Here is a 57,671-nt window from a genome sequence, read left to right on the forward strand (position 1 = left end):
GCTCTGAGCCATTTTCACCGCCCATTTGTCAGAATGAGCTAGGTCCATCAAAGCTTTCACATCGGTGATATCGATATTCGAATGAAGGGCGGCATAGCCCAAGCCACGGTAAAACGCACCCGTAGAAACCCATTGCCAGCCAAGACGCTGAGCAAGTTGGCGGCTTACGGTGGATTTTCCAGAGGCTGCAGGTCCGTCGATTGTTACTACCATTCCCATTTCATTCCTAAATCTGTGTTCGACTATTTTACTGGTGAAATAGTTTTTAAAACTTCTTCCAACGCCTTCATTGCTGCCTGGTTTTCATCCTCAAGACCAACGCTCAGACGCAAGTGCGTGGCAAAGCCGTAGTTCTTAATCGGTCTCATGATGATCCCTTTTCGTAGAAGAGACTCATTGACTTGAGCCGCGTCGCGAAGAGTATCGAACATCACAAAATTACCTTGGGATTCTATAAAAGGCAGCCCCATTTTTTGTAACTTCTCGTAGAAGTAATCAAGTCCTTTCCACACAATCTGTTGCGATGCCGCAATAAATTCCTGATCCTGCAAAGCAGCAACAGCCGCGACTTGTGCTAAATCATTGACATTAAAAGGCTTGCGCACGCGATTGAAAACTTCGATGACTTCCTTAGGGGCCACCATCGCACCTAAGCGAAGACCTGCCAAACCAAAGATTTTCGAGAATGTCCTCAGGGCTACAACGTTGGAGTACTGACGCATAAATTCGTCTGCGTTTGCATAATCTTTTGCTCTGACAAACTCATTGTAAGCTTCGTCAAAAACAACCAACACGTCTTCGCGATTTCCAAGGCGAGACATGAACTCAGCCACTTCCGCACGGGTCGCATATGTTCCCGTTGGATTGTTGGGATTTGCGATAAAGATAAGACGGATTTTTGCTTCCGGATGAGCGAAGAAATAATCCGCCATCGCTTTTAAATTAAATTTGTACTCGGACGTTAATGGAACAGTGTGGACTTTAGCACGGTTCGCCTGTGCGCTGATCTCGTATGCTGAGAACGCCGCAACCGAAGTCAGCACGCCGTCTCCAGGCTCACAGTAAATTCTAGTCAGAAGATCAATCAACTCATCAGAGCCGTTGCCGAAGCCCAATTGGTTCGTCGGAAAGTTCCATTTTTTAGACAACACTTGGAGCAATTCGTACGCTGACGGATCTGGATAGCGATGCAATTGCTGTAAAAGATTCTTGATTGCAGAGATTGCTTTGGGACTTGGGCCTAGTGGGTTTTCGTTGCTCGCAAGTTTGATGACTTTTGTAAGTCCGTATTCTCGCTGAGTTTCTGAGATTGGCTTCCCTGGCTTGTAAGGGATCAGGCTAACAATTTCCGGTGAAACTTTCACAGGGGGCCCCTTTCGGACTACCTTTTGAGGTTCGCTTTAGTTATATTGGTTCCAAGTTTTACAACTATGCTTTAACAACAATCTTGCAGATATTCAAGGACCCATGGCTCTAGCGGAAACGGATGTTAATTTAGCGCTCTACATTGGTGAATCTTTTGTAGAAGCTCACCTCTGCCATAATCAAAAAACAGTTCATTTCGGCCGCTGGTATCTCGGCAAAGAGGGCTTTAAAGCCGGTCTGCAGAGATTCTTCCAGGAAGCCAACGTCCAAAAGATCCATAAAGCCTACGTTGCATCCCGCTTCGTTGAAAAAATTCTCTCTTATCGTTTGGGCGGCAGTGTTGCGACCGTGACCACGAAAGGCTTTGAAAGCTGGGCGGGATTCCGCCAACCGCAAAATCAAAAAGTCGGCCCACTGTCGTCGACAGAGTTGAATTTCAGCGTGGAAGAGCGTTGCAATGCTGCGGGCACCATCGAAAAAGAACTCGCCGACAGTGAAATCACCGAGCTCGTCGAGAAGCTTCGCCAGAAACAGGCCAAACGAGTTTGCATTCATTTCTTGAATGCCGGTAAAAATCCGCACAATCAGAACAAATTAAAAGAAGCTCTTATTAAAGAATCTTTTGAGGTCTTTGCCCCGGCATTCGACACCGCCAACTGTGACGAAGTTTCTCAATGGCGCAAAAATATTCTGAATGCCTCACTGAGCGGAACCTTCGAAGAAGTCCAAGAAGAGCTGAACGAAGGCCTCACCGGCATTTTGCCGGAAGGCGAACGTGCCGTGTTCTTCGGCGCTGACTGCCAATTCTTTGACAAAGAAAATCATCAGCGCCTTGGCAGCCTTTGGGGAGCAGCCGCTGCTTGGAGCCGCGCTTTGCAAAAACGCATCAAGGGCGAGTTCGATATTCTTTATCTCGGCCTTGAACAATTCAGCGTGATTACACCTCTTAAAGAGATGCAAAACTGGAACAGCCCATGGGGCATGATCCGTGCTCCACAAATTCAAAATGCCGTGCTGTCTTTACAGCCGACCACTTCGATTGAAATTGGACCGTGGGGCGAACTCACTTACTCTCGCGACGTACTTGGCTACGAGCCGGGACCTATGTTCATGGGTCGCGGCCAAGTCCCAACTTTGATTGACTTGTGGGAAGAAAAAACCGCCTCTTTAAAGGGTGTCGGCGAAAGACGCTCTCCGCAGGGCGTTCAGAAGTTTAAAAATCAGCTTTTAGCGCTGAACAAAGCTTCGACTCAGAAAATTGATTCCGAAGAACTCCTCTTCTCGCACTTGCGGGAAGTGGCTTTACATAAATTGACTGTGGATATTGCCCTCATGACCGAGAACTCGAAGGTTGTTTGCATGGGAGCCTTAGCTCCGCTATTCTTGCCGGAACTCAAGAAACGCCTGCCACAACTGCAGTTCGAACTTTTGCCTGAAACTGAAACTTCTCTTTTGTTGAATCAAGGTCACTAGAATGCTCTCAAGTTGGATTTTTGAATTCGCAGATCTATTTTTGAAAAACGAAAGAAGCGCCGCTTTACTTTCACGTGATGGAGAGATCTTGCACGCAAAATCCGATCTGGGATTTGAAGCTTCCAGTTTCAAAAATATCGCCGAAAGTTCTTTAAAGTATATCGCATTGAAACCGGGCGAAATTCTTGTCACCAACGATTCTTATAGCGGTGGCAGTTTCTTACATCGTTATACGTTCTTGATGCCGCTTTCAAACGCCGTGGGCACTCAGCCGGGCGTTCTTTTGTGCGTGCGCCGCGAATTTGCGGCAGGTCTGAATCTCAGCGACAGGCTGGATAACGAAGGTCTTCGTATTCCACCGACTCCTGTTTTCCAGAATGGTCAGTTGATTGCACCAATTATCGAAGCGATGTCTATGCACCCGCTTTGTCCTCAAGGCTTCCAGGCATGGTTACAAAGCACTGTCGGCGATATGGCCGCTTACTATAAAAAATGGAGTCACGCTGAAAAGCACTGCAAACTGCCATTTACTGCTAATGAATTTAAAAAATACATCACCTTCTCGAAGAATTACGCGACAGAGAAAATTCTCGAAAAAGCACAAGGCGAAGCCCGTTCTGAAGTGGCTCTCGACAGCGGCGAAATTTTAAAACTTCACCTGGAAGTGAATAATGGCCTGGTTAAAGCCGATTTCAGCGGTACCACAGCAGGTGTGAAGACTTTCGTTCCGGACCTTGCGACGTTTGGCGCTTGTTATGAAGCCGTTGCTCAGTTCTACGAACTCAACTGCCTCAGAAACTCCGGTACATTCTCAGTCATGCAAGTGATTAAACCTTTAGGGTGCTTCTTGAATGCGAAGTACCCTGCTTCAACACATCAAGGCATGCAAACTGGTGTGGCTGCGGTTCGCATGGCAATGACTTTAGCTTTACGCCAAATCGTGAAAAGCACTCAGCCGTTCGTTTCAGAAAATATGGCCGTGATAGAAGTCTCGTTTGCCGATGGTAAACGCTGGCTCAGCGCTTGGTCCGCAAAGAGATGCTGCGAAAGTGTTTCGTTGGAAAATATCGAAACTCAATTGCCGGTACAGTTCACACGCGTTGAGAAGAGCGCTGAGAAGATGCACCTGCAAATGGAATTCAAAGCCCTCGCCGCTTGCCAGATCCGCTGGTTGAGTGATTTCACCAAACAAACTCCTAAAATGCCAAAGGGCCTTAAAGCCCCTGAAGCAACTCAGATCGAAGTGCTAGCACCGAACGGAGAATGGACTGCGCTGCCTTCTCAAGGCAGCACGGATCTCGCCCCGGGGACAAGCTTGCGCTTGAACCTGTGGGGTCTTTACACTCAGTAATTAAATTACAAAATTTCTTATGCCACTTATCCTGAAATGAGACATCAAATTCTCATCAATTTTCTATAAACTTAATTAATTTACAGAGAGTGTTCGACTCTAAGACGTATAAACTTGCAACAATTCTAATACCATACTCGTTATATACTAAATGTCGGTATTGGAGGAACTATGTACGTTTTAACTCCTTCTTTTAAATTGGTATTGGCTATAGTTACTACTACTTCACTTCTAGGATGCTCTAAAAGCCTTCAAGATAGCGCATCTACGGAAGATGCCCTTGAATCTCTTGACGGTTACGAGATCACATCCCTGGGCATTCAAACTGATGATAAAGGTCTCATGATGAAAAATGACTCAGAATCACAGCTGAGCGCTAATTCATTGCAGTTGAAATCCGCCGGAAGGGATAATCAATACCTTTGGAGGCTCGATAAAAACTATCAATTAGTGCCGGCTGAAATGGAATTGAAAGATAAATCTAATAATAGCCGTACTAAAAAAGTATATTTTCAAATTAGATACATAAAACAAATATCAGAGGATATTATCGGCGTCGAATTGACCAACAATGATCTCCTAATTTATGAGGTTAGCAAAAAGAGAATTCTCCGCTATCCTGGCTATAGCTTAAGAGAAACGAGTCTTGTGAACAATTGGCTATACACGATTAATACGTCGCAAGGCCTCTTAGCAAAAATCGATCTTTCTCTCAAAAAACCTGTCATCGTTCCGATTAACAATCCTTTGGGCGTATCGCTCAATACGGGCTTCCCGACGTTTATAGCACCTAGCTGGCTTAACTTTGACTATTTGCATGTCATAGCCGGGACAGCAAACTATAGAGACTTCTTCGCTTCCGTGAATGTCGCTAGTCCCAACTATGCTGTCACCACAGAAGGCGTTATCGCCTTTACAATCACCTCCGACGGAAATTTGAGAGCAATGATATTCACAGATGCAGGGGCTTATGATCTGTCCGCTTACGAACTCTCGCATGTCGGCGGGGGCTTCCATGGCGGCTTTATTTCTTATTTAGGCGATCTATACCAAGTCGAGATAATCAATAGTCAAAACTGCTTAATAATACCCAAGCCGATTGACTGCGGCGATCATTTGAGAAAATGGAACATCACCAGCTGGATTACGGCCGCGCGCACAGACAATTGGATCAATCTCAAAACGACAGTAACAGAAATTGTTCCCGAATCTAAAATGCAAGATTTTAAGAATAATCTGATCTACTTCACAACAGAAGATAAGATCACAGATACAAATCGCTATATTTTAAGCGAAAAAGGATTTCTCCATACATATCTAGATACAAACTCGAATCTCACTATGGAGTGGGTTGATTTGAATCTTTCAGCCGTTCCGCGCGACTCAAGCTATGTGAACAATATAGTTCAGGTACATGGCGACTATCTGTATTGGAAAAACATTGATAATGAAATCTACGTTCAAAAGCTTGAAGCTGGAAGCACCGCTCAGTTATATACTTCTAGCAGCGAAACAATTCTCAATTTCTATGTTGTGTCAGGCGCGACAATGTACGACACCGCCGATGGCAGCTTTCTAGTGAAAACGCCAGGCGCAGTACCTGAAAAGGTACACGATCAACCTGGAGCCATTTCGTTGCCTATCGGGCTTTCCCACTAGGTTGTTGGGAAGCCCTCACTGTTAAATAATTAAATTATAAAATTTTGCCGCCGGCTGCGATGAGTGCCTGCTTGATTTTTTGAATGTGCTCCGGGCTGCTGGTCTCAAGCACGAAGTCGATGCGTGTTTCGCGCAAGAACAAGCCCTGAGAAATACGGTCGTGATGCACTTCTAAGATGTTTGCCTTTTGTTCAGCAATGGCTTTTGTCAGGCGATTCAGATTGCCCGGCAAATCATCGACGACCACGGACAGCTCCGCCAAACGACCGCGCTTGATTTGCCCTTTTTCGATGATCTTAGCAATCACATTGAGATCAACATTGCCACCACTCAAAATCACACACGTCTTTTTGCCGAGATTTAACTGACGATTCATAACAGCTGCCATAGCCGCAGCTCCTGAACCCTCGGTCATTGTCTTTGCTCTTTCCAGCAAGAACACGATGGCTTCCGCGAGTTCATCATCAGAAACGGTGACAACTTCATCGACATTCTTGGCGATGAAACTTTCATAGACGATCTTCGATGGTTTCTTAATCGCAATACCGTCGGCGATTGTTGAAATGCGTTTTCGATCTTCGGGTGTCTGGTGATGGAAAAGCTGAGACATGCCCGGAGCTTGCTCCGACTGAACACCGATGATACGGATTTTAGGATTCAAAGCTTTTAGCGCCGTTGAAATGCCGCTGATCAGGCCGCCACCGCCGATAGGCACGACGACGGAATCCAAATCCGGAAGTTTATCGTGAAGCTCCAAGCCAATGGTTCCTTGACCGGCAATGATGTAGGGGTCTTCGTAAGGATGAACGAAAACATAACCCTTTTCTTTCTCAAGATGGCGGGCATGTTCGTAAGCATCGTCATAGATTTCGCCATGAAGAATCACTTCAGCACCGTAACCGCGAGTCGCATTTACTTTTGTCAGAGGCGCGTTCTCTGGCATAACGATCGTGGCTTTAACTCCGGCAAGTGCCGCGCTCAAAGCGACACCTTGAGCATGATTACCGGCAGAGCTTGCAACCACTCCGCGCTTTTTTTCTTCGGGGGTCAGGTTGATGATTTTATTGTAAGCTCCGCGGATTTTGAAACTCCCAGTACGCTGAGTGTTTTCAAATTTCAAAAACACCTCACAGCCCAGCATCTTGCTGGCACTGACTGAGTAATCAGTTTCTGTATTTTGTGAGATGTTTCTTAAAGTTTCGCGGGCCTTGCGGATATCCTCTAACGTGACCTTCATAAGTACTTTCTAACAGTATTTTCTACCAGTAAGCTGTCAGCCCCCAAATCGGTGGATAAGATTTGAACGGCAGATTCGTTTCACGGTTCTGCAGCTCCTTACGAAGGGGCAGTCCCATGAAGATACTTTCATCGAAATAATGAAAGGGTGCAAGGTGCTTCCCGCAAGAGCTGCAATTTCCAACGAGTTGCCCGCTGGCTTCGTTTAGAGTTCCGCACATATGACAGCGCCTAAAGTGAATCTTTGTTTCCATAGTTTTTGAACCTCTCCCTGATCTTGTTACTTAGTCTTTGGTCTTGCAAGCCAAGGGGCCATATCTAAGTACTTGAAATCCCGCAAAATAACGCATAATGACTTTACGCGTCAGACGCAAATTGCTGAGGTATTCACAGCTTGATGAAAAGCTCCGAACACCCGCGTTTCCACAAAATAAACCCCTTTACTTCCCTAGCTGAGACGAGCCCCCTGTTCCATTGTGAGGCCTTGGTCCGGAAGAACGACTTATCCTATGGAAATCACTGCAGAGGGCTTAAAATGAAAACAAGCAAAGATGGATTTTTGCTGAAAGGCTTCGCAATGAAAAGATGGTTCCTGATCCCATTTTTAAGTTTAACAATTTCCCTTCAGTCCTTCGCTCAAGCAACTCCGCAAAGCACTGAAGACGATGAAAATATTTTGTTAAACTACGAAGAGTTCTCGCAACTCACTTATGCTGAGAAAAAAACCTACGTAAAAAAACTCCGCGAGATCATGGTTGAAACGGCAAAGGCTTATCCAGAAATGGCCGAGACCATGTCAGCCCATTCTGAATTCTATGCCCAGCTTTGGACATTCGTGGTTGCTTCAGCCGTCGGTGAAGACAGCAACTCCAACACAGGTGGCTACGTTCCAAACGATGATGCCAAGATGGAATTTCTCAAAAAGTTCAAACAATATACAGATTCTTACTTCAAAATGGTCGAATCGACAAAAACAGACCAGATGTCAGACGAGCAACGAGGACAGTACGTTCGCCAGTATCGCCAATTGCTGGTTTGGACTGGCATGGGCTCTGCTTGGGCTCACACCATTCAAGATCCTGCAAAACACAAAGAAGCTTTTGACTCCATCAATGCGGTAAAAAAACGTGTTGAGGACGACGAAGCCAGAGTCAAGAACGCTGCGGGAGCCGCTTCGTATGAAAAAGCAAAGCAATACATGGACCAAGCGTATAGCGGAAAATTCTCTACCGGCAGCATCCCCAATATCCAAAATACTCCTGAGAAGCTCATCGCTGCTGGCGAACGTCTTCCACCTTTGTCTATCAAGGCCGATGGCACGGTTGTAAGTTCTGCGGTGGCAGCATCGGCCCCTGCCGTTGTTAAAGCTCTGCCAAAAGAAGAAAAGAAAACCGAGCCTGCGGTGGCTAGCAAGGATAAGAAAAAAGAAGTAAAGAAAAAGGACGCCGATCCAAATAAAGACCTCGAGCGTGAAAAACAAAAAGCCGCGGAAGCAGCTCACAAAAACGCTAAGCCTGAAGCAACCACCACCAAGCAAGAACCGGCAACTGAGAGCGAACGTTCAGATGCTTTCTATCGCTGCATGTACGCCGGGTTCGTAATTAAGAATCACCCGTGTATGGCGCCGAGTGATTTGCCTTGGGATCTTAAAGGTCTCGATAATGCGAAATTTAAGTGCGACAAGGGTTCGGTCATGTGTAACCCGTTCCTGTTTGGCTTTAAAACCGCTTGTGATTGGTCTAAAGCAACCGATGAAAAAGGCACCGCCGCTTGCTTTCAAGATGCAAAACCTTTTTGCGTAAAACCCGGTTTGTATGCAACCAAAAACTGCAATGACAACAGCACAAGTGATTCCGCAAAAGATGCCGCTGTTCACCTCATCGATAACAACCGAGAAGCGTTCAATCTCTACTCGAAAAGTTTCGGTGAGCTCTGCAACAAACAACTGATCAACTTCAACAGCTACGAAGGTCAGCACAAACCTAAAAACATGGCCCGCACAAAAGCGGATATCAAACGCACTTGCGATAATGCCCGTGTTCGTATGCAGGAAATCCGTACTCGTTACAGTCTCTTTAGAACACCTAAGAAAGACAGCCCTGCACCACCAACCATGCCAGCAGTGAAAGAAAGTAAAGGCGCGAAATAGTGCTATTGGCCTTCAATAAACTTGTGATGAAGTTTTTGAATGGCCAAAGCCCCCTGCTCTTCGTTCACGATAAAACAGAAGTTATGCTTACTGGCTCCCAAACAGATCATCCGAACATTGATATCTGAAATCGTTTCGAAGACCTGCTTACCCAATCCCGGCGTGTGGTTAATATTATTGCCTATCAAAGACACCAGCGCCAAATTCTCTTCGACCTGCACATCAGCAATCTCAGACAAATCCGCGATCAATTTTTTATTCAACAATGTCGAATCATCCAAAGTCACACTGACAGAGATCTCTGACGTGGTAATCGCATCGATACTGACTTTGTGGTCGTTGAAGATCTTAAAGATCTGATACAAGAAGCCGTGTGCATGCAACATCTCAGGCGTTGAAAGCGTCACAAGGATTTGTTTCTTTCTCAATGCCATCGCGCGGATGAGCGGATGCGCTTCGACTTCTTTACGAACCCAGGTTCCCTTGGCTTCAGCATCAAAACTTGAACCCACGAATACCGGGATGTTCTTACGAATCGCCGGAAGCAATGTCGCCGGATGCAGAACCTTCGCACCGAAGGTTGCAAGCTCAGAGGCCTCTTTGAATGAAATCTCATCGATCGGTTTGGCCTTCGGGCATAAACGTGGATCCGTCGTCGCAATCCCCGCCACATCCGTCCAAATTTCGAGAATGTCAGCATTCACGCCTTCAGCCAAAATTGCGGCGGAGTAATCACTGCCACCGCGGCCCAGAGTCGTTGTCATACCGTCTTCGGTGCGACCGATATAACCTTGAGTGACCGTCACTGTCTTATGCTCACGAATGTGTTTTAATTTCTGCTGGCAAAGATTCGCAATTTCCGCCGTCAACGGGCGAGCTTTACTGAAAGTTTCATCGGTACGAAGCACCTCGCGCACATCAAAGAGTTCCGCCTTCAAAGCTGAACCCTTCTTCGCTAAGACTTGTTTCATGGCTTCAGCGAAAAGAACTGAAGACATACGCTCTCCCAAGCTCATCAAAGTATCGAGAGCTTTCACCGAGCAGTCTTTCAGCAAGTGAACACCGCGTGCGAGTGATTCCATCTCTTCAAAAAGAGTTTGCAACTTTGTATTGGAATCCGCAGAGATCTTGAGCTCGTCAGCAATCTTCATGTGTTTTTGACGGATCTTTGTCAGAATCGCTTCCGCTTCGGCCCACGATTTGGTTTGAGAGGTCTTACCAAGTTCGATCAAATCGTTGGTCGTGCCGGAAGTTGCAGAAACGACGACGATTGTGGAATTTTGTTTGAAAGACACTTCTGCACTTCTCAACATGCATGAAGCATCACCCATAGAAGTGCCACCGAATTTAGAGACGACGATTTTGCTCACAGAGTTCTCCGCGCTATTTTTTCGGCGGAGAATAACTTATCTGATAAACGACTCCCGCCTTATCATCTGATACCAGCAGAGAACCATCTTTGTATATTTCTACGTCAACAGGACGCCCCCAAGCGTCATCACCCTGCAACCACCCTTCAGCGAAACCTTCGGCCTTCCCCGATTTCACAAGCGTCAGTCTATAACCTTGAGGTTTTGCTCTATTCCAAGAGCCGTGCTCAGCAAGAAAAATCTGGTTTTCATACTCTGCCGGGAACTGCTTTCCAGTATAAAAACGCATTCCTAAGGCGGCGACATGCGCCCGCAGCTCTACCTCCGGAGGCGTCTGTTCACCGCACTTCTTATTTTTAAATTCAGGATCAGGTGTGTCTTTGCCATGACAGTATGGAAAGCCAAAGTCCTGTCCCACCTTCGTTAGATGATTCAACTCATCCGGTGGCAGATCATCACCCATCCAATCGCGGCCGTTATCCGTGAACCAAAGCTCCTTGGTCACTGGGTGAAAATCAAAACCTACGGTATTACGCACCCCCGAGGCGATTTCTTCTTTGGCTGTGCCGTTCACGTCGATGCGATAAATGCGGGCGTACTCTTTCCCCGGATCACAGATATTGCAATTCGCCCCCACCGGCACATAGAGTTTGCCGTCAGGCCCGAAGCGAATGAACTTCCAGCCATGATGTGTATCCGTGGGAAAGCGTTGGGGCAAAACTTTGGGATTCAAGTCTTTGCCGGTTTTATTTTCAGGATCCGTAAAGACCGTGATCTTATCAATATCCGCGACGTAAAGCTTGCCGTCTTTAAACGCCACTCCGTTCGGAGATTTAAAATCACTGGAAATGATATCCACTTTGCCATTTTTAATTCGATACACATTGTGTTCGCCACCCAAGCCACGGCTGCCAACAAAGACAGTTCCTGACGGAGCGATCGTCAGCGACCTTGCCCCTGGAACTTCGGCAAAGACCTTGATCTTAAAACCTGGAGGCAAAGTGATTTTTTCTAGGGGAAGTTTTTTGGCGGCAGAGACTGTCGTTGCCGAGAAAAGAAGGCAAAGCAAAAACCATTTCGTCATGGATCCTCCAATAGAGACATCCCATAACAAAGGTCACTTTTGTTCAACGTCTTTTATAAGAATAAAAAAGGATATTACTGGATATGTGAGAACTCAGCACTAAGACCGTAGTGATCTGAAATCCAGTTATCATGGAAGATCAAACCGGCTTTATTCACCTTCAGCTGGGCAGGCTGATACAAAATATAATCTAAACGCGTCGGACCGTATTTTTTGTCCGTCACGAGGGGGTTCGTATCAGGATTGTAAGTGAACTCTTTGCCATCCAAAGCATCTGTGTAGCCCACGTCTCTGAAAATCTTGAGCGTTTCAGAATCATAGCTATCATTGCAGTCACCAATGATGACCACCGGCAAGCCTTCGGATTTTTTTGCAATCATATAGAGAACAAACTTCGCCTGAATCAGGCGATTCGGACGAGCTTCACTGAATGGGCTAAAGTGAACATTAACGACCATCACTTCACCGCTGTCTGTTTGGAAGATGCCCATGTTCATATACTGACGCGAGAACATTTTTGTCGCCGGCAATTCAAACGACTCGAAGTTACGGCCCGGAAGCCCCCCGATCAGTGCAAGACCTTCATTCATCACACCAAACTCGTTGGTGTTCTGATAAATGCCCTTGTAGCCAGTAAGCCTTGTAAGTTCATCGAAAATGTTTTCTGAAAGAGACCAGCGAGCGGCTTCTTGAACACCCAAGATCTGAGGCAGAGTTCCCGTAGCAACTTCAGCGCGAAGATGCTCTAAGCGCGTGGGATAAGCAGTTCTGTAGTGATAAAGATTTTGGGTACCAACGCTGAAAGCTTGGGCCATAGACTGGAATCCTAGAATGAGGAGAACTGCAAGGAGAGCTCTTTCCATGCCGGTACTGTCGAAAAACCCGGCATGGTTGTCAATTGCAATCCCGTTTAATATAGAACATTTCTCATCTGACGGACTTTTTTCAACGTCTTCTGCAATAGCTTGGATTTAGAGTAGTGCATTTCGACCTCCACCATCACGTCTTGTTGCTTTTCGGCAAAAGCTTGCTGGATAGCCACAAGGCGTCCATTGCCGTCAAAGACAACCGCATCCCCGTTGTCGGCACGAATGGCCCGCATGGAGTTTTTTGAAGGCATGATGGAGTTAAGAGTATTCTCATCCAAATGAATATGAGTGTCTGCAGCCTGAGGAAGCGTCTGAAGAGCCTTCGTGCGTTTATCGAGTTTCTCCAAAGCAGCTCCACGAGTGATCGGATGGATGGGCTTTAATTGACTCAGAGGAATCAGCTCTTTCTTCACTTCCTTTGTCGTCGACATAATCAGTCCGCGGAGCGCGACCGCATACGGGGCCGAAGAATCGAGTTCCTTCAACTCACGCATCTTATCAGCATAATAGGTCAGAGGGTTGTACTTACCAGGGGCAGTTTGATTAAGCGTAATTGCCGGCGCAAAAGCCGAGTGGCAGGCCACCTCGGATTGGGCAAAAGCCAACGGAGCCAGGAGCAAAACCAGCATCAGAGCAATAAATCCGCGAAGGACGTTCATCAGAAAATTTCTCATGCCCGGAGAGATGCAAGCCAAAGGCCCGACCATCTCAAATATATAATACTTGAAGGACCTTTAGCTGTTGATGCTCTTGGCGGTGAACAAAGATTGTCGTCGCTAACTACTAGATACTACAGATTTTTTGGAAGGAAGCCACTTCCAGCGAAGCGCCCCCTACAAGGAACCCATCGACGTGGGGAAGGGCCGCAAGGCCGCCAGCATTGTCCGGTTTTACACTGCCACCGTAGAGAATCGGCGCTGTAAAACCAAGGCCTTTCAGGATTTCAAAGACGTCTTTGTGAGTCTCTTGCACTTGCTCCGGCGTTGCCACTTTACCGGTGCCGATCGCCCAAACAGGCTCATAAGCCACCACGAGCGGCTTTGATTTGTCCGCTTTCGCAAGCCCTTGAGTCAGCTGAGTTTTCAAAACGTCTTTGGTGTGGTTGCCTTCGCGCTCTTGCAAAGTTTCACCGATACAAAGCATCGGGACAAGACCTTGGCTCTGTGTGAACGCCACTTTGTCGGCAAGCAGTTCGTTCTTTTCGCCAAACAACTGACGACGCTCACTGTGCCCGATCAGAACATACTTCGCGCCGAGCTCTTTCACCACAGCGACCGAGTTTTCACCTGTGAAGGCACCCGTTGCTTGAGTGTAAGCGTTTTGCACGCCGAAATTGAGAGGGTATTTTACATTGAGTTTTTGAATTGAAGTGCTTGCCGCCTCAAGAGAAATTGCTGACGGAAAAAACACCACTTCATTTTTGCCGCTACCCTGGAAAGCTTCACCCCATTGAGCGAAAAATTCACGAGTCTCTTTGGGAGATTTAAAAAGCTTCCAGTTAGCAGCAAAAATTTTCATGTATTAATCCAGTTCCGGGCCTCTGGCCCTACACATCTTCGCTGTCGCGATCCTATCTGATACGTGCACGAAGAATTTCAAGACCTGGCAAACGATCCCCTTGGAGATATTCCAAGCTCGCGCCACCACCTGTAGAAATGTGAGTCATCTTGTCTGCATAACCAGAAGCTTCCGCCGCCGCTGCAGAGTCACCGCCACCCACGATCTTGTTACCCGTGTTTTCTGCCAACGCTTTCGCAATGGCGAAAGTGCCTTTAGAAAACTCCGGAGTTTCAAAAACGCCCATAGGACCGTTCCAGAAAACCGTCGCCGCTTCACTCAACGCGACGGTGTAAGCACGTTGTGTTTTCGGGCCGATGTCGACACCCAGTTCATTGTCAGGAATATTCACATCGTTCGTCACATGTGCTGATTTTGTATCGCTGATAGACGTCGTTACAACGTGATCCACAGGCAAAAGCAAAGTCTTGTCACGGGCTTCAATACGCTCGATCATTTGACGTGCGTAATTCAGCTTATCGGTTTCAACCAATGATTTACCGATGTTGTGGCCTTTTGCTTTCAAGAAAGTATAAGCCATCGCGCCACCGATGATGAAGCCATCAACGATATCAAGGAACTTCTCGATCACCGCAATTTTGTCAGACACCTTAGATCCACCAAGAACTGCCAAGTAAGGACGTTTTGGATTTTCCAAAAGGCTTTCCAACATTGTGATTTCTTTTTCGATCAAGAAACCAATCGCTTTTTCTTTCATGATATTTGGCAAAGCATGAATGCTCGCGTGCGCTCTGTGAGAAGCCCCGAAAGCATCGTTCACGTAAACGTCAGAGTAGCCAGCCCATACTGTTGCCAACTCTTCGCTGTCTTTCGTTTCGCCCGGAGCAAAACGCACGTTTTCCAAAAGGAGCAACTGATTCTTTTTCAAGTTTTGCAAGAGCGCCTTGATACCGTCGCTCTCGATGTCTTCCCAAAGGATGACTTCCGACTTGAGGAGCTCAGACATACGCTTTGCTACCGGCTCCAAAGAGAACTGGCGATCGGCTTCAGATTTCGGACGGCCCAAGTGAGAGCACATGACGATCTTTGCGCCTTTTTCCATCAAGTACTGAACCGTCGGCAAGCTCGCTACGATACGAGTCTCGTCCGTGATTTTTCCGTCCTCGAGAGGAACGTTCAAATCCAAACGGAGGAAAACAACTTTCCCCGTTACGTCCATTTCACGAACTGTCTTAATCCCTTTAAGTCCCTTGTTTGCCATCGATTACATTCCCTTAGAAGCCATGTATTGAGCAACGTCGACCATGCGGTTCGAGAAGCCAGTTTCGTTATCGTACCAAGCAAGAACTTTCACCATGCGCGGGCCTACAACCATCGTAGAAGCCAAGTCTACGATGGAAGAGTGTGTGTTGCCGTTAAAGTCGATAGAAACCAATTCAGAAGTCTCAACCGCAAGGATGCCTTTCAAAGCGCCTTTAGAAGCTTCGATCAAAGCGTTGTTCACAGCTTCTTTCGTCACGTCTGTTTTGGCTTGGAAAGTGAAATCCACCAAGCTCACGTTCGGAGTTGGCACGCGCACAGAGGTGCCGTCGATTTTGCCTTTGAGTTCCGGCAACACAAGGCCCACGTTTTTCGCAGCACCGGTTGTTGTAGGAATCATGCTCACCGCTGCTGCACGAGCACGGCGCAAATCTTTGTGAGGAGCATCCAAAATTTTCTGATCGTTCGTGTAAGAGTGGATCGTCATCATTGTGCCATGATCGATACCGAATTTATCATTCAAAACTTTTGCGAGAGGTGCCAAGCAGTTTGTCGTGCAAGACGCGTTTGATACGACTGTGTGTTTTGCAGCATCGTACTGAGTGTGGTTGATCCCGTAAACCAAAGTGAGGTCCGCACCTTTTTCAGCAGGGCCAGAAACCATGACTTTTTTCGCGCCGGCTTGAATGTGTTGTGTGAACTCTTCTTTTGTTTTGAAAGCGCCTGTGCAATCCAAAACCAAGTCAACGCCCCACGCTTTCCAAGGAATCTCAGCAGGGTTGCGAGTTTTAGACACGTGAATCTTTTTGCCGTTCACGATCAAGTTTTCACCGTCGTGAGAAACATCCGCACCGAAACGGCCGTGAGCCGAGTCATACTTCAGCAAGTGAGCATCACCCTCGATGCTGTCCAACGTGTTGATACCGACGATGTCGAGTTTTTCAAAACCAGCTCTGAAAAATACACGACCGATACGACCGAAACCATTAATACCAACACGCAATTTTGCCATAGTTAGGACTCCTGAAAAAATAGGGATTTAAGTGGCCCCAATCTGAGCCAAACCGCCCTAAAAATCAACAGAAGGTACACTGTTCCTTACTCGGATGCGCCGTGCCATTACGCTCTCCTCGACCCTGCCACCTAAGACTGGCGCTTTCCCCTGTAAACTGAGAGTATTTACCAGAACGTAGACACTGAATTCGGGACTGATTTTGACATGAAATGCATTCTCTGTGAGTCGACTAGAACTGCCGCTTTTGCCGTGGAAAAGAAACCGGCGCGCAATTACTTCCACTGCGACCAGTGCGACCTCATTTTTATGGATCCCGATGAGCGCCTGCTGCCTGAGCAGGAAAAAGCCCGCTACGACCAGCACCAGAACGAAGACACCAGCGGATACCGTCAGTTTTTAGCTCCTCTGATTCAGGACATTCAAAACTACAGCGTGATGCTTGGTAAACACGCACCGGACGTGAAAATCCTCGATTACGGGTGTGGCCCGACAGCATTTTTGGGCTCGATGCTCAGCGAGCTTGCTTACAGGCCCGCGAACTATGACCCGTTCTACCTCACTGACCAGAAACCGCTGCAAACAAGCTACGACGTGATCACCAGCACCGAGGTGTGGGAACATTTCCATCACCCGCGCGAAGAAATCACTCAGCTCATGAAGATTTTAAAAACCTTCGGTTTGCTGGCCGTGATGACGGCCGCCCACCCGGGTGTTGGGCTTTTCCACGATTGGCAGTATCGCCGCGATTTGACCCATGTGATTTTCTTTACTGAAAAAACCATGCGCTGGATCGCCGACCACTTCAATTTGGATCTGATCAAAGCGCAAACCCCATACTGGGTTTTCCAGAAAAAGGCTTAATGATGTCTCTGCAAACCTACGCCCTTCGCTTAAAACCCGGTCAGGATCTGAAAAAAGAACTCGCCAACTTCTGCCAAGCAAACAAACTACAAGCGTCGACGATCGTCTCAGGAGTTGGCAGTCTCAAGGTCGCAGAAATGCGCCTCGCTGATGAAAAGCAGAAGGTTGTGCTGCAAGGACCGTTTGAGATCGTGTCCCTGACGGGAACTCTGGGCTGTGAAGGTCTGCACCTCCACATCGCTATCGCCGATCGCGAAGGCAAAGTTGTTGGGGGGCATTTGCTCGATGGTTGCTTAATTCACACGACGGCAGAATTGGTTTTACTAGAAAATACCGAGATGATTTTTAAACGTGAGCAAGATCCAGCGACCGGCTTTAAAGAACTGGTGATTGTTCCGCGTAATTAAAAAGACTGTAAATCTTTTCCCACTTTTCACACGAGCGCGCTTCAATTTTGACGGCTTCGCCCGTCCATGGATGACGGAGCTCAAGAGTTTGCGCTTTCAAACACAAACCCGGAACGCCCAATTCATTGCGGAAAAAACGGTTCTGACGGCAGTCTCCGTGATCGGCGTCACCGATTAACGGGTGCGAAATGCGATTGAAGTGACGGCGCAACTGATGCCAGCGGCCGGTCACAGGTTTTGCTTCAACCAGCGAGTAACGCGAAGTCGGAAAGCGCTTCGCCACACTCACCGGAAACTCCACGGTAGCCATACGTTTGTAAGTAGTCTTCGCCTCGACCAGATCGCCGGTGGAATCAAGTTCCAGTGGTAACTCAATATCCCCACCTTCAGGCACATAGCCGCGGGTCACTGCGTGATAAGTTTTCTTAAGAGCTTTTTCAGCAAAAAGCTTACTGATCTCCCGTGCCGAATCCGATGACAGCGCAAAGAGCAATACGCCGCTGGTACCGGCATCTAAGCGATGCACCGGATACACGTGCTGACCCATCATATCGCGAGCGATGTAGAGACAAATCTTTTCACGCGGCACTTTATTGCGGCGGTCTTCATGAGGATGAACATGAAATCCCGAGGGCTTATCCACGGCGATAAAGTGTTCATCTTGATAAAGAAGTTCGAGGCTCACAGAATTAAGGGGCCTTTACGCGGCAGACGAGATCCAAGATGTAATTATCCTGACCATCAGCCACTTCGAAGTGGCTTTGCACTTCAGGGTAACGAGGCGAACAGCTCGCAGATGATGTGAGCTTCACACCGTGGCTGTCGCACACGACTTGCAAGACGCCGAGCTCTTCACCCGGGTATGTCGGATCTTCTTTAGAAAGGATTTTCGTGCGGCAAACAGTATCGCCAACGTTGAATTCCAAGTTGTTGGCTTCCTCGTTCACCAAAACCTGGTCGACGTTATTTTTAGTTGCAACAAGCACAAACTTATAACCTTGAACTGTTAAGGCATCCACCGCCGTCAAAGCGCCTGGATCGACAGGATTCGTTTGAATCCCTTTTTGCGGAGCTGGGGTCGGAGCGGGAGTTTCAGATTGTGGGGGCTGCGAACCAGGAGCCGTCACATCGGTTTTGTTTCCCGAGCACGCAGCCAAGGTCACAACCGTGGCTAAAGCGAATACAAACTTTTTCATGAATCCCCCTACCATTGGATTTTTGGGAACATCTTGAGGGCATTTTCGCGGGTCACTTTGGCAAGCTCCTCGACGGTAATGCCTTTCAGATCTGCCACGAATTTCGCAGTGTGAACCACGAAAGCCGGCGTGTTCTTCTTACCACGCATCGGCACAGGCGCCAAGAAAGGGGCATCGGTTTCAACATGAATACGGTCTAATGGTAAAGACTTCACAATGGCGCGCAGGCTATCGGCGTTTTTAAAGGTCACAACCCCGCTGATCGAGATATTATAGCCCAAATCCAGAGCCTGATCCGCCAGCCACTGTGTTCCAGTAAAGCAGTGGATAATCCCCTTCACGCGGCCTTTGAATTCTTTCATGATCTCGATCGTGTCTTCGTCGGCATCGCGAGTATGGATTTGCACCGGCATTCCGGTGCGGGCCGCAATCTCAAGCTGGGCGCGGAAGGCCTGTTTTTGCTCTTCATGCGGAGAATGCTCGTAATAGTAATCAAGCCCGATCTCGCCCACAGCGATCACCCACGGTTTAGCGACATTGGCTTCGATGAAGGCGCCGATTTCAGGAGTATAAATCTGGCCTTCATGCGGGTGAATGCCGAGAGTACAGAACACATCCGGATAATTCTTTTCAGCCAGTTCCAAAACCAGAGGCAAATCCTTCGGTTCAGTGCCAATGGTTGCAACTTTCACAACTCCGGCTTCGCGGGCGATACGCAGGGCCTCGACGGGTCCTTCTTCAAGCATATTCAGATGTGCGTGTAAATCCATCCACTCAGTCACGTTAGGCCTCCGCAGATTGTTGACCGATCCAGAACTCTTCCATCAGCAATTGGACATCGCGATTGGCGAAGATCTCTTTTTCAGTCACGAGAGATTTGTCTAAAAGGTCCAAAACTTTCTCACGTGGACGGCTCGCCAGAGTTTTCAAAAACTCGCCCTGGTCTACATTCATAATTTGCTTTTTCTGATCTTCCTGAAAGTACAAAACATCTCGCAAGAACGAAATCCAGTAAGAAAGAATTCGTTGTGAACGCGCCCGCTCTTTGAACGAATCGCGCCAGCTATTATCAGTCAGAAATTCTTTATCCTCGAGGAACTGCTGCAAAAGGGATAGAGCCTCGTTGCGGATTTCCTGCTCGGGACCTTCTTGCAATTGCGCGAGCTTTTCAAAACTGCCTTGGCTCGCACGCACAGCCCACTCCGGAGCACCCGGGGCCCCGCGGGAAATTTCCGCTGGCGACAAGGGCTTAAAGCTCACCGTGCGAGAGCGCGAACGGATCGTCGAAAGAACGCCCGCATTCGTCGGCGCAATCAAAAAGAAATAAGTTTCAGGAGGTGGCTCCTCGAGAGTTTTTAACAACGAATTCGCCGCTTGCAGATTCAAGCTCTGCGCTTGATCAATGACGATCACGCGGCGCTTGGTGATCCCTTGCAGGTTCAAGAACTCGATAACCTCGCGGCTTTCTTCGATCTTGATCTGTGGGCCTTCCGAAGCAATGACTTTCAAAGATTCATGGGCACCGGCTGCGACACGCAAGCATGAGCCGCAACTGCCGCAAGCCGAACGGGAATTTTCGCACAAAAGCGCCTGTGCAAGCCCCAGAGCAATCTTCTTTTTACCGATGCCGCTCGGGCCAACAAAGAGAAAGGTCTGCCCGGGTCTATCGCTGGCGAAAGTCCCGAGAAGCTTGGCAATCACATCTTTGTGACCAAACACTTGGTCTAAGAGACGAGCCACTTTTTCTCCTTCAAAGTTTGCAAAAGGATTTTAAGCATTTCTTCCGTTGAAGAGCGCGCATCGAGCACCAACCAGCCTGTCGGATCTTCTTTCGCCTGTTTCAGGAAAGAATCACGTACGAGCTGATGGAAAGAGTCTTTTTCAGATTCAATGCGATCGGCTGCTTCGCCTGTTTGCGAAGTTCGCTGCGCTTGGCGCTGACGAGACTCCGCCACCGTCAGATCTAATAGTACCGTCAAATCGGCTTTGAGGCCACCCGTCGCAAAAGTGTTGAGCATCACGACATCTTCTTCACGAATCGCGCGACCCGCAGCCTGAAACGCCACGGAGCTTGCAGAAAAGCGATCGCTGAGAACCCAAACACCTTCAGCAAGTTTTGGTTTGATGACTTCATCGACATGTTGAGCGCGGCTGACTTCGTACAAAAGCAGCTCCGCGCGTGGAACTGGAACCGTGCCCTCTTGTTTGCGTAAAATCATATTTCGGACTTCATCGCCCAAAGGAGTGCCACCGGGTTCACGAGTCCGGTGAAATGAAATGCCTTTCTTGGAAAGCTCCGCTTCCAAGGCCCGCATTAGTGAACTTTTTCCAGAGCCATCAAGGCCTTCAAATACAAGAAATGCCATGGAATTCTTATGACAGGCCCCCTATCCGGGTGTCAAAGTTAAAGTTTATGCCTTGCATCATAGCCAGGGGCGCGGATTTTAGGTGGACTTTTTCACCGCCTATTCAGTAAAGTGGCCCCCTTTAGGAGACTCATAAATCATGACTACTTTCATTGCGATTATGCACGTTCTTGTAGCACTTATTCTTATTGGCTTGGTTTTGATCCAAGACTCTAAAGGCGGCGGCGCACTCGGTATGGGTGGTGGCGGCGGATCTAACTCCGTTTTGGGCGCAACTGGTGCTAGCACTTTGGCAGCTAAAATGACTCGCATCGCAGCGATCATCTTCGCTCTGACTTCGATCGGTTTGTCTGTTCTTTCTTCTCAGCAATCTAAGTCCATCTTGGACAAATTGCCTGCAGCGTCTGCAGCTCCTACAGCTCCAGCGACTGCACCGGTTAACGCAGCTCCTGTTGAAAATGCAGCACCTGCGACTTCTGCACCAGCGGCTCCTGCTGCGCCTGCTGAAGCTCCGGCAAATCCTGCAAAATAATCCTGTCCACATCTCGGTTCTTCGCTATAATCTTTAACTTATGGCGAAGAACAAGTGGTTCATACCTTCTCTCATTATTGCTGGTCTGTTTTTCATGAGCCTCTCTTGGTTCATGTCCTCCCGTCTTGAGAACCAGTCTGCTGGTCTTAAAGTTCTCGCCCGCATCGCCTACAACTCCGGCGAAGTCTATGTTCTCCATAAAAATATGACTGAGAAAGAGACTCTGAAAAAGAGCGCGTCTTTGTATTACCTCGACACCGTTGAAACGGGACCGAATGGTGACGCGACTTTCGAAATGGATGGCGGCTACCGTCTGCGTGTCCTCGACAATGCGCTCATCACTCTGGATCAAGAGGGCGAGAAAGCCATCCTGATTTTAAAACGCGGTGATGTGCAAGTCGAAGCTATGGGCCGCGACAAGACCGTGATGATTTCCAAGAACGGCCAACGCATGAGTCTGAGCGAATACGAAAGCCAGCTGCGAAAGGAAAATGCGGCGGCAGGCTTTCCAGAAATGGCTCCAGTTGTGGCAGATAACTCGCCGGCACCCTCTGCCGGGGATAGCTTGAGCTCGGACTACATCCAAGACACGTTGAAACGACAGATTCCGGCGTTTGATAAATGCTACAAGCAGCTTTTGCAGCGCACTCCGGGAGTTGTCGGTCAGGTCGTTATGACCTTCACGATTGAAAGAAGTGGTAAGATCGTCAGCGCGGACGTGACGACCTCAACAATTAACAATGCCGATTTTAAACGTTGCCTGAGTGAGGCTCTTCGCCGCGTAGAATTTAAATCATTCCGCGGCGATCCCATTACCAGCACATTCCCGCTGGGCTTTGAATAATTAAAACCCGTCAGTGCCTGTCGCTTTGAGCTTGCGATCTTTCGCAGCTCGTGAGGCCGGCATCTGAATAACCTTTGCCGCAGGAGCCGTTTTCGCAACCGGGCTGCCGTTCGCGCCATACACCACTTGTTCTAAAATCGCGACGTTGTTGCGAAGATTTTCCGATTGCGCTGAAAGCTCTTCCGCCGCCGCGGCTGTTTGTTCTGCTGCGGCCGCATTCTGCTGAGTCGTCTGATCCATCTGATTCATCGCTTTACCGATCTGACCGATGCCATTGCTTTGCTCTTCGCTGGCTGTTGCGATCTCATTATTCAAGTCCGCAACCTTCTTGACAGAATCAACGATCTCGGCAAACACGACGCCGCCTTGGTTCGCTTGTTGGCTGCCCACTTCGATTTTCGCGACACTGTTTTTGATGAGCTCGGCAATATCTTTCGCCGCTACAGAACTACGCTGAGCGAGGCTTCTCACGGCGTCGGCCACAACGGCGAAGCCCTTGCCTTGTTCGCCGGCGCGCGCGGCTTCGACCGCGGCATTTAGCGCCAGCAAATTCGTTTGGAAGGCGATATCATCAATGACCGTCGTGATCTCTTCGATCTTCTTAGAATCTTCTGAAATACTATGAATGGAGTTGATGAGCGTCTTAATTTCAATCTCGCCCTTCACTGCGATATCGCGTGTGCTGACAGCAAGGGCCGCCGCCTGCTTGCCGTTCTCGGTATTCATACGAACCATCGATGTGAGTTCTTCCATTGTTGCAACTGTTTCCTCTAATGAAGACGCCTGCTCAGTGGCCGCGCCCGAAAGACTCTGTGAGGATTCGGCGATTTGGGTTGATGCCTGAGCCACTTGCTCAGAACCCAGTGAAAGATCTTTCGCCACGGCGCTGATCGCACGAGTGATATTACGGGCAATCACAAAGCCAATTGCCAGCCCCGAGCACAGGCCGAAAAGAATCACGAAGAGCGCCACTTGATTGCCAATCGACGCCGTCGCATGAGCCTCCGCTTCACGGGCCTTTAAAACGCCTTGATGGAATTCGATCAAAGCCAGGATGTTCTCAGTATAAATTTTGGCGGCGTCAGGACAGTCTTTCAGAAAGATCGCAACCATTTTGGCGTGAGCTTCCGCTGTGCCTTCTTTTTGCAAAGTCAGCACCTTTTGACCGACGTCCTTGAACGCCTGCCAAGAGTCGTGAACTTTATCGAAAGCTTCTTTTTGGCCGGGAATAAAACCGTGTGAAATATACTCCGCTTCTACTTTTTCGTATTCTGTCATCGCTTCTAAAGCGGACTTTACGGCTTCAGCCGCATCGACCTGTGACAATCCCTGTAGGCCCAGGGTTCTCAGGCGAATTCGAGTCGCACGATACTGCAACATCATTTCGTAACTGAGCTTGGTTTTTGGAACCACTTTGCTCAGAACGAAATCATAATCGCTGCTTGTTCTTTGATTGAAGTAATAAGACGTGGATCCGACGATAACGCTCATGCCAAGTAAAAACCCACATAACAATAATAGTTTAGTATTCAAACTGAAACTTTTGTTCATAGCTGCTCTCTCTAAGTTGTTTTTCTAAAGTTGTGTCTTCAAATATTTGTTCGATATCTTTCGACACAATTTTTTATTTATTTATGGATGTTCACGGAAATTGATATGAACAGTACGTAGGCCTAGCCCGGAACCGCCAGACAGCAGGACCTGTGACTGAACAAGGCTTGAGAAAATGCTTTGAAACCCTTGAGGTTAGCGGCTCTCGTGGAGGTAATCGACCCGCTCGAGAACCCACGGCTCATGCACGCCTTCCATCTCGAAAACCTTGCCATCAATGACATGCTTTTCCTTGAGAGGCGCCATGGAAGGAGCAAAGTCATGGAAGATCAAGCCCTTCTCTTCGAGGAACGGGCGAACACGCTCATAGCAAGCCTGGCCGATCACACCCCGGCGAATGAGTTCGTCGAAACTCTTCATCAGCTCCTCTGGTGAGAAACCGTAATTGTAAATCATGTCCTGGGCCACGGCGTAGAGACCTTCGAGTGACAAGCGCTGATCTTGCACAAGATCGAGGGCCACTTGATAAGTGTTGTAAGTCGCAAGAGTCCTGCGACCGAATTTGAGGTAGTAATCAGGATCCGTATCCGTCGCGAGATTGATATAGATTTTCTCGACAGGATCGTTCTCAGAAACCTGCGCTTGCAGCGTGAGGATCTGATCCACTTGTTCACCGGTGACGTGAAGCTTTTCAAGAATACTGCGAATCTCGTGCGGGCCAATACGGCGCGCGCAGATGTCAGAGTAAAGATTATAGATGATCGCATCCGACTCGCTGTCATCACCCCAGCAGATCTGGCGCACGTTCGGATGAAGGCGCGTCCGCAACTGCATCAGCGCCTGGAGCTTGTAGCCAACCTGTTTTGTCAGGCGCCAGAAACGACCCGGGCGGAGGTTCTTAAGGTTGTCTTTGTAAAAGGAACCAAATGGATGAATCTCATCGATAGAAAATTTTTCGGAGATCCGCTCCTCCATCTGTGGCGGAGAAGCTGTAATAAAGTAAATGGGGAAGTACTTCTGCCCGCTCTGTTTTGCGCGGTACATGGAAAGAGCTCGGATCAGGGTGCTTGTGCCCGGGATGTTGCGCTTGTTCCAGGCCCGTTCAAGCACCGTCTGCATCAGGCCACGCAAGGAGTCGATGGTGGTGTCTAAATAGGTCTTATCCAGGTCCCAAATGAAGACCTCTTCGGAGTTTTTCTCCAGGCCGGCAGGTACGTAAGGGAAGAAGACCACGTCTGAATTGATCTCACTCCTCTGTTCCCAATCTGCCATCCCCGGCCTCCTTATAATATATAGACGCTGTAGACCCTAGTATTACCAGAGGTTTAGCCTTTGCCAAGCCCCAGTTCTGCTTCCACAATTGCCATAAGCAAATTTTATGGCTCCCATTAAAAAATACTGCAAAATAAAGATTGCCCTCTGGTTCCAACTTGGGTACTTGTTGTCCACTTTTTATAGGGTCTTTGAGGGGTTTTAATCTTTTTTGAGGGGAATCAAAAAATGAAACTACTAGCACGTTCTCGTTCTCTCCTTGTTGTTTCTGCTTTCGCGGCTTTGGCTGTAGGTTGCTCTAACAATACATCTTCTAACGCAATCAACACATCAGGCGCTCCTTCAATCATTGGCGGTACCGAAGTTGCTGAAGGCTCTACTCTCCATAAGAGCATCGTTGGTATCTACAACGTAACTGAACACGCTCTTTGCACGGGTTCTTTGCTTGAAAACAACATCGTTTTGACGGCAGCTCATTGCATCGGTGCAAACGCACAAGACCACATCATTATCTTTGCTGCGGACCTAGAAGCTGTTTTCAAAAGCCAAGATAGAAACTTCGTTCTTTCTAAAGTTCGTCGCGGTGTTAAAACTGTTGTGAACCCTAACTGGGGCAAAAAACAAAAAGGTGCTGGCGCTCAAGCATGGGGCGACACTGCTTTGATCAAGTTCCAAGGCGATGTACCAGCTGGTTTCGAGCCTGCAACTCTGTTGGCTGACAACAGCGTCTTGACTGAAGGTTCAACAATCACTGTTGCTGGTTACGGCGTGAACAGCGATAAATTGATCGAAATCGACAAAGCGACTTATCCTAACTTCAAAGAAAAACAAGCGAAGGGCGAAGTTTTCTGTGAGCAGTCTGAAGATGGCAAAACTGAAAAATGCTACGAAGAGCAATTGGATGGTTCTGGTATCTTGAGAACAACTGAATTGGTTGTTGCTGGTAACTACAATGATACAGAAATCGCTTTTGACCAACGCAATGGCAAAGCTTCTTGCGAAGGTGACTCTGGCGGTCCTGCTTACGTAAAAACAAACCAAGGCTACCAGCTCTTCGGTGTTACTAGCCGCGGAACTCGTGGTTGCAACGGTTACGTATTGTACTCTGAAATCACTTCTCCGAAATTGATGACTTGGTTGGCTCAAGCTAAAGTTGAAGTTTCTCAAGTTCCTGCAGTACAAGATCAAAATACTGTTGCTAAAGCTACCAAGTAGTTTTTAGCTTTGATTTAGAAATTGAATTTAGCCTCCATTTGCGACTATAGTTGCTACAAATGGAGGCTTTTTTTATGAAACTGACTCAACTACTCGTTGCATCTTTTGCTCTTCTTTCTCTGGCTGCCTGCAAAACTGTTAAAATCAAAAATGGTGAAGTTCCAAGCCAATATCTTTCTCAAGCTAAAAAACTCGCTGGCACTTACAAGGGTGACTTCGAAGGCGTTCCTGGAAATCTGATCGTTGATTTCAACGGTAACAAGCCCACGCTCGCTTACGTTAACAAGCGCGGCGAAGACATCTTGAACAACAACTGCCACTCCGAATTCGGCAATATGTTGGATGTGACTATTAAAAATGAAAATAAAAATCCAACAGTGAGCTCGGCGACTTTTGCTTTCGATGCTGGCGGCTGCTCGTTGATGGTTCGTGGCCGTGATGCTTCTTTGAGCTTCAAACAGACTGACAAAGGCATGCGTATCAACGTTTCAATCTTAAGAGATCTCATGCAACGTGAAGTATGCAGTTGGACTCCAGGCAATCCGCCAAACGTTCCGCCGGCACAAGTTTGCCACTGGGAACAAACTCCTGTGTACTTATACGGTACTTTCTACCGCTAGTATTGAGAATCAAATCTGAACCACCAAAGCGAGACGGGAAACCGCCTCGCTTTTTTTTGGGCCCTATTAGAACTTCCAGTTGATGCGCTCTTTAGGAAAAGCAATCCAGTCTTCGGTTTTCGGAAAGCCCTTCGGGCGTGATTCCGTCTGGCCTTTGTACTCCAAGAAGGCCGTTATCGCGCAGATGAAGGCTTCAAAGGCGTGATTGTTTTCAATCATCAGACGACGATCTTGATCGTAAACGAAAGCGATATTGTGCTCGCCGAGTTCTTTGAGAATTCCACGACGGCTGTCTTCTCCGACTGCAGCATGTTTGTGTGAACGCAGGTGCGATTTCAAAACATGCAGTGACAAGCCAATGCGCCAGACCGAGAGCTTCGGATAAACTTCAATCGCAGGAACATTCAAGCGGCGTAAAATAAACGAAGCACGCGCCAATAGCGGAGCGGCGTTGGCGCCCATCGCGTTTGACATTTGGAAAGGCTCTTCCAACTCGGTTGCTAAGTGCAATTCCACCGCACGCTGAGTGTACGGAGTAAAAAGTTTTTTCGGACGTTTCTTTGCGGTGTGCTCTTTATTGTATTCCCACATCCACTTGATGTGGTCTTCGCCGCAGGCTTCGTAACCTGGGCATTTCAATTTGCAGCTCATGCAATAAGGCACTTTCCACGGCGTATCGACCGCCAGGGTGTGAATCATGCCATCATATTGCTCGAGGATTTCGTGGATTTTCAGATCAGCAGAAATATTATCTTCGGTACGGATGCGCTCAAAGATTTTAGCAAGGAAGACCTTATGGTGTTTTGGATAATACTCCAAAATCGCCATGCATGCTTTGTCCGCTTTGCCGCCGCCCAGAGACAGACCGACAAAGCGGATCACATCTCCTACTGGAGAGGGTTCACGGGACGAGTTGCGAGTACTTGAAACCCGGCTTTTTGGCATGCGCTCGCTACTCCTTCTTTCTTGTTTTCAGGGGTCCAAACTAGGACACAGCCTCCGCCCCCGGCTCCACAAATTTTAACAGCATGAGCCCCGTTCTGCAAAGAAAGCTCATTCAACTTTTCGATTTCGGGGCTGGTGAACGCCGGCGCTAATCTCACGCGGGCTTCGAACTCTTGACGGAATAAATCCGGCAGATCGCTCCAGCGGGACTCACGAACGACTTTCTCCGTTTTGTCCGCAATAACACGGATATCTTTCAGAGCTTGAACGGTTCGAGGATCTTTGGCAACAGCTCCCTTCATCACTTCAAAGTTATTCATTCCGGAGTGATGGGTTTTGCCGGTGTAAACCAACAAAAAGTGTTGAGCGAGCGGAGAGTTTTCGATAGGCAACACTTCTTGAGTAATGCCGTCGTAATTATATTTCAAAATATTCAAACCACCACTCACCGCCGGATAGTAATCTTGTGTTCCCGTCAGCGCATTGAGAATTTCTGCTTCAATATTGTGAGCCGTATGGACCATCTCGTGGCTGTCTTTAAAACTGCGGCCCGTGAACTGCGCAAACGCCTTCATAATTGAAATCGTTAAGCTGGAACTACCACCAAGTCCGCCGCCCACCGGGCTATCGGATTGAGTCGTGAGTTTAAAACCCTGCTTTGGCTGCCAGTAACGCAATTGTGTTTGCAACAAGATCATGCGTGGATCTGTATCGGCGAGGGCTTCGCTCAAACTCTTATAGTCTTTTTGTAAATTCAGATCTTTTGAATCCAACATCACGCGACCGTTATCCAACGACTCAATGATGGCGTGGGTGTAAATATCAATGGCCACATTCACGGTGCTCGCACCGCCAACAAAGAGATACAAAGGCCATAGATCTAGCGTCCCGCCCGCAAGATCAACACGCGTTGGGGATTTAATATGAATTTTCACGGAGTTTCCTTTTGTGCTTTATCCTTAGTCTGCTCTACCGGCAGGAGTCCCATCAAGCCCCAAGCTTCGATCACCGTCGGATCCAGACCAAAAACGTCGTCGAACAAGCTCGTTTTTGCTAAAATTAGCTTCTTTTCTCCAACGAGGGCTTTTTTGCTAATCTCGGGGCCCCATTCAACGTCGAAGAGAACTTTTTGATCATCGCCTTTTAGAATAATCTTGTTCTGAGGATTCTTAAATGATGTCTGCTCTTTCTTATCTAGGTACTCGGTGACTCCCGTGTCGCTGAAACGAGTGATAAATGCGCGAACCGCATTTTGATCGATGTTCGCTTTTTCATTACCTTCCATCGTCCATTTGTCGCCAGCCTTAACCAATGCCATTTTCTTGAGCGTCGTATTGATTTCGATTTTACGAACCATCAGGTTTTGGAAATCAAATGGCTCTTTGCGATCACGAAGGCTCATCAAGGTCATGTTGGTGAATTTATCCACCTGCCCCGCTTCGAGCTTCAAGTTAAACACCGGCTCAGAAGTAACACCATAGAAAGTCTTATCCAGGCCCTGTCTGATTTCGCCGCTCCATGATTTATCTTTCAGTTTCAAGCTGATTTTAGCCAGAGCCGGTGCCGACGGCGCTTTATCCAAAAACTCCGTCGCATGAATTTCATTCAGCGAAGTCAAAATCTCACGCACTTTGTTTTGATCCAACTTCAGCTTTGGATTTTTCTCGTTGATCCATTTGTTATCCTTGTTAACGAGCGTAAAATCATCTTTCTGAGATTTGATTTTAATTTCTTCGACACTGCCGATCTTGCCACGGAAGAAACGCTTATCGCGGAAATCCATCGGTGTTTTATTCGCCCGCAGTGCCCACTGCGACGTCGCCACAAGGACCTGATTCTCGGACCCACGTCTTAAGAAGCTATTACCTTCGAAGTTCTTTTTACTAGAGACATCCACCAGCACTGACTGCCCGGCCTGGTTCGTAAAGATCACTTTTGAATATTCTTTATCAAGGCCATAGACAGGCCAGTTGGTTTCACCTTCAGCGGCAATGGTGTCGATGCTCTTTTCGCTAACCAGGCCGTTAACGAAGTCTTCAGTGAATTGATTGTCGGCCCAGTCCTTAACTGGCTCTTCGAGACGCCAGCCCTCAGTATCTCGCTTGAGAAGAATCTTTCCGGTTTTATTTTGCACTTCGATCTGATTGATTTGATCAACCGGAAAGGCCACGATCCTGGCCGCGTCCGCTTTCTTGTTTTCTTCGCGGTTGGCTTGATAGAACTCAAAATAGTAAGTAGCCCCTACGAGGACAGCAACAAAAACTGCGAACCAGGTCGTTTTCTTCATTAAGCATGTCTCCTTCTCATCCACAGAGTAACGCTTGTACCGAGTAGTAATACCGGCAATGGAATGGCAAATAAGAATAAGAATAGATAGAAATTCGAATCCGTCATCTGTAGCTTCGTTACTTGCGCCTCGCGCGGAGTAATGCTGATCAAATTGCTTTCTTTTGCGAGAGCCGCCACCGAGTTCAAAACCAAGTCACGGTTCAGGCTTTGCATTAAAAGCTGGTTCCCGAGAAAGTCAGCATCACCCGCGACAATCAACTGAAAATCCTGGCCTTTGTTACCGGGGAATTTTCCTTTAGCTTCAGCGACGATTGTAAACGCCCCTTGAGGTCCTTGGTTTTTCAAATCCAAATTTGTAAAGGACATTGAGTTTTCTTGAGTCTTCACCAGATCATCAATCGCCACACCTTCAGGAACTTTGCCACGCTTAAATGACATTGGGTTTCTGAAAATCGTCGCTTCACTTTTACCAAAAACTTTTGTGATCTCATTCGTGCTAGAGAAAACTGTACCCAGAGTTTGCCCCTGCTGCACACCCTTACCCATCGGCGTATCGACGAGGTTCATGATGTAGTTATTCATCGGCTCAAGACCGACTTGACTCAAGACAGCCTCGAGCCCTTGGGTTTGTTTTGACTTCAATGCCATCAAAAGACTGCCACCACGCTGGAGATAGTCCTCAAGAGCCTTGATCTCGTAATCCAGGAACTTTTGGGTTGGACCAATGATCATGACAACATCGGCGTCCTCAGGAATTTTTGCATTCAAGTTCGTCGCCTGAGTTTTAACCACATAGCGGTTGTTCTCGAGCATCACTTTCAGGGCGTTTAAGCCCGTTGCCTCTTTAGGTTCTTCCAGGTCGCGCTCGCCATGACCGACGACGAAGTAGATGTTCTTTTCTTTTTCACGGGTCACCTTTACAAGCGCTGTGGTGACTTCTTGCTCGTCGATTTTCTCGACACGATTACGGCGGCCTTTGTAATCCAAGAAGATCACACCGCTGCCTTTTGTGACACCGTACTCTTCAGCCAGATCCGGGCGCTCATTCACTTCAACAAACTCCAAACGGATGTTCGGAGTTTGATCTTGATATTTTTTGATCAGCTCACGGAAGTTTTTACGATTGTCCTCGTTACCTTCAACGCCTTTTTTATAGAAAAAGCGAATCAGCAATTCCGAGTTCAAACTCTTTACCAGTTTAATGGATTGGTCAGACAGGGTATTGCTTTGTGCGCCCGAGAAGTCCCAAACTTTGTAATGCCGAACCGACAAGAAGTTCACAACCACCAGCACCACAAACACAAGCGCAATCAAAGCGCCCATGTTCATGCCGTGTTTTGTGGTCTTCATTGTCATAAACTCTGCAATGGTTCTTCTTTCTTGGATGATCGCACCGATAAAGCAACAAACGAAGAATGATAACGGAATCCAAAGGAATGGAATCCACACACCGACCAACAAACGAGTCACAATAAAGCACAGCAAACTAACGCCGGAGATGCCAAAGAGGATTTTACTGATTTTATTCATGGACACTACCTCCAACGAGAGGATTCAACGACCCTCTCGGCCAAGAAACAAAATAAAGCCACAAGACTGACTAAGAACACCAACGCACTCGTACGGATGGTGCCCTCTACAAGGCTGCTTAAGTGTGTATTGATAGAAACATGTTCAATGATCTGACGGATGGTTTGGCTATCGGTCATCTCAACGCCGATGCCGACAAACCAGATCGAAACGTTGAAAACCACCGAAGTCACATACGCAACCAAAGCATTTTCAGTGAGGCTTGAGCAAAATAAATTCATTGCTGCGTAAGCCGCACCGACCAGAAAGATTCCAAGGAAGGCTATCAAGAGCGGACCCCAGCTCAGCTTTGTCATTGTCGCCGTTGCAACCGGATAAGAAAGTGCTAACAAAACAATTCCGCCGACCGCTGCCAGCGCCGCCAAGTATTTGCCAAGAACGATGTCTGTGGAAGTTACGGGTGAGGTTAAGAGCAGATCAAAGGTACGCAGCTTCTTTTCTTCAGCCAGCAAACGCATCGTCAGTGCAGGGACCACGAAGATCAGCATCAGGTTCAAGTAAGAAAGATGTCTTAAGAACAAGCCATAATGGATGTTCAGTTGATTCATATTCGGCAAGTTTTGCTGGAACACGTAGTTCTGCAAAAGCTGCGAGAACAAGTTCAACTGAATCGGATACGACCAACTCAAGACTACAGAAACCAAGAAAGCGATCACATAAAAACTTGGGCTTAAGAAAAAGCCTTTCAGTTCTTTTTTAAAGATCGTGATTGTTCCACTCATGATTGCACCCCAGTTTGTTCAGCGCCATAGGTCAGCTTCAAGAAGACGTCTTCCAAATCCACTTTGTGAGGGCTGAGTTCTAATAATCCCAAGCCCTCCTTCACAACGCGCGCAGAAATAGCATCAACAACCGCATCGTCACCGCGGAAGTTCACTTCCCAATCGCGACGGCTGCTGCCAGCTGCAACGGCAAGAACTCCTTCGATTCCGCTAAGAACTTTTTTGAAGTCTTCAACTTCTTTACGCAGTCGGATGGTCAGACGACTTTGACCACGCTCTTGGCTCGCAAGATTTTCGATACGGTCCTGAGCTACGATTTGACCTTGATTGATGATGATCACGCGCTCACAAGTGGCTTGAACTTCGCTTAAGATGTGCGTCGACAGGATGACCGTGTGATGACCACGGAGTTCTTTGATAAGCTCGCGGATCTCAGCCACTTGTTTTGGATCAAGACCGACTGTCGGCTCATCGAGAATCAGAACTTCCGGATTTGAAACCAGAGCCTGAGCAATTCCCACGCGCTGCCGATACCCTTTAGACAAGTTATGAATCAAACGCTTTTGGACGCTGCCGAGATTGGTTTTCTCTAAAGCATGGTCGACTTGTTTTTGAATATTCTCGCGCGGCACTTGTTTAAGCTCTGCCACGTAGGTCAAATAATCGCGAACATACATATCGGTGTACACAGGTGGAGTTTCAGGCAGGTAACCGATACGCTTCTTTACCTCCAAAGGACTTTCAAACACGTCAAAGCCAGCCACTTTCGCCGTGCCTGAACTTGGCGCCATAAAGCCTGTGATAATTTTCATTGTGGTGGACTTCCCCGCCCCGTTCGGGCCCAAGAAGCCAACGACTTCGCCTTTATTGATCGTGAAGTTGAGCTGGTTGATAGCTCTACGTGGACCGTAGTCCTTGGTGAGATCGCGCACTTCAATCATGTTCCGTCCTCTGTAGAATAATAGAAAATTCTATTCTGCTGAGAGAGACAGTCAAGGCATCGAGCTAGGAAGCAAAGGGTCAAGATACGATTAAGCCGTCACCATGAATTGCTTCTCGGAATGATAGGTCACGCGGCCCAGTTTATCGCCCTTAATAGGACGAACAAAACGGCATTCCACAATGACAACCGCGTACTTCTCCCCCGGCATAAAGGTCTTTGACGAAAGAGACTCTTTTAGCACCCAAAGAGCCGCCTTTTGCAGCTCTTCGAATGGCAATTCCTGATCACGGGACCTATGCACAATGGCGTGGGCCCCCGGATAGTCCTTCAGGTGCAACCAATAGTCCCACGCCTTTGCCCGGCGAAGAAGCGCCAGGTTGTCAGCCGCCGATTTTCCGCAGTAAACGATCGCACCGGATTCCAAATGAAGCTTACGTCCTTTGGCCTCCGTATTTTTCATCAGGTCATCTACTTTTGGGCGCGCGCCCTGATCGCGTTGACTCGATTCAAAGGTGCTTTTCTCGAGCTTTACAATCTCTTCCACAAGGATCTTACGGCGTTCTTCAGTCCCCTGAACTTTGTTCGCAGCCTGCTTGCCCTTTTCAAAAACCATTTCGATATTGGCAAAAAGTTTCTGCTTAAAATCTAGAAGTCCGTGCCACTCCGTCGGAACTTTTTTCGGAGTGAAGTCTTCAGGCGAAATAGATTTTAAATAACTCCCAAGCTCGTAGTATTTTTCGGAAGAATTCTCAGCCAGCGTCCTTTCGATTTCTTCAAGAGCTTTGCGCTTTTTCTCAAGATCTTTGGTTTTCTTTTTCTCCCACTGCGCGCGCGGATCAATCGACGGACGTGCACCACCTTGGAACTCGGCAAGCCACTCTTCGTGGATTTCTCCGATATCGCGAGGCTCGGGAAGCTCACCGGTTTCAGTCTGTACTTGCAACTCGCGGGGTTTTTCCCAAGCGATACTTTTACCCTCGGACTCAACCAACATATTGGCTTGTCGTGGGATGAGAATCAGCTTGAGTTCGCAAACTTTCTGGCTATTGGCGAGTTCTATATGCAGGACGCGGCCGTAGTCCTCCGCGAGCCATATCTTGCGAAAGTACAGGTTTTTTCCATGGGAATTCAGGAATAATGCGATCGGTTTAGGCTTAGATCCTTTTTTGAAAGGACAATAGTCGGCAAAAACCAGACAAAAGGGATTCGAAGGATTCATGTCGAGGGTCAGCCAGAAGTGCTGGGTCCCACGAAAGCCTAGAGCCAAGCCACGGTCATTGGAAATCACGTCCTGAAGTTGGGCATCCTCCAGCAGGCTTCCCAACTCGGTGACCAAGGTCCTAAGCTCTAATAAACTCATCGCTTTCATTCAGTTTCCCAACGCTTTACCGATAAATCAGCATATGACAACAGATCTTCTCTTTCAAATCTTTCATCAGCATTTACATGATCCCGATTGCCAAATCGAGTCGCCAAAGGAACTGATCCAGAAGATCGTTGGCACTTACCTCGTTTTTATTTCCCGATCTGGAAATATTCCCGACGGCCATCTGCAAGATGTCATCGAAGACCTCGAAGCGGAAGTGCTAGAAATGTACCGTAAAAAAACTTACGGCCATTACTCGCTTAAAGAATACCGCGACAGTGTTAAAAAAAAACTGGATGAGCAACCGTAATCTTTTACCAAAGATTAAACCTCGAACCAGTCTAAGTTTAAACACGCCAAAGCCTCATCCTTAGAATCTTTCACACGATCGATCGCTTCTTCCAACAATACGGAAAGCCGTTCGCGCAGCCACTCATAGTCATCCTTAGAAAGACTGATGACTCCGGAATAAAAAAGATCCGCGCTACGACGCCGCTGAATTGCATCGATGGCCTTTAAACGCCACTGAGTGTGATGCTGAGCCATCAGAGGCGACTCACGCTCGAGATGCAGAACTGGTTTTAAAACACGGAACTTTGAGCGATGCTCTTCAATCAATCCATGCTCAGTCAAAAACTCCAGTGCATTCACAATCTGCGGCAGGCTCAAATTAAAATAACGCTGAAGCGCTTCAATGGTCTGCAATTGCGGGATCAAGCAGGCCATGTGAATGGCGGCGTAATGCCAGTTGCTGTAATAGATCATCTGATCTTCAGCGCTCATTTTTTCTTGGATCCGCAGGCGTTTTTTAAGCACCGTCTCCGCTTCACGCCGCTGAGAGATCTGTTTATTGATAAGATTTTCAAGACTTTTCGTGCCCGCCCGTTGGCGCACGACCAATAAAACAAAGAACTCCGTTTCATTGTCGTTAAGCCCCATCCAGCGCGCGCAGGCCTCTGCCTGCTCTAAGCTGAAATGATAGTGCCCGGTCAAAACGTGAGTAATAAAAGGGGTTTGGCATTGAATTGCCTCAGCCAAAAGCTTTCGCTGCCCCCTTCCCTGGTTAGGAGCACGCTCCATCCATTGGAGGATAAACTTCTTATAATCCTGAAATTCAAAAACTGAGAGTTTTTCCATAGTTTAGTAATACTAAATAAAAACCTTATTTTTTAGCAAATTGCAATGGCTTTCTAGAGTCCATGTATTATTGTATGTCCGTAGAGGGGGAACTCATGAAATACCTGATGTCTCTGTTGTTACTCATAACTGTCAACTCCGCTTGGTCCTTTGAAGGCGGCGTCAGTGGCGGCGGCGGCAACACCCTTTCTCCGAGAGCTCCAAGTTACCCGGTAGATCCTGAAACCGCGGAACATATGATCTACAATGCTCGCGGTGTTTTAAAAAATTACCTGACATTGAAGAAACAAGCCTACCTGGTCGGCGCCCTCCCTATTGAACAAATGGCCGCCTTTGCTCCAGTATTTAGTGCAAAAGCCAGAGTCGAAGACACCATCGAAAAGGCACACCTCCATGTCAGTGATCGACACGCATGCAAGGATGAGAACAACAATCCTGTGGATGGCAGCACGATCACACCGACACCAAACTCAATTTGCATCAGTGCGTACAATATTTCTCGCAAAGTGGATGTCTCAGATATCACACCACAATCTGCGGCGCTGATGCTCCATGAGTATGGAGAGCTTGTGGGGCTCTCTGAAGACCAAGCTGTCAAAGTCCAATCAGCAGCTCTTTCCGAGCTGCGTGGAATGTGAAAAATTTTAGAACTAAGAGGGGATCTATGAAAAAATTTGTTACAGCAACTCTGCTCACTCTGGCTGTGATTACAGCCCACGCCCAAATCGAGACTTCCGCATTGCCTTCTTCACTGGGAAAGACAATGAAAGCAATGTCGAACGATTTGAAGACCATCACGACCCAAGGAAGCAATCCACAAATGAATTCAAGCTCTGCGACTTTGGCAGATGAGTTCGTTCAGTTGACATTGCATGCAAAGGATTTTACGCCAGACTCGATCAGCTCGCTTTCGAGTGATAAACGAGCGGCTGCCAAAGCCGAATATGATAAGCAACTGGATCAAGCTGCTGACTTAGGCCGACAACTTGCTGATGCTTTCCGTAATAACAACAATACCCAAGCGGCTGCCTTGCTGAACCAACTTGTTCAGGCAAAAAAAGACGGCCACGATCAGTTCAAAAATTAATTTTTAAAACCACAAAAAGCTTTTATTCAGAGAGCCGCTGCAGGCAAAAAACCCGCAGCGCGCCCCTTCTATTGTCAAAAATTTGTTCTAGGGGGATTTATGAAGTGCCTTTTCGCTATTCTGTTTCTGATGTCCTCTGTGCAGGCTCAGGCCTCCACAACTACAAAATACAAAACAGGGCGTGACGATGGTCACCTGCAATTTCTCGCCATCGGCCGCCCCGCAATGATTCGCATCAAGGGTGAGTCACCGGGCCCACAAGGTCAAATCGACGTCGACGGCGGCAAAGCTCATGGCGAATTCACCTTGCTCCTCAGCGATCTAAACACCGGAATTGATCTTCGCGATGAGCATATGAAGAAAAAATATCTCGAGATCGATAAAAACCCAAGGGCGATACTCACCATCACTTCCTTGAACTTACCCGCCAGCGATGCAGGAAGCGACCTGCCATTTGGCGGGGACCTGACTCTTCACGGAGTCACCAAAAAAATCGAGGGACATTTCTCTTATGAAACCAGCCAAGGGACTAAAAAAAGCCAGGTAGAATTTAAAATTCATTTGAGTGATTTTAATATCGCGATTCCAAATTATGCCGGCATGACAGTGGCTGATGAGGTTCAGGTAGAGGTTCGCACGAATCTCCGTCCGGAGTAGATATGAGAGCTATTTTACTTTTCGCCTTTTTTCTCGCACCCATTTTCGCAAAAGCGTTTCCGGAAATGATTCGATACGGATATGTAAACTGCACCGCCTGCCACACCTCCCCCGGGGGTGGCGGAGTGCTCACACCCTATGGACGGGGTCTTTCTGCGGAACTCCTCAGCACTTGGGGAACCGAGAAAGAAGCTCAGTTTCTTCATGGTGTCGTCAATCTTGAAACTGTGAACGAATGGCTTTCTGTCGGCGGTGACTACCGCGGTTTACAGTATCACTATGAAAACGATCAGGTTAAAGACGGTCAGTGGATCAATATGCAAGGGGCACTCGAGGCCGCTATAAGAATTAAAAACTGGGTCTTTGATTATGCCTTTGGCCGCTTCGAAGAAAATAGCTCCTGGAGCTCAGAAACCAACCATTATTACGTCCTATTTCAGGCGAACGATTATTTTTCAATCCGCGCCGGGAAGTTCCTACCGCAATTTGGCTTGAGTATTCCGGAACACGTCTCACCGACGCGTGGCCCTCTTGGATTTGGCGCTTACGACGAGCGCAATGCCGCCGAAGCTCAATTTGCCAACGAGAATTGGACCGTCACCGGAACCTATAGCATCGCCCCGAAGGATCATACAAATTCGGATGAAAAAGCCTGGGCTTTAAAAATTGAACGGGTTTTTGCTGACACTCTTAAACCCGGAGTCAGCTACTGGAGCGGCGACCTACCACAAAGCCGTCGTCAGATATTGGGCCTGCACGGTCTTCTCGGATTTACAAAAAAATTCTTCTGGCTCACCGAGTTTGACTGGCAAGAAGATACTGCCAAAAGCACTTCAGTGACCCAACACTCCGGCGCGACCTATCAAAAATGGGGCTACGAATTTTACAAAGGTGTGATCGGACTTTTGGTTGCCGATGCCCAGCGCACCACCTTAGAAAGTCCGGCGACACAGACGGCTCACTATGGACTTGGCGTTCAATTTTTTCCACGCCCCCACTTTGAAATCGAAGGAGTGTGGATGAGAGAACGGGCTCCACAAATCACCGCTCAGGAGGGCGACTATGCGTGGCTTTTACTGCATTATTATCTCTAGCTTATTGATTCTTGGATCCTGTAACTATCACGTCCTCAAAGATCCTGGTGCCTCTTCTCAAGATACATTTTCAGAAACAACAACTGTGGGTGCTGAGGTCGTGCAAAAAAGTGTTCTCGACACTTGCCTGCGCTGTCATAGTGGAAGCAACTCGCCGACGCTCAACACTCTCGATGCCATCAAAGCAAACATTAGCAAAATACAAGATGAGGTCCTGAGTAATTCTATGCCACCGGCAGATGCCGGCTATAAACCTCTCAGCGACTGCGAAAAAGACATTTTGCAAGAGTGGATCCAAGAAGGCATGCCGGACAACTCTAGCAAGAAGGTTTTTGATCTAGCCCACTGTCAAAGCGGCGTACCGCAAACTCCGCCTAAACCTCCTATTTTAGAGATGCCGCTGACTTATGAAACGCTCACCACAGAGGTCTTGCAGCCTCGCTGCCTGCACTGCCATAACCCAAAAAGCGATGATCCAGATGCGAAAGACATCGCGCTCTATCCGTTTGCCGATCTGGTCGCGCAAAAGAACATGGTCATTGCCGCCGATGCGACTCACAGCAAGCTTTACAAATATGTCGCACGGACCGATGACGACCGAATGCCGCCTCCCGAAGACGGGGCATCTCTGACTGCCGACCAAATCGAATTTATAAAACGCTGGATCAATGCAGGGGCGCCGGAAAAATAGTTACGGATTTTTTTCGATCACAGAATAATAAAGCGGTCCAAACCCACAACGGTCTGGCATAAACGCCACGCCGTACTGGGTTTTTTCACCGATGTCGGTGGTCTCTTGCGGAATCAGTGTCACGTAGTCTTTTTTCTTCTTTAAAAGCTTATGAATCACGCCGTCGTTTTCATCGGGGTTAATACTGCAGGTGGAATACACGATCCGCCCACCCGGCTTTGCCGCAAGTAAAGCCCCTGCTAGGAGGGCATATTGGCGAGTCGCTAGGTTTTCTCCGCGGCGAGGGCTCCACTCCTCCATGGCTTTCTTATTTTCAAGCACATGGCGCTCTCCCGAACACGGAGCATCCAACAGAATCTTGTCAAAGCTGTTCGGCTCTTTAAGACCAAACTGCACGCCGTCTTTGCCCGTGACCCACACGCGGTCACGAATATTTCGAGGTACGTATTGCTGAATCACTTTTTTCAAACGTTCCCGACGTTCAGGAGATAGATCGTTCGCAAAAATCTCGCCGGAGTTTTTAAGTCCTTCGATCAGAATCAATGTCTTACCGCCTGGAGCTGCACACATATCCAAAACGCGGTCGCCCTCTTCCACTTCGAGTGCGCGTGCGACGATCACACTGGCCGGATCCATAATATAAACATTCAAAAGGTCTTCTGGCGTTCGCTCTGGCTGATAAAAGGCCTGCAACGGCAGCCAATAGGAATGATGAAGCGACGGATGTGCGGGAGCCGCGTCTTCTAAGACCACTGGCTGTGCCGAGCTTAAAAGATTTAAACGCGCGACTTGGCGCTCCGGCGCTTTGAGGGCGTCAAAGAGGTCGCCCCAACGCGAAACATAGATCTTTTCAAAATGCTGATAGAAAGTGTCTTTCATTCTAAGTCCTAAGACTTAGATGAAACAGTTTTCAGAGGGAAAGTGCAAATAAATTCAGAACCTTTGCCCATTTCGCTTTTAACCTGCACAGAACCGCCGTGGCTTTGCATAATGTGCTTTACGATGGCTAATCCTAGCCCCGTGCCGCCGGCATCGCGAGAACGGCCTTTATCGATACGATAGAATCTTTCAAACAAGCGATCGTGATGTTCCGCCGGAATTCCCGGGCCGTTATCAAGCACACGCAGGATGACTGCCCCATCGCTGGCTTTTTCCCAGCGGATTTGCACGGTTTTACCCGCACCGATGTATTTCACGGCATTAGAAACCAAATTACGCAAAACTTGCTCGACCTTACGAACATCGGCGTTGAAACTCGTCACATCCTGAGCCCCGACGACCATCACCACTTGGTTTTTATCACGCATCATCGGCGCAAACTCCGAAACGATGTGCTCAGAAACCTGCAATGGATTCACCGGCTCGAACTTAATCTCTGGATTGGACTCCAGAGTCGAAATGCTCAAAAGATCATTCACAAGGTCCGCAAGACGTTCGACATTGCGAGAAATAATATCAACAAATTTCGCCGCGTGATCAAAGTTGCCTTTATTGACGTCGGCCTTCAGCGTGTCAACATAACCCTTGATCGACGTCAGTGGAGTCCTCAGCTCATGCGAAGCATTGCCGACGAACTCGATGCGCACCAGCTCGGCTTTCTTAAGCTCCGTGATGTCGTGGAAGATCCCCATGGCACCATAGACTTCGTTGCTTTTGCTTTTACGAAGCGGATTGACCGACACCCAGAAATAGCGGACGTTTTTTTCGAGTTTCGTTTCAAGCTTTACCTGAACGCGAAAACCGCGGCCTTCATTCAAAGCCCGCAAGAACGCCTCATGGATTTCAGGATAGCGAAAGATATCCGCCAAAGTCATCGCGCTTTGAACTTGTTTCGAGTCCATAAACTGCGTCGCGAATTGTGAGTTGAAATACAAAACACGCAGATCCGTGCTGACGCTGACAATCCCCTCTTCAACCGCGCTCATGAAGGCTTGAGTCTCTTCGCGCTCTTGCTGAAGCTGATCACGGCGTTTTTTCATTTTACGATGAATGCGGTTCAAGGCGTTTTCAATTTGCGCGTACTCACCAAGCTCTTCATCGAGGAGGTCTTCGTCGTCTTCACTCTGATTTTCAAATTTTTTACTGGCTACACGGAAAGCCTTGAGGATGATCTTATGCAATGGGCGCGTAAAACGCCAAGCGATGCCGGCTGCGAGCAACAAAGTGACAAAGCTGTATTGTAAAACGATGGACCAGAAGTATCCCGTGCCGAAAGGACGGTAGGTGCTAACGATTCCCAGGCTGACAACAAAAAGCAAGTTGTAGAGAACAACTTGAATAAAATAAAATTGCCAGAAAAGCTTCCATGGGAATCGTGCTAAATTCATTATTGGGTGTCCATTTTCACGCGATAACCGACACCACGAATGGTTTCGATGTTATCGCTCCACGCCCCCAGCTTCTTGCGAAGACCAAAGACGTGAGTGTCGATGGTACGGCCGGTGACGTTAATGCCTTCACCTTGAATATTTTCAATCAATTGATCACGAGTCAACACACGCCCCTGACTTTCAATCAAATTGCCAAGAAGCTTGAACTCTGACGGCGTCAGATGCAAAGGCTCGTCATTTAGCTTTACTTCGTAGGTTTTGAAATTCACGCTCAAACCCGCAAGTTGGATAAACTCTGCATCTTTCGCAGCCGGTGCATTTTGCAGACTGGAGCGACGGAGAAGCGCCCGGACACGCGCCATAAAGACGCCCGGATCAAAAGGTTTTGTGAGGTAGTCATCGGCGCCGCCCTCAAGGCCGGTCACGATGTCTTGGGGCTCAGTCTTTGCCGTCACCATCAAAACATTCGGAGCGCCGGCAGTTTGTTTAATCTGTTGCAGGAAGTCGTGTCCACTGATTCCAGGAAGCATCCAATCCAGGATGACAAGATGAAACTTTTGTTTTTGGATTTCGCTTTGAGCCTCTTCAGCGGAAGAGCACTCTTTGACTTTAAAGCCCTGACGGAGCAAGTGCAAAGCCATCAGTTCGCGAATTTCCTGTTCATCCTCCACCACTAAGATTGCGGCGTTGGAATCATGTGTATTTCCCACCATGTCTGACATCCTTACCTGTGAACGCAAAAATAACATCTTCAGCAATATTGGTCGCGTGGTCCCCGAGACGTTCTAGGTTTCGGGCCACAAGAATGAGATCCAAGGACGCTTCTACATCTTGAGAAGCCGTTTTCATGTGACTGAGTTGATCTTTGAAAACTTTGTTTTTCAAACCATCGACTTCGTCATCCATCATCAAAATTTTCTTAGCCAGCTCGACATCGCCACGAACGAAGCAATCCAAAGATTCCTTCACCATCGCACGCACGACATTCGACATGCGGCTGATATCATCAAGGTTTTGCAGAGGCTTACGGCCACAATAGTCTTTACCGGTGTAGGCGATGTTCACGCATTGGTCGCCCATGCGCTCAAGATCGGTATTGATTTTAACGATGGAAAGAATCAAACGAAGATCCTTCGCTACAGGGCCTTGTTTTGCAAGAACCGCCAAGCAGGCATTATCGACGGCGATGTGACCTTCGTTAATTTTTTTCTCGATGTCGTGTACTTGGGCGAAACTATCGACATTGCGAGACATCAGAGCATTCGTGGCTTCGTTCAGAGCTCTTTCAACGTGACCACCCATTACGAGAATAAGTCTCTTGAGCTCGTCCAATTGCGAATCCATTGTTCTTTCCACGCTAACTCCTGACCTTTACTTACTGAAATTGATTTTAAAAAGCAAATACACTCAGGAGCGCCCCGCATTTCATTTTCTTCAAATGGAGTGCGTCAAGCGAACCTGAGAAAACCCTTACAGGATTCTAACAAAATCCTAACATTTTTCCTCTAAAAACTGACCCTTGTTGCTAAAACTAGCTGGCTTTCGTCGCGAATAGATGGCGAGAAGTCCTCGCTGTAATCCGTATACTCGTAAGCCAAGGCCCAACGGATGTCTTCGCTCGAGTCATAAGACACCCCGCCCGAGACGGATTTCAGGTTTTTATTCTTCTCTGGCTTCACCGGCGTGAGGTAATCCAAACGGACAAAGAGATCTGCTTTTTCAGTCATATCCCAACGCCCGAACAAACTTGCGCCCTCACCATCAACCACAGTTGCATGCAGGGCCGAAACATCGACTCCTGCCGCCATGTGCCCGGCCGTCATCGCGTCCGCTGGATCTTGAGTCGCATAATACTCTAATGCGAGCAGGCCGGCAGTGAACTCATAGCTTAGATTCACGGCCAGACGAGTTTTCTTGTTAAAACTGCTGTCGTAGTCATCATAGGCACCGTAGGTGTACGCAAGCATCGCATAAAACGGTGCCGCTTTCGTAAAACCGAAAAGCAGCTGGGCCTGTTTACGCTGACCGGTTTCATCGCTTTGATAACCCTCGCCATTGGTGAAACTCAAAGCCCACTGCCCCAAATCATCCGGCAGCTCGCTCTGGTACATAGCTCCCAGGTCGGACCATGCCGCATACTTGTACTTAATCATCGGTACTTGGCTCGTGACGCCCCAGAAATCGTAGTCCCATTGCTCACGCTGAAGTTCAATGTAGAAATCCGGGATCAAACCATAACGCAACTCAGAGCGAGGTGGCAAAATGCTAGTCAAGCTGAGATAGCCTTCTTTGAGCTGCGTATCGAAACGCTTCGAAGTGCTATCGCGATATTCAGAGGTCTCAAGCTGTATGAAAATTTCGTTATTATCACGAAGCGGGGCTTCAATATCGAGGTTCAATCGTGGAATTGTAAACGCGGTCACACCTTGATCGCGGGTTGGCAATTGCTTGTATGTGAAGGCAACATCCAGCTCTCCGGAAAAACCCACGTCGGTGACAGCAAATGACTTCACACTCAGACCCGAAAAAAGAGTCAAAAAGATATAAAATTTGATTTTTTTCATAAACTCATGCTGACACTGTTTAAACTCTGTCGCAAGCTATTCCCATGGGCGCAAAATTTTCTGCTATCGATATCGGTTCCAATGCCATTCGCATGATCGTCGGCGAAGTGGATAACTCCGAGATGAAAATCGTCAAAAAACTTCGCGCCCCCGTTCGTCTTGGCAAAGATGTTTTCATGAACGGCAATATCTCTGACAAAACTTTGGCCGAAGCCAAAGATGCCTTCAAAACATTTGCAAAAACCAACCGCGAATTCAAAGTCACTCGCTGCCGTGCGGTCGCGACCAGCGCTGTTCGAGAAGCGAAAAACAAAGCGAACTTTGTTAAAAGTATTTTTGCGGCGTCCAAAATTCAAATCGAAGTCATTGATGGCGTGGAAGAAGCTCGCCTTGTTCACAATGCTATTCGTAAAGAAATTGATTTAGAAAACAAACGCATCCTGTCTGTCGATGTCGGCGGTGGCAGTGTCGAAATCACCTTCTCCGAAAATGGAATGATGAGCGCTACAGAGAGCTTCCCGATGGGAACAGTGCGCGTTTTAGATCAAATGCACCGCCGTAAACTGAATGAGAACCAAATTAATGTGATTATGGGTGAGTTCGTGGCGCCGTTGACGAACTATATGGATTCCCATATCGCGGCGGGTCCGTTGCACTTTGCCGTGGGAACCGGCGGCAACTTGGAGTGCATGGCACAACTCAAAGCTCAGATTCTGAAGAAAACTCCGACAACTTACATCACTCTGCGCGAACTCAATGAGATCGCCGAGAAATTAAAGTCTTTGAGTTATAAAGATCGTATGGAAAAATTAGAATTGCGCCCAGACAGAGCCGATGTCATCCTGCCAGCAACACTGATCGTGTTGACGGCGCTCCGTCAGGCGCACGTAGAGAAGATAGTTATTCCCAAGGTAGGCCTTCGCGATGGATTGCTTTGGTCTACTGCGGGGCTGATTTAAGCCCCGCCACAGAAAATCACTGGCTGAATCTATTTATTGAAACGATCCGAGAGGCGCTTAGCGCCATTGCAAAGCTGCGGAAGCTCACCGGCTTTTGCAGAATTCACAACGAACTCGCCGCGCTTAGCATCGTATGTTTTGCAACTGAGGCCATTAAAATCATTCCCCATCGTCGCGCAGAGATAGAATGCCCCGTCTGCGATGTTTTTTGATTTATACTGAATTGATTTATTCAAATAGTTGCGAAGAGTTTTAATGTCGGTCTCGTATGATGTAGAGCAACGACCATCTTCATCAACATATTTAGAATATTTTTTCGGAGCTGGAGTCGGCACAGAGGGATCCGTGCTTTTATTAACAAGAGGATTGCAAATCTCTTGAACCGTCGTATAGGAAACGGAGAACTCTTCGCCCGTGGAAATTCTTTGCGCTTTACAAGAACGGCCATTCAAAAGGCCTTGGATCTTTTGGCAAGAAGCTGTGACGTTGTTTTCGCCATCATACTTCATAATACCACGTGTGATAATATTGTTATAAGCATCCAACGTCGCCTGAGTACAGGCCCCATTATCGACGCCAGCATCTTTTTCATTTTTAGCACAAGCCGAAAGAGCCAAAGCTCCCGCCACCAAAACCAACACCCCTAAACGCATAACCCCTCACTTTTTAATTTGAAGGGCTCACTATAAAGGAATGGACTCCACACTTAAATGGAAATGGGTGGAGTCTGCAAACACTCCTTGATCGTCAAAAAACTCGACACCGAAGCCTGCCGAAAACCATTGTCCCCCTGGCTAAAACAGTCCCCAGCACGAGATAAAGAACACGCGACCGAGTCCGACCAAGAGTCCAAAACTCTTCCGCCCCTTCTCCTCACGCCCGCCCGGAATAAGTTTTCTCTAAATTGGTCACATATCCATATGGTGATGTTATTCCCATCAAAGAAAGCCTATTTAGCTTTTATTAGAACGCTTACTTCTCTTCTTGTAAGTTTACTCTCAAAGCTTAAAGGAAAATCCTTAAAAGGCCTTTTTAACCTTCGCCCCTTTACCAGGATTCTTTCCTGGGGAAGGGATTTTAGAAATGTCATTCACTATCATGAACTCAATGATATGGAGGCTCGTGGGTTTCAAAGACCCAAGAAGAAAGCAAAGACCTCTTAGCAGAAGCCTAAGAGCTTAAAAAACATATGCAGATGTAATGGTATAACTGACTACCAGCCATCCCTCTCCCTCTGATTATGGTAAACCTATAAGTTGACCTTAATCAGAGGGTGAAGAAATAAATCTCTTCACTTGCCGAAGTGGCGTACTTTGATTCTTATTGGGGCTTTGAAAGAAAGCTTGTACTAAATGCCGAAAGGCCGGCCCGGATGGCCGGAGGCACCCACGGCGGAGCCACCACCAAACCTCACCCCACAATATGTCGCGGCTGCATCAGCCAGAGCAATTTCGCGGAGCCTGGGGTCACCGTTTTGAAGCTCTCGATTTTTAAACAGAGCATTCCGCTCTTCTTTAGTTCCAGCAATGCTTCCGTCTGGCCCGACATCAGGAAGCTTGCCAGAATGCTCAGCTGAGGTTCGTGGCCGACAATGAGGATGCGCTTATGCTCGTCCCCATGGGCCCGGAGCCAGCGCTTAAAGGCATGGGGAGGACTTGTTGGCACAAGCTCGGCAGCCTCGACGACTTTGGTTTCAATAAAGATCTGCGACACGAGTTCGGCCGTCTGACGGGCGCGAGTAAAAGGACTTGAAACGATGAGATCAATTTCATCAATCCAATCACGCAACTTCATAGCGACCTTTTGGGTGCGTTTACGGCCCTTCATGGTTAAAGGACGCAAAGCATCTTCGGCATTCTTCTTGGCAAATTCCTCACGGTCTTCAGCGAGACCGTGGCGCATAATAATCAATTCCACAACACCTCAAGATTCTCCGCTGGAATTGCTTTCTTCAATGTTTTTCGCGCGCTGCTTGGCAAGCTGCATGAGCACTTGCTGCACGCCCGGCTCATTTGACTTACGTTGGATATAATTGCCTTCGGATGTCATTTGCCAGCTCTGGCGTTCGTCTTTCAAAGATAGTTGCAAAATTTCCCAGATTTTCTCACGAGCACCACGATCGATGATCGGCACCACCGCCTCGACCCGCGCATGCAGGTTGCGATACATCCAATCGGCCGAGCCAATATAAAATTCTCCGTCGATAGGATCTGCAGCACCATTTCTGAAATAGAAAATGCGCGAATGCTCTAGGAAGCGGCCGATGATCGAAGTCACCCGCAAGCGTTCGCTCATGCCCGGAACTTTCGGACGCAAACAGCAGAAACCGCGCACGATCAAATCAATCTCAGCGCCTTTTTGCGATGCTTGATAAAGCGAAATCGCAATATCGTTTTCTTCCATATTGTTAAACTTAGCAATGATCTGCGCCGGCTTGCCAGCCTTCGCAAGCTCGCCTTCGCGCTCAATCATGGCTTTAAAGCGCGGGAACATATTCACCGGCGCTACCAATAATTTCTCGTAAGAGTTTTTCAATGAACGACCCGTGAGGTAATGGAAGAACTCAACGATCTCGTTGGTCAGCTCCTCGCGCGCAGTCAGTAATCCTAAGTCCGTGTAAAAACGCGACGTCGTCACGTTGTAGTTGCCGGTTCCGATGTGCGAATAGCAATGCAGTCCTTCGCTTTCTTGACGAACGACCAACGCCGTCTTCGCGTGCGTCTTCAATCCCACAACTCCGTACACCACGTGAACGCCGGCATTTTCAAGCTCCTGCGCCCAGTAGATATTTCTTTCTTCATCAAAGCGCGCTTTCAGCTCAACCAAGCAAACAACTTGCTTACCTGCTTCCGCCGCACGAATCAGGGAGCGGATAAACGGCGAATTGTCGCCGGTACGGTATAAAGTCATTTTGATCGCTAATACTTTTGGATCATCCGAAGCCAAGCGAATAAACTTCTCGACCGTCGAAGAAAAGCTTTCATACGGGTGATGCAAAATATGATCTTGAACTTTAATCGCACCGAAGAAACCATTGGCGTCATCCACCGCAAGTGTCGGCGGCACAACCGCTGTCCACGGCTCGTATTTAAGCTTCGGCAGATTCAAAGTATCGTAGACCATGTTCAAATCCGTGTAATCAAGCTCGCCTTTAAGTTCGTATAGGAACTCTTCAGACAGCTCGAGCTCTTCCATCAAAAACTGAATCATCCATGGATCTGGATTTGGCCCATGCTCCAAGCGCACCACTTCGGCAAAGCGACGCTGACGGAGTTCTTCCTCGATCGTCTCGAGCAAATCTTCACTGTCTTCTTGATCGTGCTCAGAGTCCGCATTACGAGTCAGACGAAATGCCATGGCACTCGTGACTTGCATTGATGGAAACAAATCCGCGAGATTTTCGCGAATGACTTCCACGAGACTCACGAAGCGATAATTCACGCCGTCTGGATTGGCACGAATCCACTGCGGCAACACTTTCGGAATCTTCACGCGAGCAAAAAGTTTTTCATCGCGCTCTGGATGCTTCAGTGTCACACCCAGCGAAGTTGAAAGATTTGAAATAAATGGAAACGGATGTCCTGGATCCACCGACAGCGGCGTCAACACAGGAAAGACGTTTTTATGATAATACTTCTTTACCAGCTCTTTTTCTTTAACCGCGAGGTCTTTCCACTTGATGAGATGAATTCCCTCTTCAGCCAGGGCCGGCTTGAGTTTTTTTTCAAAGCAAGTGTCTTGCTCGGCAATCATCGGCGTTACGATCTGACGGATCGCCGTCAACTGCTGCTGCGGAGTCTGCGCATCGGAACTTTTCGGCGCAATCCCGTAAGCCACTTGCCGCTTAAGGCCCCCCACGCGTTTCATGAAAAACTCGTCCATGTTCGAAGACGAGATGCTTAAAAAGCGCAGACGCTCCAATAAAGGATTGCGAGAATCCTCGGCCTCAGCCAATACACGACGATTAAAATGCAACCAACCGACTTCACGGTTGGTGAAGAGTTTTTCAGATGACAATGGGTGTTCAACAACCTTGGGCTTTCGCGTACTGCGTTTTTTGCTGGTTGTTTTCTTGCTGCTGGAAGGCTTTGGCCCTATCATCGCTGGACTCCTAAAGGATTATTTTCCCATTAAACCCTCTCATTTGGCAACGGGGCCTAAGGTCAACAAGATGCAAAACACACCGCGCGAACACAATCTTATTCAAAACCTAAAAAAACTCGTGAACCGACACAGCCCCCGCACCGTCGTCCCACTGGGTGATGATGCTTTTGTGTTCAAAAGCTTTGCTGAAAATACGGTCATGGCCCAGGACATGATGGTCGAAGGTGTTCACTTTAAAACGAACTACTTCAGCCCAGCAGACCTTGGGTATAAGGCTCTTGCAGTGAACTTAAGCGATCTTGCGGCCATGGGGGCAAAACCCCACTTTGCGCAGGTTTCCCTGGCCGTGCCGAAAGACGTGGACGAAAACTGGATCCTGAGTTTTTACTCGGGCATGACCGCTCTTGCGGACCAGTTCGGGGTGGAAATTGCCGGCGGAGATCTCAGCCAAAGTCCCGGTCCAATTATGGTCGATGTCAGTGTCATTGGCGAAGTCGGCGAAGCCTACACTCGCTCTGGCGCGGAACCCGGCGATTGGCTGGCGGTCACCGGCCCACTGGGGCTTTCTCAAACCGGCAGACTCGCGCTTGAAAAAGAACTCTACATTTACGCTGAAGCGACACAAAAACATCTGCGCCCAAAGCCGCGTCTTGATGTCGCACTACTTTTGAAACAGCACAACCTCACGCGCACGCACATTCACGCACTCATGGATTGCAGCGATGGTTTAGTGAACGAACTTCTGCATCTCACTCGCGGCAAACTCGGTGTTGAGATCAACCAAGAAGATCTGCCGATTGATAGCGATACTGAGGGACTTGCAATGAGTCTCAAGCAATCACCACTCGACAGCGCTCTTTGGGGCGGCGAAGACTATGAGCTCCTCCTCGCCTTCCCTGCCAACAAGAAAGATGAAATCAAATACATTTTCGAGTCCGCAGATCTGGATTTGTTCCTTATTGGCAAATTCAACGACAGCGGTAAAATCACTCTGAAGAATCCACAAGGCGAGGTTGAGGAAATCCGCGAATTTAAGGGTTGGAACCATTTCTCAAAATGAGAATTTCTGAGGCTGGACCTGATTTGCCTTAGGTCTTGCTCATCCGTAGCCGATAAAAAGAGGGTATGAATCAGAATCTTGCCCGCTACCACGCTCGCTCACCAAGATATATCCTCAACACCGAGGATGATTCGCTCATTCGAGTCGCCGGCCCTCGCCAAATTCCTTGGGAAGAAGGCACTGAAATCAAAAATGTTTCTCTGACCGGGTTGGCGTTCACAGCACCTGAAGATCTCTGCCCGGTTCTCGGCGAGATCATCAAAATTCAATTCCAGGCCCCAGGCGGAAAACAGATGGCGAGCTATGCTATCGTCACTCGCTTGGATCCAATGGCAGACACCGCGAAAATTTTAGTCGGTCTGCATTTCTATAAAATGGAGATGGGGCACCGCGTGGTTCTGGCACAGGGACTTGCACGAAAACTCAAGGACATCTCAGACCGTGAGAAGATCATGCAAATGCAAGAGGGCACTCGCTTTTCTTTTGTGGACTCCTTTCCACAACTCATGCTGATGGCAAATTATTTCGTGCTCTGGGTGCTTTTAATGCAAGTTCTTTCGCATGAAAACTGGCTGCAAACTTTCAAGATGTGGCTCGGTCTTTAAGACGATATAAAGCTCATATTTCCCCTCTTTCCTTGCAAATGCAAGATTCGCAAAGCTCGAACTAAAACAAGTGTTTATGTCATCTTTTCACTGACGAAGTCGATTCGTTTTCCTTGCTATGCCAAGAGTTGACAAGTGACATACCCGGGTCTATCTGTGAGGGGCTTTCTATAGTCTCAATCGAGGGGCCCTCAATGAAAAACTCTGTCTGTGCGTCTCTATCTTCGACTCTTTTTTCTGTTCTTCTTTCAGCTGTTCTAGTGGCCGGTTGTTCTAACAACAACAAGAGCGTTGCCCTTCGCGATGGCACTGCCACTCCTGCTCCGGGCGAGCAACCAAAGCCCTCAAATCCTGGTGAAAAACCTGGATCAACTCCAGTACCATTGCCGTCTCCAGGCGATGTGACAAACCCGGGCGCTCCTGGCACTCAGCCGACTCCGACACCTACACCGGCCCCTGTCGCAAAACGTGTCGCGCGCTTCATGTGTGAAGGTGCGATGTCAAAATCTTTCAACACGCTTCGTTCAGATGCAGCGTCAAACTTCCAAATGCCATCCCTTACTCCAACAATGAGCGATTTCCCAATGTATTGGGTATCTACAGCAGTGCCTTTGCAAAGCGACGGCAACACGGTGTTCTTTGTCATGCAAGGACAAGAGCAACTCGGAAGTCCGCTAAAAATCTACCGTTCTACTGGAAACCTGTTGTCAGGCGCTGCGAATGCTCAAGTTCTTTCTAACTTTGCGGGTGTTCCATCTCAAGGTGGCTTCCCTTACGAAAATCTAAAGCTAAGCAGACATGTTCTGAGTGCCAACTGGAAACGCACGGCATACCTCTATCCTGCAACAGATGGCACATACACTTGGGAAAGTCTCAAGGGTAGTAAGTTCACCGTTCCATTCAATGCCAATGATTCCTTCAATCCGGAGTTCATCGGCGGCGATGACTATCTCCGCTTTGAACAAGAGCGCACGGGTTACGGCACGCTCACTCAGAAGTTCTATAACTTCGATACCAAGAAAACATTCTCTTTGCCGTCGCCCCTGGACGACAAGGACTCTCAACTCTTTGGCTTCATTGATGGTGCCAAAAAGAACGTGTTTTGGGTTGAAGGCCGTCTTGAAGGCACTTGGAAAATCCGCATGGCGAGCCTCAACTCGCCTTCTAAAGGCATGACCGTAGGGACGCTTTCTGGCTCAGCGATTCGCTTGCCAATGACATTTGTGAATCGTGATGGCGAAACTGTTTTGACTTATCTTGAAGAGCAATTTGCAACAGACAGCAGAGGCCGCCTTTTTATGAAGTCCGGCGCGATCCACGTCGTGAAAGCAAGCGCTTCTCAAGTTAAAATCACTTCTGACAAAACAGTTTCTTACTCGGAAGAGATTAAAAACGGGTCGGTCAACCCGACTGTTCTTGCCGGTGGCGTTCTCAACGGACTTTTTGTAGATCCTATTTCTGGCCGTGTGTTCTCTTCATTTAGCGCTGTCGGCGGATTGGTAAGTTTTGATTTAAATAGCTATAGCTGGCGTACTCACGGAGCGATCAGTGGTTCTGCTTGCTATAATCCAGCATGGGGAATCGAGGTAACAAATGAATAAATTTATCGTAACATCAGTTGTATTTGCATCATCATTGACGGTATTTGCTGCTCCGAAGTCTTCCACCAAAGTAAAAGCTCCCGCAGCAGAAGAGCAAGCTTCTATTCGCGCGGAAGCAGTTAAAGAAACTGAGTCTCTCGATACGAAAGCTTATAAGAAGACCATCCAAGCTTCGGAAGCTCAACAAGCCAATGTTTCTACATTCTTGAAGTTGCAAGATCCGGCTCCAGAACTCCGTAACCGTCCTTGGCTTTGGACTTTCGCATTCAAATTGCAGAGCATGCAGCCCCTCGGCACCGGCACTGTCGCTAGCTACAACTTCGACTTGGACAGCTACGGCACAGGCGTCATGCCTTCTTTGGAATTTGGATTTCTTGTAAACACTGTGGAAGGCTCGAAAGCGACTTGGGCTTCCGGCTTGTCTGCTCACGCAGGTTATATGTCTCAGAAGACAGACCTCGTGGCTCCAAATGGTTACAATTTCAAGGATAGCCGTTTGACGACGACTCTAGTCAGCGCTGTTTGGAACAATCGCATTAAAACTGGTTTTGCTCCCAAAGTTGCTTTCTTGTTCAATCCAGAAATTGGTTTCGTGAACTATACTCAGACAAATAATAGCTCGACTCTTGCTAACTTTTCCCAGCAAAATAACTTCTGGGGGGTTGGCGTTGGAGCAGAATACTCATTTACTCCAAAGTGGGCTCTTTTGGCCCAGTATAGCTACCGCGATGCTGAAGCCAAGAAAGCCGAGACCTCAAATCTTCAAAAGAATAACGTAGAAATCGGAACACAGGTCACATGGTAAAAACACTCTTTCTTTCTCTCTTGCTGGGCTCTCAAGCGGCGTTGGCGTTGCCAACCGACTTGAGTTGTAAGCAAGGCATCTCACTCTCGCAAAAAGACGTTGCGGAGTTGGTCTTGAAACAAGGTCGACGTACGCAAGAAGTTAACTTGCAATACCAACAGCTCCGTCTCTCTGTCGCTCAATCATTGGTGCCATTCCAATGGGATTTAGTGGCAAGCTCAGGCCTATTGTTTGATAAATCTGTCGGCCTCACGACAACGGCTTATGATAAAACCGAAAGCCTCGTATCAGATGTAAAGCTAAGCAAAAGCTTTATCACTGGTACGGACTTGAGCTTTGAATACAAAAGAACTTCGTTCAAAGGTGATGTGAATGCGAATGGCACTGCCAATACTCGCAGCGTCGGCACGCAAGACTTGCTGGGCCTGAACATCACTCAAGATCTCTGGGCGAACTTCTTTGGTATCGCCAATCGTGGTGACGTCGATGCAGCAGCATTGAGCTACAAGGCTTCGACGATTCTAAGAACCAATGATCTTGAGAACCTCGTTCTGGATACGATCCGTACTTTCTGGACAGCTTACGTGTCTGAACAGAACTTCAAAGAAGCGATGAGCTCCCGCGATCGTTCTAAAAAGCTCACGGACGCTGTGAAAAAGAAAAGCGGTTTCGGTTACGCGAACCCTGGTGAATTGGCTCAGGCTCAAGCGGACTATGAAGCGCGCGTCCAAGACGTCAAAACGGCTTCGACAAACTACTTGGCGAATCTTGATACTCTGAACACCCTTTTGAGCTTGCCACAAAACTGCGAAGTGAAATTTGTTGTTTCCAACGCGGTTCCAGCGGTGCCTCAATTGCCAGAGAAAAACCAAGAAGACCTCCGCGTGATTCGTTCGGGCAAGTTGGCGGTAGAAGCCGCTCAACGTGCTTACGACTCAGCAAAGTCTAAAGATGCTCCTACACTGCAATTGGTTGGTAAGATCTATAGTTATGGCGTGCAAGACGACGGTAACGGCGCATACAGCGACATGGTTTCTGGCTCTCACCCGCAATACTATGCCGGTGTTCAGTTTGAGTATCCATTTGGTGCAGATATCTTGAGCGAAACGCGCTTGAATAAGAAGTATGCGAAGGACCTTGCGGAAGTTCGTTTGTCTCGCGTGGCTCAGGAAAATGCCGATGCTCAAGCTCAGGCTCAGCGCCAAGTTCAGGCGACTTACGCGGCCGTGCTCAGCACAGCAGAGCAAAAAAAATATCGTGAAAAGGCATTGTCAGAGCTCAATCGCAGCTTCAACCAAGGTCGTACCGATATCAGCATCTACATCGATGCTATGAATAAGTTTTCACTTGCGGAAATTCAATACAGCCGGGCTATTGGCGACTACCAAACAGCCTTGAACGAATGGGCGGCGACTCGTGATGAACTCATCCCAGACGCGCAGGAAGAATAATAAGGGGAATTATTATGAAGTCTCTTAAATGGTTATTAACAGGTTTTGTTGCGCTCAATCTCGCAGCTTGCGCGTTTGACAAGAACAGCAACACTGACACTCAAAAGGAGCTCGAGAACCGCGCTGCCTTGATGGAAAAATACAGCCCTATCCTCGGCGTCTATCGCGGCACGATCCAAGCCGGTGTTTCTTCTCAAGCTGTTGAGCTTTCTTTTTACACTGTTGAAAAGAAAATCGGCCAAACTGCTAACGGCGAACCGAAGTTCTTGCCGGCTTTGATGGTTCGTTACCGTAATCTTTCAAACGTTGTTGATGACGTGGTGATGGAGTCCACTTATTTGGATCAAACATCTCAAGTGTTGATGTCTACTAACGACAACTCATTGGGCGTGAGCGGTATCTTTAATGGTGAAACAATCACTGGTAACGTCACTCGCAACGGTGGCATCTGGGGAACAATCAATGTTTCTCTCGTGAGCCGTGAATCCTCAGCACCCAATGACGCCAACGATCGCGCAGAACGCAATGCTCGTTTGACGAAAATCTACGAAGGCGTTGTGGGTACTTACAAAGGTAAAGTGGATTTCCCTCACAATAGCTCTGCCAGCGATTTCAATGTCACTGTAACGATCGTGATCGACCAAGTTAAAGACAAGGACGGTTACTATGTTCCTGCTTTGAAAGCGGATTACACTCGCGAAAATGATCCTGCTAGAAACCTTGCTTTGGCGATGGACGTTGATTATAAGCCGGACACAGTTCCACCTTATATCAGCCTTGTTTCTAATGAAGTTCGCGCGGAATACTCCGTAACAATCGCCGGCACAATCAACAACGGCGTGATCGACGGCACTTTCACGAACAAACGCGCTCAACGCGGAACTGTTCGTTTAGTAAAAAGATAATTATCTATATTAAGAACGCTGCCTAGATAAACTCTAGGCAGCAGTTGACCGAAAAAAGTCCCTGTCTCAATCTGAGACGCCATTCTCCTTCTTTGATCCTCTTAAAACGAATGTGCTCTCCGGCAACACGAGCGCCGTGGCACCCTCCTTGCCTTAGATCTTTCCAGGAAGATCCTGAGGAGGAATTTCTATGCGTCCATATTCTGCCACTTTCCGCTCCGTTTTATTGGCTGCCATCGCTGTTGCAACTGGCATGGGTTCGGTTACGGCCCACGCCCAAGGAGTTGGCCGACTAGGCGCTTTGACCGCGGCGATTTCAAGCAAAGCCTCCTCAAAAGAGCAACCGGCCCAGGTCGAAACCATCGTCTTGGCGGCAGACGGCCTTAGCTACAACGCTTTTAAAGCGGCCCAAGCACAGGGTCTTTTTAAAGAATTCACCAACGTCGGAGCTCACGTAGCACCCTTTCCATCGATGACCGACCTTTCCTGGTCAACAATCATGCACACCGCTGAGATCTTCGGTGCCGCCGGCCGTATCAAATCCGTCGAAGCTACTTACTTTGACGAATCGACTCAATCCGTTCAGGGTGACCCACGCGACTACTATCGCCGCTTGGCTTTCCCCAAATATTATATGGGCGGCTTCGGCGCTTATTTTAATCCTTATGTTGAAGGCCTCATGTACTTCCCAACCGAGGAAGTTCCTAAACTTGAAGTAAAATCTGTAATTGATGACTTGGCGGCCGCGAAACCTCGTAAGGTTTTGACGGGTTATGTGGGTGCGATTGATTCTATGGCACACACTCAGAAAGATCGCCTCTTTCCGACGATGAAGCTTTTGGATGCAGAAGTAAAACGTCTTATTAAATCTTATAAAGACAAGGGCCGCGATGTTGAAATCGTACTCTTGTCGGACCACGGTAATATCGGCCGCTTTGCGGAAGGTAAACCAGAGCAAGAATTGGTTGGGGTCGATATCAGCGCTCCATTAAAGCGCGGCGGTTTCAATTTCGTTCAGCAGCTTCGTGAAGATAACGATGTGACTTCACCACTAATGGCCTTGGGCTCTTGGGGGCCAATGTACCTGAAGAACCGCAAGAACATGCCTGCAGTGATCGCCGAGTTCCGTAAAGAGTCTTGGTTTGATCTCGCGGTTTATATCAACCGCAACAATAGCACAGACACGATTATGACCGTGGTTTCAAGCCAGGGTGAAGCCCAGGTTCAATACGACAAAAAAACGAAGCTCTATTACTACTATGATGTGAAAAACAATCCGTTGCAGATTCCTGCGACGGCGATTTCAACAAAAGCAGCCTTAAAACCATTGACTGCCGAACAAGCTATGGCTGTTGCCGCAAAGACTTCCTATCCAGATTCACTCTTCCGCATTATCGAGTCGGCATCTGAAAGAAACTTCGACTTCCCTGATTTCATTCTGACGCTAAAAGACGGTTTCTATATTCAATCTTCTCTCGGCGCTTTCACCAAGATGATTCGCACACACGGTTCTTTGTCTGCGAACTCAAGCTTCGGTTTAATGGCTTCCACAA

Annotated in this window: 58 protein-coding genes (2 of these 58 cut by a window edge); 24 read left to right on the plus strand and 34 right to left on the minus strand. The window is 48.0% G+C overall.

Going from position 1 to position 57,671, the window contains the following annotated elements:
* Positions 1–219, minus strand: partial view of a (d)CMP kinase gene (locus JSU04_12095; GenBank protein ID MBS1971045.1) — the beginning only. Its footprint begins 435 nt before the window's first position; only the first 219 of its 654 coding nucleotides appear in the window; its start codon is at positions 217–219; the stop codon falls past the left edge of the window.
* Positions 220–242: 23 nt separating this feature from the next.
* Positions 243–1,364 carry a histidinol-phosphate transaminase gene (locus tag JSU04_12100; GenBank protein ID MBS1971046.1) on the minus strand — a complete coding sequence of 374 codons (1,122 nt, stop codon included), beginning with the start codon at positions 1,362–1,364 and terminating at the stop codon, positions 243–245.
* A 103-nt stretch (positions 1,365–1,467) separates the two neighbouring features.
* Here JSU04_12100 and JSU04_12105 point away from each other — a divergent pair, with 103 nt between their 5' ends.
* From JSU04_12105 to JSU04_12115, 3 genes are all read left to right on the plus strand, one after another.
* Positions 1,468–2,838 carry a hypothetical protein gene (locus JSU04_12105; protein ID MBS1971047.1) on the plus strand — a complete coding sequence of 457 codons (1,371 nt, stop codon included), beginning with the start codon at positions 1,468–1,470 and terminating at the stop codon, positions 2,836–2,838.
* 1 nt (position 2,839) lies between these two features.
* On the plus strand, positions 2,840–4,189 hold the full coding sequence (locus JSU04_12110; protein MBS1971048.1) for a hydantoinase B/oxoprolinase family protein: 1,350 nt from the start codon (positions 2,840–2,842) through the stop codon (positions 4,187–4,189).
* A gap of 171 nt (positions 4,190–4,360) precedes the next feature.
* Entirely contained in the window at positions 4,361–5,848 is a 1,488-nt protein-coding gene (locus tag JSU04_12115; GenBank protein MBS1971049.1) for a hypothetical protein, read from the plus strand.
* A 34-nt stretch (positions 5,849–5,882) separates the two neighbouring features.
* On the opposite strand, the gene JSU04_12120 is transcribed toward JSU04_12115, so the two are convergent.
* Together JSU04_12120 and JSU04_12125 are read right to left on the minus strand one after the other, a co-directional pair.
* Positions 5,883–7,085, minus strand: a complete 1,203-nt coding sequence (locus JSU04_12120; GenBank protein ID MBS1971050.1) for a threonine ammonia-lyase — start codon at positions 7,083–7,085, stop codon at positions 5,883–5,885.
* 22 nt (positions 7,086–7,107) lie between these two features.
* A complete protein-coding gene (locus JSU04_12125; protein ID MBS1971051.1) occupies positions 7,108–7,338 on the minus strand; it encodes a hypothetical protein in 231 nt (76 codons plus the stop codon).
* 281 nt (positions 7,339–7,619) lie between these two features.
* Here JSU04_12125 and JSU04_12130 point away from each other — a divergent pair, with 281 nt between their 5' ends.
* A complete protein-coding gene (locus tag JSU04_12130; protein MBS1971052.1) occupies positions 7,620–9,233 on the plus strand; it encodes a hypothetical protein in 1,614 nt (537 codons plus the stop codon).
* A gap of 2 nt (positions 9,234–9,235) precedes the next feature.
* On the opposite strand, the gene lysC is transcribed toward JSU04_12130, so the two are convergent.
* The 7 genes from lysC to gap form a co-directional block, all read right to left on the minus strand.
* Positions 9,236–10,603, minus strand: coding sequence for a lysine-sensitive aspartokinase 3 (gene lysC, locus JSU04_12135; GenBank protein MBS1971053.1), 1,368 nt, complete (start codon positions 10,601–10,603; stop codon positions 9,236–9,238).
* A 13-nt stretch (positions 10,604–10,616) separates the two neighbouring features.
* Complete coding sequence (locus JSU04_12140) at positions 10,617–11,687, minus strand: sorbosone dehydrogenase family protein (protein ID MBS1971054.1); 1,071 nt, start codon at positions 11,685–11,687, stop codon at positions 10,617–10,619.
* A 74-nt stretch (positions 11,688–11,761) separates the two neighbouring features.
* Positions 11,762–12,502, minus strand: coding sequence for a hypothetical protein (locus JSU04_12145; protein MBS1971055.1), 741 nt, complete (start codon positions 12,500–12,502; stop codon positions 11,762–11,764).
* A gap of 95 nt (positions 12,503–12,597) precedes the next feature.
* The gene (locus tag JSU04_12150; GenBank protein ID MBS1971056.1) at positions 12,598–13,230 is read right to left on the minus strand and encodes a hypothetical protein; all 633 of its coding nucleotides are present in this window, start codon (positions 13,228–13,230) and stop codon (positions 12,598–12,600) included.
* 109 nt (positions 13,231–13,339) lie between these two features.
* Positions 13,340–14,074: a triose-phosphate isomerase gene (locus JSU04_12155; protein ID MBS1971057.1), complete on the minus strand. Its 735-nt coding sequence runs from the start codon at positions 14,072–14,074 to the stop codon at positions 13,340–13,342.
* Between the two features lie 52 nt (positions 14,075–14,126).
* Positions 14,127–15,335 carry a phosphoglycerate kinase gene (locus JSU04_12160; protein MBS1971058.1) on the minus strand — a complete coding sequence of 403 codons (1,209 nt, stop codon included), beginning with the start codon at positions 15,333–15,335 and terminating at the stop codon, positions 14,127–14,129.
* A gap of 3 nt (positions 15,336–15,338) precedes the next feature.
* Complete coding sequence (gene gap, locus JSU04_12165; protein MBS1971059.1) at positions 15,339–16,346, minus strand: type I glyceraldehyde-3-phosphate dehydrogenase; 1,008 nt, start codon at positions 16,344–16,346, stop codon at positions 15,339–15,341.
* Between the two features lie 207 nt (positions 16,347–16,553).
* On the opposite strand from gap, the gene JSU04_12170 reads away from it, so the two are divergent.
* On the plus strand, positions 16,554–17,210 hold the full coding sequence (locus JSU04_12170) for a class I SAM-dependent methyltransferase (GenBank protein ID MBS1971060.1): 657 nt from the start codon (positions 16,554–16,556) through the stop codon (positions 17,208–17,210).
* Positions 17,211–17,212: 2 nt separating this feature from the next.
* Positions 17,213–17,617 carry a DNA-binding protein gene (locus JSU04_12175; GenBank protein ID MBS1971061.1) on the plus strand — a complete coding sequence of 135 codons (405 nt, stop codon included), beginning with the start codon at positions 17,213–17,215 and terminating at the stop codon, positions 17,615–17,617.
* Here the strand turns inward: JSU04_12175 and JSU04_12180 are convergent.
* The 5 genes from JSU04_12180 to tmk are packed head-to-tail and all read right to left on the minus strand — an operon-like array spanning position 17,586 to position 21,179.
* Positions 17,586–18,302, minus strand: coding sequence for a tRNA pseudouridine(65) synthase TruC (locus JSU04_12180; protein ID MBS1971062.1), 717 nt, complete (start codon positions 18,300–18,302; stop codon positions 17,586–17,588). The two genes, JSU04_12175 and JSU04_12180, sit on opposite strands and share 32 nt — an antisense overlap.
* A 4-nt stretch (positions 18,303–18,306) precedes the next feature.
* Positions 18,307–18,813, minus strand: a complete 507-nt coding sequence (locus JSU04_12185) for a hypothetical protein (GenBank protein MBS1971063.1) — start codon at positions 18,811–18,813, stop codon at positions 18,307–18,309.
* An 8-nt stretch (positions 18,814–18,821) separates the two neighbouring features.
* On the minus strand, positions 18,822–19,583 hold the full coding sequence (locus JSU04_12190) for a TatD family hydrolase (protein MBS1971064.1): 762 nt from the start codon (positions 19,581–19,583) through the stop codon (positions 18,822–18,824).
* Between the two features lie 13 nt (positions 19,584–19,596).
* The gene (locus JSU04_12195; GenBank protein ID MBS1971065.1) at positions 19,597–20,553 is read right to left on the minus strand and encodes a DNA polymerase III subunit delta'; all 957 of its coding nucleotides are present in this window, start codon (positions 20,551–20,553) and stop codon (positions 19,597–19,599) included.
* Positions 20,538–21,179, minus strand: a complete 642-nt coding sequence (gene tmk, locus JSU04_12200) for a dTMP kinase (protein MBS1971066.1) — start codon at positions 21,177–21,179, stop codon at positions 20,538–20,540. The genes JSU04_12195 and tmk overlap by 16 nt, the downstream gene beginning before the upstream one ends.
* A 139-nt stretch (positions 21,180–21,318) precedes the next feature.
* Here tmk and secG point away from each other — a divergent pair, with 139 nt between their 5' ends.
* A complete protein-coding gene (gene secG, locus JSU04_12205; protein MBS1971067.1) occupies positions 21,319–21,711 on the plus strand; it encodes a preprotein translocase subunit SecG in 393 nt (130 codons plus the stop codon).
* 40 nt (positions 21,712–21,751) lie between these two features.
* Entirely contained in the window at positions 21,752–22,555 is an 804-nt protein-coding gene (locus JSU04_12210; protein ID MBS1971068.1) for an AgmX/PglI C-terminal domain-containing protein, read from the plus strand.
* Here JSU04_12210 and JSU04_12215 read toward each other — a convergent pair whose 3' ends face one another.
* Together JSU04_12215 and JSU04_12220 are read right to left on the minus strand one after the other, a co-directional pair.
* Positions 22,556–23,668, minus strand: a complete 1,113-nt coding sequence (locus JSU04_12215) for a chemotaxis protein (protein ID MBS1971069.1) — start codon at positions 23,666–23,668, stop codon at positions 22,556–22,558.
* A 633-nt stretch (positions 23,669–24,301) separates the two neighbouring features.
* Positions 24,302–25,378 carry a hypothetical protein gene (locus JSU04_12220; protein MBS1971070.1) on the minus strand — a complete coding sequence of 359 codons (1,077 nt, stop codon included), beginning with the start codon at positions 25,376–25,378 and terminating at the stop codon, positions 24,302–24,304.
* 228 nt (positions 25,379–25,606) lie between these two features.
* Here JSU04_12220 and JSU04_12225 point away from each other — a divergent pair, with 228 nt between their 5' ends.
* Together JSU04_12225 and JSU04_12230 are read left to right on the plus strand one after the other, a co-directional pair.
* The gene (locus JSU04_12225) at positions 25,607–26,593 is read left to right on the plus strand and encodes a trypsin-like serine protease (protein MBS1971071.1); all 987 of its coding nucleotides are present in this window, start codon (positions 25,607–25,609) and stop codon (positions 26,591–26,593) included.
* A gap of 74 nt (positions 26,594–26,667) precedes the next feature.
* A complete protein-coding gene (locus tag JSU04_12230; GenBank protein ID MBS1971072.1) occupies positions 26,668–27,213 on the plus strand; it encodes a hypothetical protein in 546 nt (181 codons plus the stop codon).
* A 66-nt stretch (positions 27,214–27,279) separates the two neighbouring features.
* On the opposite strand, the gene JSU04_12235 is transcribed toward JSU04_12230, so the two are convergent.
* The 7 genes from JSU04_12235 to JSU04_12265 all read right to left on the minus strand — a co-directional run bounded on the left by JSU04_12235 (position 27,280) and on the right by JSU04_12265 (position 35,071).
* Complete coding sequence (locus JSU04_12235) at positions 27,280–28,158, minus strand: DUF429 domain-containing protein (GenBank protein MBS1971073.1); 879 nt, start codon at positions 28,156–28,158, stop codon at positions 27,280–27,282.
* A complete protein-coding gene (locus JSU04_12240) occupies positions 28,101–29,093 on the minus strand; it encodes a galactokinase (protein ID MBS1971074.1) in 993 nt (330 codons plus the stop codon). Before JSU04_12240 ends, JSU04_12235 begins: the two co-directional genes overlap by 58 nt.
* Complete coding sequence (locus JSU04_12245) at positions 29,090–30,445, minus strand: DUF4340 domain-containing protein (protein ID MBS1971075.1); 1,356 nt, start codon at positions 30,443–30,445, stop codon at positions 29,090–29,092. The genes JSU04_12240 and JSU04_12245 overlap by 4 nt, the downstream gene beginning before the upstream one ends.
* Complete coding sequence (locus JSU04_12250) at positions 30,445–31,977, minus strand: GldG family protein (GenBank protein MBS1971076.1); 1,533 nt, start codon at positions 31,975–31,977, stop codon at positions 30,445–30,447. The genes JSU04_12245 and JSU04_12250 overlap by 1 nt, the downstream gene beginning before the upstream one ends.
* Before the next feature lie 5 nt (positions 31,978–31,982).
* Positions 31,983–32,759 carry an ABC transporter permease gene (locus tag JSU04_12255; GenBank protein ID MBS1971077.1) on the minus strand — a complete coding sequence of 259 codons (777 nt, stop codon included), beginning with the start codon at positions 32,757–32,759 and terminating at the stop codon, positions 31,983–31,985.
* The gene (locus JSU04_12260; GenBank protein ID MBS1971078.1) at positions 32,756–33,700 is read right to left on the minus strand and encodes an ATP-binding cassette domain-containing protein; all 945 of its coding nucleotides are present in this window, start codon (positions 33,698–33,700) and stop codon (positions 32,756–32,758) included. Before JSU04_12260 ends, JSU04_12255 begins: the two co-directional genes overlap by 4 nt.
* A gap of 90 nt (positions 33,701–33,790) precedes the next feature.
* The gene (locus JSU04_12265; protein MBS1971079.1) at positions 33,791–35,071 is read right to left on the minus strand and encodes a DUF814 domain-containing protein; all 1,281 of its coding nucleotides are present in this window, start codon (positions 35,069–35,071) and stop codon (positions 33,791–33,793) included.
* Positions 35,072–35,105: 34 nt separating this feature from the next.
* On the opposite strand from JSU04_12265, the gene JSU04_12270 reads away from it, so the two are divergent.
* Positions 35,106–35,378, plus strand: a complete 273-nt coding sequence (locus JSU04_12270; protein ID MBS1971080.1) for a hypothetical protein — start codon at positions 35,106–35,108, stop codon at positions 35,376–35,378.
* Positions 35,379–35,392: 14 nt separating this feature from the next.
* Here JSU04_12270 and JSU04_12275 read toward each other — a convergent pair whose 3' ends face one another.
* The gene (locus tag JSU04_12275; GenBank protein ID MBS1971081.1) at positions 35,393–36,205 is read right to left on the minus strand and encodes a TIGR02147 family protein; all 813 of its coding nucleotides are present in this window, start codon (positions 36,203–36,205) and stop codon (positions 35,393–35,395) included.
* A 95-nt stretch (positions 36,206–36,300) separates the two neighbouring features.
* Between JSU04_12275 and JSU04_12280 the strand changes: the two genes are divergently transcribed.
* The 5 genes from JSU04_12280 to JSU04_12300 all read left to right on the plus strand — a co-directional run bounded on the left by JSU04_12280 (position 36,301) and on the right by JSU04_12300 (position 39,734).
* Positions 36,301–36,843, plus strand: a complete 543-nt coding sequence (locus JSU04_12280) for a hypothetical protein (GenBank protein MBS1971082.1) — start codon at positions 36,301–36,303, stop codon at positions 36,841–36,843.
* 26 nt (positions 36,844–36,869) lie between these two features.
* Entirely contained in the window at positions 36,870–37,292 is a 423-nt protein-coding gene (locus JSU04_12285) for a hypothetical protein (protein ID MBS1971083.1), read from the plus strand.
* Positions 37,293–37,391: 99 nt separating this feature from the next.
* Positions 37,392–37,949, plus strand: coding sequence for a YceI family protein (locus tag JSU04_12290; GenBank protein MBS1971084.1), 558 nt, complete (start codon positions 37,392–37,394; stop codon positions 37,947–37,949).
* A gap of 125 nt (positions 37,950–38,074) precedes the next feature.
* Positions 38,075–39,043, plus strand: a complete 969-nt coding sequence (locus JSU04_12295; protein ID MBS1971085.1) for a hypothetical protein — start codon at positions 38,075–38,077, stop codon at positions 39,041–39,043.
* Positions 39,012–39,734: a hypothetical protein gene (locus JSU04_12300; GenBank protein MBS1971086.1), complete on the plus strand. Its 723-nt coding sequence runs from the start codon at positions 39,012–39,014 to the stop codon at positions 39,732–39,734. The genes JSU04_12295 and JSU04_12300 overlap by 32 nt, the downstream gene beginning before the upstream one ends.
* On the opposite strand, the gene JSU04_12305 is transcribed toward JSU04_12300, so the two are convergent.
* From JSU04_12305 to JSU04_12325, 5 genes are all read right to left on the minus strand, one after another.
* Entirely contained in the window at positions 39,735–40,613 is an 879-nt protein-coding gene (locus tag JSU04_12305; protein MBS1971087.1) for an RsmB/NOP family class I SAM-dependent RNA methyltransferase, read from the minus strand. It abuts the gene before it with no gap.
* 8 nt (positions 40,614–40,621) lie between these two features.
* A complete protein-coding gene (locus JSU04_12310) occupies positions 40,622–42,061 on the minus strand; it encodes a PAS domain-containing protein (GenBank protein ID MBS1971088.1) in 1,440 nt (479 codons plus the stop codon).
* Positions 42,061–42,738, minus strand: coding sequence for a response regulator transcription factor (locus tag JSU04_12315; GenBank protein MBS1971089.1), 678 nt, complete (start codon positions 42,736–42,738; stop codon positions 42,061–42,063). Before JSU04_12315 ends, JSU04_12310 begins: the two co-directional genes overlap by 1 nt.
* A gap of 19 nt (positions 42,739–42,757) precedes the next feature.
* Positions 42,758–43,420, minus strand: a complete 663-nt coding sequence (gene phoU / locus JSU04_12320; GenBank protein MBS1971090.1) for a phosphate signaling complex protein PhoU — start codon at positions 43,418–43,420, stop codon at positions 42,758–42,760.
* Between the two features lie 149 nt (positions 43,421–43,569).
* Complete coding sequence (locus tag JSU04_12325) at positions 43,570–44,628, minus strand: hypothetical protein (protein MBS1971091.1); 1,059 nt, start codon at positions 44,626–44,628, stop codon at positions 43,570–43,572.
* A 44-nt stretch (positions 44,629–44,672) separates the two neighbouring features.
* Between JSU04_12325 and JSU04_12330 the strand changes: the two genes are divergently transcribed.
* On the plus strand, positions 44,673–45,587 hold the full coding sequence (locus JSU04_12330) for a hypothetical protein (protein ID MBS1971092.1): 915 nt from the start codon (positions 44,673–44,675) through the stop codon (positions 45,585–45,587).
* Positions 45,588–45,616: 29 nt separating this feature from the next.
* On the opposite strand, the gene JSU04_12335 is transcribed toward JSU04_12330, so the two are convergent.
* From JSU04_12335 to ppk1, 3 genes are all read right to left on the minus strand, one after another.
* Entirely contained in the window at positions 45,617–46,240 is a 624-nt protein-coding gene (locus JSU04_12335) for a hypothetical protein (protein ID MBS1971093.1), read from the minus strand.
* A gap of 757 nt (positions 46,241–46,997) precedes the next feature.
* Entirely contained in the window at positions 46,998–47,504 is a 507-nt protein-coding gene (sixA, locus tag JSU04_12340) for a phosphohistidine phosphatase SixA (GenBank protein MBS1971094.1), read from the minus strand.
* 6 nt (positions 47,505–47,510) lie between these two features.
* Entirely contained in the window at positions 47,511–49,688 is a 2,178-nt protein-coding gene (gene ppk1 / locus JSU04_12345) for a polyphosphate kinase 1 (protein MBS1971095.1), read from the minus strand.
* Positions 49,689–49,758: 70 nt separating this feature from the next.
* Here ppk1 and thiL point away from each other — a divergent pair, with 70 nt between their 5' ends.
* The 7 genes from thiL to JSU04_12380 all read left to right on the plus strand — a co-directional run.
* Entirely contained in the window at positions 49,759–50,751 is a 993-nt protein-coding gene (gene thiL, locus JSU04_12350; protein ID MBS1971096.1) for a thiamine-phosphate kinase, read from the plus strand.
* Positions 50,752–50,816: 65 nt separating this feature from the next.
* Positions 50,817–51,356, plus strand: a complete 540-nt coding sequence (locus JSU04_12355; GenBank protein ID MBS1971097.1) for a PilZ domain-containing protein — start codon at positions 50,817–50,819, stop codon at positions 51,354–51,356.
* 194 nt (positions 51,357–51,550) lie between these two features.
* Positions 51,551–52,957, plus strand: a complete 1,407-nt coding sequence (locus JSU04_12360) for a hypothetical protein (protein ID MBS1971098.1) — start codon at positions 51,551–51,553, stop codon at positions 52,955–52,957.
* Positions 52,950–53,762, plus strand: coding sequence for an outer membrane beta-barrel protein (locus tag JSU04_12365; GenBank protein MBS1971099.1), 813 nt, complete (start codon positions 52,950–52,952; stop codon positions 53,760–53,762). Before JSU04_12360 ends, JSU04_12365 begins: the two co-directional genes overlap by 8 nt.
* The gene (locus JSU04_12370; protein MBS1971100.1) at positions 53,756–55,213 is read left to right on the plus strand and encodes a TolC family protein; all 1,458 of its coding nucleotides are present in this window, start codon (positions 53,756–53,758) and stop codon (positions 55,211–55,213) included. Before JSU04_12365 ends, JSU04_12370 begins: the two co-directional genes overlap by 7 nt.
* A gap of 14 nt (positions 55,214–55,227) precedes the next feature.
* Positions 55,228–56,118, plus strand: coding sequence for a hypothetical protein (locus JSU04_12375; protein MBS1971101.1), 891 nt, complete (start codon positions 55,228–55,230; stop codon positions 56,116–56,118).
* A gap of 190 nt (positions 56,119–56,308) precedes the next feature.
* A protein-coding gene (locus JSU04_12380; protein MBS1971102.1) for an alkaline phosphatase family protein crosses the window boundary here: on the plus strand, positions 56,309–57,671 show its 5' portion. Its footprint extends 2,672 nt past the window's final position; the window shows 1,363 of its 4,035 coding nt (coding positions 1–1,363); the start codon lies at positions 56,309–56,311; its stop codon lies off the right edge, out of view.

Source organism: Bdellovibrionales bacterium (genome assembly GCA_018266295.1).
Classification (GTDB): domain Bacteria; phylum Bdellovibrionota; class Bdellovibrionia; order Bdellovibrionales; family Bdellovibrionaceae; genus JACMRP01.

Bases quoted from the DNA above. Each gene is read 5' to 3' on its own strand.
- JSU04_12300 (MBS1971086.1), top strand. From the start codon at position 39,012: ATGCGTGGCTTTTACTGCATTATTATCTCTAGCTTATTGATTCTTGGA.
- ppk1 (MBS1971095.1), bottom strand. From the start codon at position 49,688: ATGATAGGGCCAAAGCCTTCCAGCAGCAAGAAAACAACCAGCAAAAAA.
- JSU04_12130 (MBS1971052.1), top strand. From the start codon at position 7,620: ATGAAAACAAGCAAAGATGGATTTTTGCTGAAAGGCTTCGCAATGAAA.
- JSU04_12190 (MBS1971064.1), bottom strand. From the start codon at position 19,583: ATGGATTTACACGCACATCTGAATATGCTTGAAGAAGGACCCGTCGAG.
- JSU04_12185 (MBS1971063.1), bottom strand. From the start codon at position 18,813: ATGAAAAAGTTTGTATTCGCTTTAGCCACGGTTGTGACCTTGGCTGCG.
- JSU04_12325 (MBS1971091.1), bottom strand. From the start codon at position 44,628: ATGAAAAAAATCAAATTTTATATCTTTTTGACTCTTTTTTCGGGTCTG.
- JSU04_12290 (MBS1971084.1), top strand. From the start codon at position 37,392: ATGAAGTGCCTTTTCGCTATTCTGTTTCTGATGTCCTCTGTGCAGGCT.
- JSU04_12260 (MBS1971078.1), bottom strand. From the start codon at position 33,700: ATGATTGAAGTGCGCGATCTCACCAAGGACTACGGTCCACGTAGAGCT.
- JSU04_12305 (MBS1971087.1), bottom strand. From the start codon at position 40,613: ATGAAAGACACTTTCTATCAGCATTTTGAAAAGATCTATGTTTCGCGT.
- JSU04_12285 (MBS1971083.1), top strand. From the start codon at position 36,870: ATGAAAAAATTTGTTACAGCAACTCTGCTCACTCTGGCTGTGATTACA.
- JSU04_12245 (MBS1971075.1), bottom strand. From the start codon at position 30,445: ATGAAGAAAACGACCTGGTTCGCAGTTTTTGTTGCTGTCCTCGTAGGG.
- JSU04_12370 (MBS1971100.1), top strand. From the start codon at position 53,756: ATGGTAAAAACACTCTTTCTTTCTCTCTTGCTGGGCTCTCAAGCGGCG.
- JSU04_12255 (MBS1971077.1), bottom strand. From the start codon at position 32,759: ATGAGTGGAACAATCACGATCTTTAAAAAAGAACTGAAAGGCTTTTTC.
- JSU04_12215 (MBS1971069.1), bottom strand. From the start codon at position 23,668: ATGGTTGCGATCTTTCTGAAAGACTGTCCTGACGCCGCCAAAATTTAT.
- JSU04_12125 (MBS1971051.1), bottom strand. From the start codon at position 7,338: ATGGAAACAAAGATTCACTTTAGGCGCTGTCATATGTGCGGAACTCTA.
- JSU04_12220 (MBS1971070.1), bottom strand. From the start codon at position 25,378: ATGGCAGATTGGGAACAGAGGAGTGAGATCAATTCAGACGTGGTCTTC.
- JSU04_12265 (MBS1971079.1), bottom strand. From the start codon at position 35,071: ATGAAAGCGATGAGTTTATTAGAGCTTAGGACCTTGGTCACCGAGTTG.
- JSU04_12150 (MBS1971056.1), bottom strand. From the start codon at position 13,230: ATGAGAAATTTTCTGATGAACGTCCTTCGCGGATTTATTGCTCTGATG.
- JSU04_12105 (MBS1971047.1), top strand. From the start codon at position 1,468: ATGGCTCTAGCGGAAACGGATGTTAATTTAGCGCTCTACATTGGTGAA.
- JSU04_12270 (MBS1971080.1), top strand. From the start codon at position 35,106: ATGACAACAGATCTTCTCTTTCAAATCTTTCATCAGCATTTACATGAT.
- JSU04_12360 (MBS1971098.1), top strand. From the start codon at position 51,551: ATGAAAAACTCTGTCTGTGCGTCTCTATCTTCGACTCTTTTTTCTGTT.
- JSU04_12280 (MBS1971082.1), top strand. From the start codon at position 36,301: ATGAAATACCTGATGTCTCTGTTGTTACTCATAACTGTCAACTCCGCT.
- JSU04_12275 (MBS1971081.1), bottom strand. From the start codon at position 36,205: ATGGAAAAACTCTCAGTTTTTGAATTTCAGGATTATAAGAAGTTTATC.
- JSU04_12225 (MBS1971071.1), top strand. From the start codon at position 25,607: ATGAAACTACTAGCACGTTCTCGTTCTCTCCTTGTTGTTTCTGCTTTC.
- JSU04_12145 (MBS1971055.1), bottom strand. From the start codon at position 12,502: ATGGCCCAAGCTTTCAGCGTTGGTACCCAAAATCTTTATCACTACAGA.
- JSU04_12110 (MBS1971048.1), top strand. From the start codon at position 2,840: ATGCTCTCAAGTTGGATTTTTGAATTCGCAGATCTATTTTTGAAAAAC.
- JSU04_12160 (MBS1971058.1), bottom strand. From the start codon at position 15,335: ATGGCAAACAAGGGACTTAAAGGGATTAAGACAGTTCGTGAAATGGAC.
- JSU04_12210 (MBS1971068.1), top strand. From the start codon at position 21,752: ATGGCGAAGAACAAGTGGTTCATACCTTCTCTCATTATTGCTGGTCTG.
- JSU04_12365 (MBS1971099.1), top strand. From the start codon at position 52,950: ATGAATAAATTTATCGTAACATCAGTTGTATTTGCATCATCATTGACG.
- JSU04_12330 (MBS1971092.1), top strand. From the start codon at position 44,673: ATGGGCGCAAAATTTTCTGCTATCGATATCGGTTCCAATGCCATTCGC.
- JSU04_12120 (MBS1971050.1), bottom strand. From the start codon at position 7,085: ATGAAGGTCACGTTAGAGGATATCCGCAAGGCCCGCGAAACTTTAAGA.
- JSU04_12310 (MBS1971088.1), bottom strand. From the start codon at position 42,061: ATGAATTTAGCACGATTCCCATGGAAGCTTTTCTGGCAATTTTATTTT.
- JSU04_12230 (MBS1971072.1), top strand. From the start codon at position 26,668: ATGAAACTGACTCAACTACTCGTTGCATCTTTTGCTCTTCTTTCTCTG.
- gap (MBS1971059.1), bottom strand. From the start codon at position 16,346: ATGGCAAAATTGCGTGTTGGTATTAATGGTTTCGGTCGTATCGGTCGT.
- JSU04_12335 (MBS1971093.1), bottom strand. From the start codon at position 46,240: ATGCGTTTAGGGGTGTTGGTTTTGGTGGCGGGAGCTTTGGCTCTTTCG.
- JSU04_12355 (MBS1971097.1), top strand. From the start codon at position 50,817: ATGAATCAGAATCTTGCCCGCTACCACGCTCGCTCACCAAGATATATC.
- JSU04_12115 (MBS1971049.1), top strand. From the start codon at position 4,361: ATGTACGTTTTAACTCCTTCTTTTAAATTGGTATTGGCTATAGTTACT.
- JSU04_12235 (MBS1971073.1), bottom strand. From the start codon at position 28,158: ATGCCAAAAAGCCGGGTTTCAAGTACTCGCAACTCGTCCCGTGAACCC.
- secG (MBS1971067.1), top strand. From the start codon at position 21,319: ATGACTACTTTCATTGCGATTATGCACGTTCTTGTAGCACTTATTCTT.
- JSU04_12170 (MBS1971060.1), top strand. From the start codon at position 16,554: ATGAAATGCATTCTCTGTGAGTCGACTAGAACTGCCGCTTTTGCCGTG.
- JSU04_12155 (MBS1971057.1), bottom strand. From the start codon at position 14,074: ATGAAAATTTTTGCTGCTAACTGGAAGCTTTTTAAATCTCCCAAAGAG.
- tmk (MBS1971066.1), bottom strand. From the start codon at position 21,179: ATGGCATTTCTTGTATTTGAAGGCCTTGATGGCTCTGGAAAAAGTTCA.
- JSU04_12375 (MBS1971101.1), top strand. From the start codon at position 55,228: ATGAAGTCTCTTAAATGGTTATTAACAGGTTTTGTTGCGCTCAATCTC.
- JSU04_12250 (MBS1971076.1), bottom strand. From the start codon at position 31,977: ATGAATAAAATCAGTAAAATCCTCTTTGGCATCTCCGGCGTTAGTTTG.
- thiL (MBS1971096.1), top strand. From the start codon at position 49,759: ATGCAAAACACACCGCGCGAACACAATCTTATTCAAAACCTAAAAAAA.
- JSU04_12175 (MBS1971061.1), top strand. From the start codon at position 17,213: ATGTCTCTGCAAACCTACGCCCTTCGCTTAAAACCCGGTCAGGATCTG.
- JSU04_12140 (MBS1971054.1), bottom strand. From the start codon at position 11,687: ATGACGAAATGGTTTTTGCTTTGCCTTCTTTTCTCGGCAACGACAGTC.